The following is a 55948-nucleotide window of genomic DNA, read 5'->3' on the forward strand; positions in this document are numbered from 1 at the left end:
CCCCCGCGAGGTCAAGCGCTCTCGCAGCAAGTTCCCAACAAAGAAAATGCCAGTCAGGGCTTAACTGACTGGCATTGCACCGAAGTGGCCTTTGGATGCTGGCGATACCTTGGCGAGGCGGCATCAGTTGCGGGTCTGATCGACCAGCTTGTTCTTGGCGATCCAGGGCATCATGGCGCGCAGTTGGGCCCCCACCACTTCGATGCTGTGGTCGGCCGTGTTGCGGCGACGAGCCGTCATGCTCGGGTAGTTCAGGCGGCCTTCCTGGATGAACATCTTGGCGTAGTCGCCGTTCTGGATGCGCTTCAGAGCGTTGCGCATGGCGGCGCGCGACTGCTCATTGATGACTTCGGGGCCGGTCACGTACTCGCCGAACTCGGCGTTGTTCGAGATCGAGTAGTTCATGTTGGCGATGCCGCCTTCGTAGATCAGGTCCACGATGAGCTTGAGCTCGTGCAGGCACTCGAAGTAGGCCATTTCAGGGGCATAACCGGCTTCGACCAGGGTTTCGTAACCCATCTTGATCAGCTCGACGGCACCGCCGCACAGCACGGCCTGCTCGCCGAACAGGTCGGTCTCGGTCTCTTCCTTGAAGTTGGTCTCGATGATGCCGGCCTTGCCGCCACCATTGGCCATGGCATAGCTCAGGGCCAGGTCGCGGGCCTTGCCGGACTTGTCCTGGTGCACAGCCACCAGGTGGGGCACGCCGCCGCCCTGGGTGTAGGTGTTGCGCACGGTGTGGCCAGGGGCCTTGGGCGCCACCATCCACACGTCCAGATCGGCACGGGGCACGACCTGGTTGTAGTGCACGTTGAAACCGTGGGCGAAGGCCAGCGAAGCGCCTTGCTTGATATTCGGGGCCACATTGTTGGTGTAGACCTCGGCGATCTGCTCGTCGGGCAACAGAACCATGACCACGTCAGCGGCCTTGACGGCATCGTTGACTTCCATGACCGTCAGGCCGGCCTTGCCGACCTTGTCCCACGAGGCGCCGCCCTTGCGCAGGCCCACCACGACCTTCACGCCGCTGTCGTTCAGGTTCTGTGCATGGGCGTGGCCCTGCGAGCCGTAGCCGATGATGGCAACGGTCTTGCCCTTGATCAGGCTCAGGTCACAGTCTTTGTCGTAGAAAACTTTCATGGGTCGCTCCGGTTGAAATGCGTTGTTGGGGTTGAAAAATAAACAGTCGATTGTCTTACATCGGATTGGGATTCGACCGGATGGCTAGGCGGGGAGCCGCAGACAGTGCTTTTGCACGGCAAGGTTCTCCAACGACGCCAGCCGGTCGAAGGCAAATCCGTTACACGCGCAGGATGCGCTCGCCGCGACCGATGCCGCTGGCACCGGTGCGCACGGTTTCCAGGATGGCCGTGCGATCGATGGCTTGCAGGAAAGCATCGTTCTTCGACTGGTCACCGGTGAGCTCGATGGTGTAGCTCTTCTCGGTCACATCGATGATGCGGCCACGGAAGATGTCGGCCATGCGCTTCATCTCCTCGCGCTCCTTGCCCACCGCGCGCACCTTCACCATCATGAGCTCGCGCTCGGTGTAGGCGCCTTCGGTGAGGTCCACCACCTTCACGACCTCGATGAGGCGGTTCAGGTGCTTGGTGATCTGCTCGATCACATCGTCGGAGCCCGTGGTCTGGATCGTCATGCGCGACAGCGATGCGTCCTCGGTGGGCGCCACGGTGAGCGATTCGATGTTGTAGCCACGGGCCGAGAACAGGCCCACGACACGGGAAAGCGCACCGGGCTCGTTTTCCAGCAAGACAGCAATGATGTGTTTCATGGTGAGAGATTCCTCTTTTCGCTGCCCTCCCCTGCGCACGGTAATGCGCAGGCTTGGCAGGCAATAGATTCGTCAAAAAATTGAATGCTATCTATTCGATAGCTAAAAGCGCATGAAAAACATACGCCGAAGGCCAATTTGGCTTAAAGGTCTTCCGACCCCAGCAACATCTCGGTAATGCCCTTGCCGGCCTGCACCATCGGGAACACGTTCTCGGTGGGGTCGGTGCGGAAGTCCATGAACACCGTGCGGTCCTTGAGCTTGCGGGCTTCGCGCAGCGCGGGCTCCACATCCTTGGGGTGCTCGATCAGCATGCCCACATGGCCATAGGCCTCGGCCAGCTTCACGAAGTTGGGCAGCGCGTCCATGTAGCTGTGGCTGTAGCGGCCGGAGTATTCGATCTCCTGCCACTGGCGCACCATGCCCAGGTAGCGGTTGTTCAACGAGCAGATCTTGATCGGCGTGTTGTACTGCAGGCAGGTGGACAACTCCTGGATGTTCATCTGCACCGAGCCTTCGCCGGTGATGCAGAACACCTCGGACTGTGGCTTGGCGAGCTTGATGCCCATGGCGTATGGGATGCCCACGCCCATGGTGCCCAGGCCGCCAGAGTTGATCCAGCGGCGGGGCTCGTCGAAGCGGTAGTACTGCGCGGCCCACATCTGGTGCTGGCCTACGTCGGACGTGATGTAGGTGTCCGCGTCCTTGGTCATGTTCCACAGCGTCTCGACCACGTACTGGGGCTTGATCACATCACCGCTGCCCATGCTGTACTTGAGGCAGTCGCGCTTGCGCCAGCCTTCGATGGTGTCCCACCAGGCAGCCAAGGCACCGGCATCCGGGCGGGTGCTGCTCTCACGGATCATGGAGATCAGCTCGGTGAGCACGTCCTTCACGTCGCCGACGATCGGGATGTCCACCTTCACGCGCTTGGAGATGCTCGACGGGTCGATATCGACGTGGATGATCTTGCGGTCGTTTTGTGCGAAGTGCTTGGGGTTGCCGATCACGCGGTCGTCAAAGCGCGCGCCCACGGCCAGCAGCACGTCGCAGTTCTGCATGGCGTTGTTGGCTTCGATGGTGCCGTGCATGCCCAGCATGCCCAGGAACTTGCGATCCGACGCCGGGTAGGCGCCCAGGCCCATCAGCGTGTTGGTGACGGGGTAGCCCAGCATGTCCACCAGCGTGCGCAGCTCGTTGGTGGCATTGCCCAGCAGTACGCCTCCCCCGGTGTAGATGTAGGGGCGTTTGGCCGCCAGCAGCAGTTGCAGCGCCTTGCGGATCTGGCCGCCATGGCCTTTGCGTACCGGGTTGTAGGAGCGCATTTCCACGCTCTGGGGATAGCCGGTATAGGCCACCTTCTTGAACGACACGTCCTTCGGAATATCGACCACCACGGGGCCGGGTCGGCCGGTGCGGGCGATATGAAAGGCCTTCTTCAACGTCATGGCCAGATCGCGCGGGTCCTTGACGAGGAAGTTGTGTTTCACGATAGGGCGCGTGATGCCCACCGTATCGCATTCCTGGAAAGCATCCAGGCCGATGGCCGCCGTGGGCACCTGGCCGGAGATGATCACCATGGGGATGCTATCCATGTAGGCCGTGGCAATGCCCGTGACGGCATTGGTCAGCCCGGGGCCCGAGGTGACCAGCGCAACGCCCACCTCACCGGTGGCGCGGGCATAGCCGTCGGCGGCATGCACGGCGGCCTGCTCATGGCGCACCAGCACATGCTGGATAGTGTCCTGCTTGTAGAGCGCGTCGTAGATATAGAGAACTGCGCCGCCCGGATAACCCCAGATGTACTGCACGTTCTCGGCCTGCAGCGACTTGACGAGGATTTCAGAACCCATGAGGTCCTGCGAACCGGAGGCGGGAGAATTGCCGTGGGAGGCAGTGGCTGCCGATGTGAGTTCAGCCTTGGAGATTTCCATGATCAACCTTTGTGAATTTCTCTGACGAAAAACCTTGGGTGCTCCTTACAAGCGCTCTCGTGAAGCCAGCTCGGAACTTGAGGCCAAGGACATGGGCGGGATGATTGCCGCGCCGGACCGTGACCCGTTTGCCTTTTGAATTGCAACCGCAATTATCGCACTGCAACACTCGCAAAACCAGCCGCTTCCAAAAAAATCGGGGCCCAATGCGATAATTGAACCGTTGCGCGGGCTGCCCCGCACTTTCACGCATGACTGCATCGCCCGTTCCGGGCTTGGTTCCTCTTGGCAACTGAACAAGAACTCTCCGACTTCCTCAAAAGTGTAGAAAAGCGCGCATTCAAGCGCTCGCTCTACCACGTCCGCAATGAGGAAGCGGCCCTGGACATCGTCCAGGACAGCATGCTCAAGCTGGCCGAGCATTACGGCGACAAGCCCACGAGCGAATTGCCCATGCTGTTTCAGCGCATCTTGTCGAACTGCACGCTGGACTGGTTTCGCCGCCAAAAGACCCGCAATGCACTGTTTTCGAGCATGAGCAACTTTGACGGACCCGGAGAAGATGGCACGGAATTTGATCTGCTCGAAGCCTACATCGGCCCAGACAATGGGGAGCGGGCCGAAAGCGCGGAAGATCTGACCCGGCGTGCACAGATCTTCAAGGGCATCGAAGAAGAAATCGAGGCGCTGCCAGCACGTCAACGGGAAGCGTTTCTCATGCGTTACTGGGAAGAAATGGATGTAGCAGAGACAGCAGCCGCCATGGGTTGCTCCGAAGGCAGCGTCAAGACACACTGTTTTCGGGCAGTACAGACTCTCGGCAAGGCGCTGAAGGCAAAAGGAATCGAACCATGAACACCGCAAACACCCCCCCCCATGAAATGGCGGCGGATCGTTTTGCCCGCCGCGTCACTGCACGGTTAAGCAGTGGAACGCATGACCTGCCCTACGATATTTCCGAGCGGTTGCGCGCGGCCCGCATGCAGGCGCTGGCCAAGCGCAAAGTTACCGTCCAGGCGCATCGCGTTGCACCCGCAGTTGTGCGCTCGGGCCATGCCGCAGCGCTCGGCGGTGGCAGCGAACGGGGTGGCTGGTGGAGTGCCCTGGTTTCGGCGGTTCCCGTGATGGCACTGCTGGTGGGTCTGGTAGTCATCAATGTGGCCCAGGACGAACAGGGAACGAACGAGGTGGCGGAAGTGGATGCCGCCCTGCTGACCGACGAGTTGCCCCCAGCGGCATACTCCGACCCGGGTTTTGTACAGTTCCTGAAAACCACCCATTCCAGCAACTGATCGACTTCTCTTTTTCTGAATGCACGCAAGTCCCCCTGACGACCACCCCACCATGCCAGCCTTCGTGCTGGCTTTGGTGCTTTTGGGTGCGTTTGCAGCCGGCGGTATGGCGGTGCTCCACCAGGTGCGCATGGCACCGGGCACCTTGGTACCCACGGCCGCGCTGGCCTCCAGCCCCAATGGCAAAGGTGCAGGCACGGTAGCCCATCCGTCCAGACAAACCCCTGCGGGCCCGGGCTGGGAGGTTCTGAACACTCCGCAGAAACTGGCGCTCTACCCTCTGGCGGAACGCTGGGCGCTGCTCAGCGAAGCGCAGAAACGGCGCTGGCTCGCCCTGGCCCAGAATTTCCCTACGCTCCCAGAACACGAGCAGGAAAAACTCCACAACCGCATGACGGAATGGGCCAGCCTGAGCGTGCAGCAGCGCAACCAGGCACGGCTCAACTATGCCGACTCCAATCGCCTGGCCCGTGACAACAAGCTCGCCCAATGGCAGGCTTACCAGGCGCTGAGCGATGAAGAAAAGCGCAGGCTGGCTGCGCGTGCGGCCCCCAAGCCGCAAGGTGCAGCCACTGCGCTCAAACCGGTTTCTCCCCGCAAGCTGGCACAGATTCCGGCGGCCTCGGGGGTCAACCCCAATCGCCCCAATCAGCCCAAGATCCCACCGGTACAAAGCCTCTCGCCACGGGCAGCGAAGCCAGCACTGTCCGCCCCTGCCGCCGCGGGGCACGGGAATGATGCACCGGTTTCGCCCCCCCCAGCCGTGGAGACCGCCCCCGTCAACGTCCCGGTGGCTGTGCCAAGCACGCTACCGCCACTGCCGGCCGCACCAGTTGCCAGCGACCATGCGATTCCGGCCGTACCCGAGCCGCCCCTCCTGACTCCCCAGTAATTTGCATGCCCGTCCTGCCCCCGTCTGAAGCGCTGCCGCCCATGGTCCCCGCCCCCATGAACCTTCAGGCCCCGAGCCTGGTCCGCCGCATGGCATGCTGGATGTATGAAGGCATCCTGATGTTCGGCGTGGTCTTCATCGCCGGCTACCTGTTTGGCACCCTGAGCCAGACCCGCAATGCCCTGGACAACCGCCATGCCCTGCAGGCCTTTCTGTTTGTGGTGTTTGGCATCTACTTCACCTGGTTCTGGGCCAAGGGGCAGACCCTGGCCATGAAAACCTGGAACATCCGCGTGGTGGACCGCGGCGGCCGCCCGCTCACGCAGGCGCGTGCGCTGCTGCGCTATGTTCTTTCCTGGCTGTGGTTTCTGCCGCCATTGGCCGCGGTGGCACCCTTTTCACTGCCGGGCGGCGAAGCCACGGTGATCATGCTGGGCTGGGTCGCCGTGTGGGCGCTGCTGAGCCGCTTTCACCCCCAGCAGCAGTTCTGGCACGACGCACTGGCGGGCACCCGCCTGGTGCACCACGAACCTGTCAAAAAATAAGCTTTTGTCGGATATGCCCTTGCCGGACACATCCGACCCCGACAATTGCCGCATGCCATCACTCGATCCCCCGCACTCCGCGCCCGCCAACCCCCAGAAAGCCCGGACCGGACTGAACCGGGTCTGGCATGCCACGGGCTACTCCATCGCAGGCCTGCGTGCCGGCTGGAACGAAAAGGCGTTTCGCCAGGAAGTCATTGCAGCCGTGGTCCTGGTTCCGCTGGCGTTCTGGCTGGGCCACAACTGGATGGAGGTGGCGCTGCTGGCCGGGTCGATCATCATCGTGATGATTGTCGAGTTGCTCAACACCGGCATCGAGACCGCCATTGATCGCATCGGCCCCGAGTGGCACGACCTGTCCAAGCGTGCCAAGGACATGGGCAGCGCCGCGGTGCTGCTGTCGCTGCTGCTGTGTATCGGCATCTGGTGTGCCGCTCTTTTTCAAAGGTTTTTCCATGGCTGAGCCCGCTTTCTCCATCTGCGTGTACTGCGGCTCGCGCCCCGGTGAGAACCCGGCGTTTTCCCAGACCGCCCAGGCCGTGGGCCGGTGGATCGGCTCGCATGGCGGCCAGCTCGTGTACGGCGGTGGCCTCAGCGGTCTCATGGGCACGGTGGCCGAGGCCACACGCCTGTCCGGCGGCCGGGTGGTGGGCGTGATACCGCAGACGCTGGTGGACAAGGAACTGGCCAATCGCCAGTGTGACGAGTTGCACATCGTGCAGACCATGCACGAGCGCAAGGCCATGATGGCCGAGCGCAGCAACGCCTTTTTGGCGCTGCCCGGCGGCATTGGCACCTTCGAGGAACTGTTTGAAGTGTGGACCTGGCGCCAGCTGGGCTACCACGACAAGCCACTGGGCCTGCTCAACGTGGGCGGCTACTACGACGGCCTGCTGGCCTTTTTGCAGACCAGCGTGGCGAGTGGGTTCATGCGAGGGTGGCAGATGGACCTGCTGCACATCGCAACCGACAGCGACGCCCTGCTGCGCAGCCTGGTGCAGTCGGCGGGCCACAGCCTGGAGCAGGTACCGCTGCGCTCGGTGATCTGACAGCCCGCAAAACGAGCGCGGCCCAAGCCAGCGCCCCCGCGCAAGGGCCGCCCCGCCGCGCTGGGGGCGCCCCCCTCAGGGGGATGGCGCGAAGCGACACAGGGGGAGCCTATACCGCTGCGTCGTCCAGGTCACCCGTGCGGATGCGCACCACGCGCTCCACGGCGGTCACAAAAATCTTGCCGTCGCCAATCTTGCCCGTGCGCGCCACATTGACAATGGCGTCCACGCAGCGCTCCAGGTCTTCGGTCTTGACCACGACTTCCACCTTCACCTTGGGCAGGAAATCCACCACATACTCCGCCCCACGGTACAGCTCGGTGTGGCCCTTCTGGCGCCCGAAACCCTTCACCTCGGTCACGGTGAGGCCCGTCACACCGCATTCGGCCAAGGCTTCACGGACCTCTTCCAGCTTGAAAGGCTTGATGACGGCGGTGATCATTTTCATGGGGGAGTCTCCTGGAGGATATAAAAAGGCGATGGAACTGGCGGATGCCCGTCAGGCCCTGAATTGGCTGGTGATAGGGTAGCGCCAGTCCTTGCCGAAGCTGCGGCGCGTGACGCGCACGCCCAAGGGTGCCTGGCGGCGCTTGTATTCGTTCAGCTTGATCAGCCGGGTGACGCGTTCGACATCTGCGCGCTCAAAACCGGCGGCAATGATGGACTCTATCGGTTCATCATTTTCCATGTAACGCGCCACGATCGCATCGAGCACCTCATAGGCCGGCAAACTGTCCTGGTCTTTCTGGTCGGGGCGCAATTCGGCACTGGGTGGGCGCGTGATGATGCGCTCGGGGATGGGGTTGGCGCCGGTGCCATACGGATCGTGGGCATTGCGCCAGCGCGCCAGATCGAACACCCGGGTCTTGGCCACATCCTTGATGGGAGCAAAGCCGCCGGCCATGTCGCCATACAGCGTGCAGTAGCCGGTGGCCATCTCGCTCTTGTTGCCGGTGGTCAGCACGATGGCGCCAAACTTGTTCGACAACGCCATCAGCAGCGTGCCGCGGATGCGGGCCTGCAGGTTCTCCTCGGTCGTGTCCTCGGGCAGGCCGGCAAATTGGCTCGCCAGCGCCGCCTTGAAGGCCTCGAACGGGGGTGCGATCGCGATTTCGTCATGGCGCACGCCCATGCGCTCGGCCATGTCGCGCGCGTCGATCCAGCTGATGTCCGCCGTGTAGGGCGAGGGCATCATCACGGTGCGCACCTTGTCGGCGCCCAGGGCGTCCACGGCAATCGCCAGCACCAGCGCCGAATCGATGCCGCCCGACAGGCCCAGCAAGGCGCCCGGAAAGCCGTTCTTGCGTACATAGTCGCGCACGCCCAGCACCAGCGCGTCCCACAGGTCGGCCTCCAGGCTGCGCTCGGGCGCCATATTCGCTTCTATTTTGATAGCTATTTGCGTTGCATGGACGTGCGCAAACACCAGTTTTTCCTCAAAACCAGGCGCCCGACCGGCCACCGAACCATCGGCATTCAGAGCAAAGGAACGGCCTTCGAAAACCACCTCGTCCTGCCCGCCCACCAGGTGGGCATAGACCAACGGCAGGCCTGTCTCGGCCACCCGCTCGCGCATGGTCTGCTCGCGCTCGGCGCTCTTGCCCAGGTGAAAGGGCGAGGCATTGATCACCGCCAGCAGCTGTGCCCCCGCCTGCGCCGCAGCGCGCGCGGGCGCGGCAAACCATGCGTCCTCGCAGACCAGCACCCCCACCCGCACGCCCTCCACCTCGAACACGCAGGGCGACTGGCCGGCAACAAAATAGCGGCGCTCATCGAACACCTGGTAGTTAGGCAACTCGCACTTGGCATAGGTCTGCTCGATCTGGCCATGCCGCAGCACGCTGGCCGCATTCAGGCACGGGCTGAACGCCGGGTCATCCGGCGACTGCTTTTGCGGATGGCCCAGCACGATCGCGAGGTCCTTCAACCCTGCGGTCTCGCGGGCCACGGTTTTCACGGCATCATCACAGGCCGCAAGAAATGCGGGGCGCAAAAACAGGTCTTCTGCCGCGTAACCACAGATGGCCAATTCGGGCGTCAGCAGCAGCCGTGCGCCCTGCGCATGGGCCTCACGCGCGGCAACAATGATTTTTTGCGCATTGCCGGGCATGTCGCCCACGACAAAATTGAGCTGAGCGGTGCAAATGGAGAGCGTCATGGAACTGGGATCGGCCCCTGCGGCCAGGTTGGATACCGCCACCCCTCGGAGCCCCGCGCTGGGCGGCGGCCCATGGAGGCAGCATGGCTGAAGGCGCCATTATCGCGCGCGTGCTGGCATCGCCGCTGGAGGTGGACGCCAGCGCCTGGAACGCCCTGCTGGCGCGGCAATCACACGCCACCCCCTTCATGCGCCATGAATACCTGGCCGCCCTGCACACCAGCGAAAGCGCCGTTCCCCGAACGGGCTGGACACCCCGCTTCATGACGCTCTGGGAGGGCGATGCGCTGGTGGCCGCCTGCCCGCTGTACCTCAAGAGCCACTCCCACGGCGAATACGTGTTCGACTGGTCCTGGGCCAGTGCCTACGAGCAGCATGGCGTGCCGTATTACCCCAAGGCCGTGGTGGCCGTGCCCTTCACGCCCGTGCCCGGCTCCCGGCTGCTGGCGCGCGACGAAGCCACGCGCCAGCGGCTGGTGCAGGCGCTGCGCCAGTGGTGCGAAGCCGAGGGCCTGTCGTCCTTGCATGTGCTGTTCGCCAGCGACGACGACGTGCTGACCAGCGCCCGGCAAGGACTGATGCTGCGGCATACGGTGCAGTTTCATTGGCAGAATGCGCCCCCCACGCTCCCTGTTTCGCTTGGTTCGCAGCCCTCCGAGGGGGTGCTCACCGCACTGGGGCGGCCCGGCGGCGGCCCAGGCCTGGCTTTCGAAAGCTTCGACCACTTTCTCGCCAGCCTGTCCCAGGACAAGCGCAAGAAGATCCGCCAGGAACGCCGGCGTGTGGCCGAAGCAGGCGTCACCTTCCGCTGGGCGCTGGGGGCCGACATCAGCCCGTCCGACTGGGACTTCTTTTACCGCTGCTACGAACGCACCTACCTGGAGCATGGCAATCCGCCCTACCTCACGCGGGCCTTCTTTCAGCAGATCGCCGACCGGATGCCCGGGCACTGGCTGCTGTTCATTGCCGAGCGAGAGGGCCGATCAATCGCTAGCAGTTTGATAGCTATTGACGATGACTCCACCTGCGTCAGCGCAATTCATCATGCAAAAAACCCACCACGCGCCGCGTATGGCCGCTACTGGGGCGCGCTGGAGCGCGTGGATTGCCTGCATTTCGAGGCCTGCTACTACCAGCCGCTGCAATGGTGCATAGCCCACGGCGTTCAGCGCTTTGAAGGGGGCGCCCAGGGCGAACACAAGATGGCGCGCGCCCTGCTGCCGGTGCAGGCGACCAGCACGCACTGGCTGGCACACCCGGCCTTTGCCGACGCGGTGGAACGCTTTCTGGCCCGTGAGGGCGCAGGCGTGGAAGACTATCTGGACCACCTGCAGGCGCGCAGCCCGTTTCGCGCCACCTAACCCCGCAAAAAACCCACCGCGGCACCCGCCGATGCCCATGGGCCAGGCACGGTTACCACCTGCCGTGCTTGTATCCGCCATTAAACATGCATAACATATGAATCTTTAAAGCACCTCTATCCCAAAGGCCTCACCATGGTTCCCCACGCCACAGCCACCCATCGCCAGGCCATCCGGGCAGCAACCGCCAATCCGTTGGGGAAACGCCATGTCCACCGTTGAACAGGCCGCGCCGCTGGCCCAGGCGCTGGAGCGCCCTTACCTGCACGGGTTTGTGACCGACATTGCGTCCGATTCCCTGCCGCCCGGCCTGGACGAAGGCACCATCCGCGCCATTTCACGGCGCAAGCACGAGCCCGAGTTTCTGCTGCGATGGCGCCTGGCAGCCTTTGAACGCTGGCTGTCCATGCCCCCGCCCGCCTGGGCCCAGTTGCAGATGGAGCCGGTGGATTTCCAGGCGCTGAGCTACTACTCGGCCCCCAAATCGCTCCAGGACGGACCCCAGAGCCTGGCCGATGTGGACCCCAAACTGCTGGAAACCTACGAAAAGCTCGGCGTGCCGCTGCACGAACGCGCGCGCCTGGCCGGCGTGGCCGTGGACGCGGTGTTCGACTCGGTCTCGGTGGGCACCACGTTCCGCGAGCAACTGGCCAAGGTGGGCGTGATCTTCTGCTCGTTCTCGCACGCGGTGGAGCACCACCCCGCGCTGATCGAGCGCTACCTGGGCACCGTGGTGCCGCCGGGCGACAACTTCTATGCCGCGCTGAATTCGGCCGTGTTCTCCGATGGCTCCTTTGTCTACATCCCCCAGGGTGTGCGCTGCCCGATGGAGCTGTCCTCGTATTTCCGCATCAATGCGCGCAACACCGGGCAGTTCGAGCGCACGCTGATCATTGCCGAAGAAGGCAGCCATGTGAGCTACCTTGAAGGCTGCACGGCGCCGCAGCGCGACGAGCACCAGCTGCACGCCGCCGTGGTGGAACTGGTGGCACACGAAGACGCGCACATCAAGTATTCCACCGTGCAGAACTGGTACCCCGGCGACGAGAACGGACGCGGCGGCATCTACAACTTCGTCACCAAGCGCGGGCTGTGCGCCGGCAAGCGCGCCCACATCGCCTGGACGCAGATCGAGACCGGCTCGGCCATCACCTGGAAATACCCCAGCGTGGTGCTGCGCGGCGACGAATCGAGCGGCGAGTTCCATTCGATCGCGGTGTCCAACCACTTCCAGCAGGCCGACACCGGCACCAAGATGATCCACCTCGGGCGCAACACCAAAAGCCGCATCGTCTCCAAAGGGATCAGCGCCGGGCACGCGCACAACAGCTACCGCGGCCTGGTGCGCGTGGCACCCACCGCCGCCGGCGCCGCGAACCATACGCAGTGCGATTCGCTGCTGATCGGCCCCGATTGCGGTGCCCACACGTTCCCGTACATCGACACCGCGCGCAGCGACGCCGTGGTCGAACACGAGGCAACCACCACGCGCATCTCCGAAGAGCGACTTTTTTACTGCCAGCAGCGCGGCATCGACCCGCAGGAGGCCACGGCGCTGATCGTCGGCGGCTTCTGCCAGGCGGTGCTCGAAGAGCTGCCGATGGAATTCGCGCTCGAAGCCAAGGCCCTGCTGGCGGTGTCCCTCGAAGGCGCGGTGGGTTGAAACACCGGCTTGCAGTCAAAAAAACCGCCTTTAGCCCTTATCCATCAAGCGCTGCAAGCTATCAAAATTGAACCAAGGACACCCCATGACAACCCCCTCCCCCCTGCTGCAAGTGCGCAACCTGCGCGTGAATGTGGGCGAGCGCACCGTGTTGCACTCGGTCTCGCTCGATGTGGCACCCGGCTCCCTGGTGGTGCTGATGGGCGCCAACGGCAGCGGCAAGAGCACGCTGGGCCTGGCGCTGGCCGGCCACCCGAACTACCGCGCCGTGGGCGGCCAGGTGCAGTTTGCGGGGCAGGATCTGCTGGCCATGAATGCCCAGGAGCGCGCCAGGGCCGGCCTGTTCCTGTCCTTCCAGACGCCGCCCGACATCCCGGGCGTGAAGAACAACCTGTTCATCCGCACTGCGCTCAACGCGGTGCGCGAGGCCCGGAGCGAGGCGCCGCTGGACGCCTTCGATTTCCTGGGCAGTGCCCGCGCCGCCGCCCGGCAGCTGGGCCTGCCCGAAGCCATGCTGGGCCGCCCGGTCAATGAAGGTTTTTCGGGGGGCGAGCGCAAGCGCAATGAGTTGTTGCAGCTCGCGCTCTTGCAGCCGCGCCTGGCGCTGCTCGACGAAATCGATTCGGGCATGGACGTCGATGGCGTGCGCGCCGTCGTCCAGCTCGTGCAGAAGCTGCGCGCCCAGGGCACGGCCTTCGTGGTGGTGTCGCACTACCTGCAACTCATCGAATCGCTGCAGCCCGACACCGTGTTGCGGCTCGATCAAGGCTGCATCGCTGACACCGGCAACCTGGAACTGGCGCGCGGCATTGCCCGCACCGGCTTCGCGCGCGCGGCCGAACCCGTGGAGGCCTGAGCCATGGACACCGCAAGAGCCGACGCACTGACCGCCCGGGAGCACCTGGCCCTGCGGGGCTGGATACCCGCACGCAGCGAATCCTTTCGCCACCTGCCACCACCCGGGCCTGAGACCTGGCTGGGAGACGCCGCCCCTCCTGCCACGGCAGACGGCAACGCTTCATCCCTTGCGGGTGCCGGCTGGACACTGCACCCGGTGGGCGGCACACCGCCAGTGGGCGTCAGCGCCCGCTGGCTGGATGCCAGCGATCCGGCCCAGCGCGCCGAGTTGTTCGCCGGCCTGCCGCTGCCCGGCGAAGGCGACGCCGCCCCCTTTGCCTGGGCGCACCGCGCCCTGTGCCGCCAGGGCCTGCGCCTGCGCATCGGTGGCACGCCCGTTACCCACACGGGCCAGACCGTGTGGCTGCACCTGCGCCACCAGCCACGCACCCGGGTGGAAGCCCCGCTGCTCGTGGTGGAAGTGCAGGACGGCGTGCGCTGCGTGCTGATCGAGACCCACGAACGCGAGCCAGCCCCATGCGGGCCCCCGCTCGTGCAGAACCTGCGCATCCACCTCCATGTCGGGCAAGGCGCGACGCTGCAGCATCTGCGCATGGCAACCCCCGCCGCGGATGACCAGATTGCCCACATCGTGCAGGCGCACCTGGACCAGGGCGCGCAGTATGCGCAGGCGCTCATCGCGTCGGACAGCGCATACCATCTGCAACGCAGCGCGCTGGATCTGCAGGGTGCCCACGCCAGCGCGCGCACCGCCGGCGTGCTGCTGGCCAGCAGCTCGGTGCTGGAGCAGCAGGTGCAGACCCTGCACAACGCCGCCCACACCCACAGTGCCGTGGAGGCCCTGGTGCTGGCCAGCGGCAAGGCCCATGCGGTGGCCAACGCCCACACCCGCATCGCCCCGGGCGCCAGCGAAGCCAATGTGCGCCAGCGCCTGAGCGGCATCCCGCTGGCAGGCCAGCCCCGGCTGGTGCTGCGCCCGCACCTGGAAATCCACCACGACAACGTCCAGGCCGCGCACGGCGCCACCTGGGGTGCACTGCCCGAAGACGCCCTGTTCTACGCGCGCCAGCGGGGCCTGGACGAAGCCAGCGCGCGCACGCTGATCATCCAAGGCATGGCCACCGCGCTGCTGGAACGTTGCTTCGACGCCCCCGACCTGCTGGCCACGCTGGAGGAAGATGGCCTGCTGGCGCGCACCCTGGCACGCCACCTGACCGCAACCGAGGAGCCACACCATGGGTGAAATGCATTTCCTGCAGGCGCTGGTCGCTCCCCCCGGTGCACTCGCCAGCGGCGTGCGCACCCTGTTTCCGGTACTAGAGCAGCGCATCCACGGCGCGGCGCTGGCCTACCTCGACAACGCCGCCACGACACAGGTGCCGCTGCCGGTGCTGGCCGCCATGCGCCATTTCGAAGCACATGACCGCGCCAACATCCACCGCGGCGTGCACACCTTGAGCCAGCGCGCCACCGACGCCTTCGAACAGGCCCGCAGCGACCTCAAGCGCTTCGTGGGTGCGGGCTCCGGGCACGAGCTGGTCTTCACCTCGGGCACCACCGAGGCGCTGAACCTGGTGGCGCACGGGCTTTCGGCCGCGCAGCCGGGTGGCGCTTTCCTCCAACCGGGGGACGAGATCATCGTCAGCGGCCTGGAGCACCACGCCAACCTGGTACCGTGGCAGCAGGCCGCCCGGCGCAGCGGCGCCATGCTTCGCGTGCTGCTGCCCGATGCACAGGGCCGACTGCATGCGCAAGACCTGGCCCGCCTGCTCACCCCGCGCACCCGCGTCTTCGCCCTGACGGCCTGCGCCAATGCCACGGGCGAAACACCGCCGTTCGCGGCCCTGCTGGCACAGGCCGCGCAGGCCGGCGCGCTCACCGTGCTCGACGCCGCGCAGGCCGTGGGGCACGCGGTGCCCGACCTGTCGGCCCTGGCCTGCGATTTCATGGCCTTTTCGAGCCACAAGATGTACGGTCCCATGGGCACCGGCGCCCTGGTCGGGCGCATGGCGGCGCTGGAGCGCCTGGCACCGCTGCGCTATGGCGGCGACATGGTCGAGCGGGTGAGCTACACCGACGCGGCCTTTGCCACGCTGCCCAGCCGGCTCGAAGGCGGTACGCCCAACGTCGCTGGCGCCGTCGGCATGGCGGCGGCGGCCGCGTTCATCGAACACATCGGCCGCGCCGCCATCGATGCCCATGTGCAGGCACTGCGGGCGCACGCCGTGGCCGGCCTCGCCGCCATCGAAGGCATCACGGTGCTGGCGCCGCATGCCACCACGTCTGCCATTGCTTCCTTCGTCACGCCGCACGCGCACCCGCACGACATCGGCACCCTGCTGGATGCGCAAGGCATTGCCGTGCGCACCGGCCACCACTGCGCCCAGCCGCTGCTCGACCACCTGGGCACCGGGCCGACCACCCGCGCCTCGTTCGCGCTGTACAACACCCATGACGAGGTGGAACGGCTCATCGCCGGCGTGGCACATGCCCTGGAGGTACTGCGATGAGCGCCGCTGAAAACGACCTGTACCAGGAGGTGGTGATGGACCACAAGCGCGCCCCGCGCAACTTCGGCCACCTGCCCGCGCCGAACCTCCAGGCGCGCGGCACCAATCCGCAGTGCGGCGATGACCTGAGCGTGGAGCTGGATGTTCAGGCCGGCCGGGTGCGCGACATCCGCTTCAGCGGGCAAGGGTGCGCCATCTGCATCGCCTCGGCCTCGATGATGAGCGAGGCGGTCCAGGGGCGGGACGTGGCTGTCGCGCAGCAGTTGCAGCAGCATTTCCGTGCCGTGCTCACCGGCGAAATCGAACCCGAGGAAGCGCAATTGGGCAAGCTCGTCAGCCTGGCCGGTGTGCGCCGCTACCCGAGCCGCATCAAATGCGCCCTGCTGGGCTGGCATGCCCTGATGCACGCATTGGCGCAGGCACCCGACGCATCGCCTGCTGCAGCGGATACCACCCTATCGGGGAACACACCATGATGAAACGACACCGCGAAGACGTGCGGATCAACCGTCCGGTACGCGTGGAGCGCATTCCCGAAGGCTCGCCACTGGATCTTGCGGCGGGCGAACGCGCGCAGCTCACGCAGGCTTTGGGATCGTCATTCACGCTGCTGGTGGACGGGCAACTGGTGCGGCTGAAGGGCGTGGATGCCGATGCCATCGGCAAACCCCCGCCAGCCCCCCTGGCCCTGCCCGACAAGGTTGAACTGGAGGATGTGAGCGACCTGGTATGGCAGACGCTCAAGACCTGTTACGACCCGGAAATTCCCGTGGACATTGTCGAGCTGGGTCTGATTTACCGCTGTGACATCGAGCCACTGGACAGCGACCAGGTCAAGGTCTGGATCGACATGTCACTCACCGCGCCGGGCTGCGGCATGGGCGAATCGATTGCCGAGGAGGTGTGCGACAAGGTGTTGGCACTGCCCCGCGTGGGCGAGATCACCCTCAACCTGGTGTTCGATCCCCCCTGGGATCGCTCCAGGATGTCCGAGGCCGCGATGCTGGCCCTGGGCCTGTAGCAAACCGCCATCACCAGGAGCCCCTTGCGGGCGCCTGCCGCGTTCTGCGGGTGCGATCCCGGCGGCATTGCACCGCCGGTGCTGTGGTGCCTCAGCCTCCGCAGGCGCCACCCGAGCAGCAGGAGTCTTCCCGGGCCGCGGCGGGCTCGGTCTTGCTGATCAGCACACGCCAAAGGTCCGGGCCTTGCTGCAGATAGGCCCACTTGAAGGCACCGGCGGAGCGGGCCTGGAACTGGTGGTGCAGGGGCTGAGGATCATGGTCGTTGACCAGTTGCAGCGCCTCGCCGGGCAACAACGCGTCAAAGCGGCCAAAAATCAGGGCGTGGCGCTCGCGGGGTGCAATCTCGCGGACATCGATGACGGAACTCTGGGTAGGAAGCATGGCAAAACCTTTCTGAAAGGGTGTGAAAAAACCAAAGGAACCGCTCTGGCCGGCCGGCACATGCATGCAGGCAGCCAAGGCCTGCATGGCGGGAAAACATCAACCGTCCTTGCCGTCCAGCCGCGTCTGGGTCAGCCAAGGGGTGTACAGGCCCAGATAGACGGCAAAGGCCGTGGCCCAGGCCAGCGCAGCCAGCACCAGTGCGGCGGCATACCACTGCGGTGCAGCCAGCGGCAGCAGGACCCGCAGCACAGCAGCGCCCATCACCAGCCCATAGGCCAGCACCTCCAGTCGGCCGGCCTGCAGCGGCCTGCCGGTATGGCCGCGCGCCGTGCGGGTGATCATCCCGACGATGAGTCCGCCCGTGGCGCCCACGGCAAAGGCATGCACCGCGGCCGACACAGCCACGGCACCCAGTTGCGCCAATGCCAGCAGAACGAACCCCACAGGAATCCATGCGTACGACGCATGCAGGATCCACAAGATAGGGCGATTGCGCGTGATCCATGGTTTCCACCGCCACATGCGCCATCCATGCAACAGCGCTGCCAACCCGGCCAGCACCGCCGTGACCGCACCCACGCCGACAGGAGCACACACCCAGGACGCCAGTGCCAGCGCCGTTACGGTCAGAACCACGAGCTCCAGCGGACGCTGCGCCTGCAGCTTGAGCCCCGGGTTCACACTCATGGTGAACGCTGGCACCACACGCCCCGCCATCACGCACTCGATCATCACGATCAGCGCCAGACCCGCGTACAGCGCCTGTATGGGCGGCAGGTTGAGGACACCCAGCACCGCCAGGTGAAACGCCCCGTTGGCCACGGACAGCAACACCAGCACCCCCATCAGTGGCAGGTTGCGGCGGTTGCGCGCCCGCAGCAGCACCGCAAGCAGAAAGCCTGCCACCACGGGCAGCAAGACGACATCCAGCACGGCATAGATCGCATAGGGCGCCACCACGGCCGCCACCCGGGCGGCAAGCCAGAGCAAGGCCAGCGCCCCCAGCAGCGCGCCGCGCGGAGTGGCCAGGCCGGTCCACGCCTTCACGGCCGTGAGCAGGAACCCGATGATGACGGTTGCGGCAAACCCGAACAGCATTTCATGGGCATGCCACAGCAAGGGAGCGACCGGAAGGTCGAGCACCACCCACCCCAGCAGGGAAGCGATCCACAGTGGCACGGCCAGGCACGCCACCAGGGCTGCGCCCAGATAAAACGGGCGAAAACCCAGCCGCAGCAGGGGCATCCCCTGGAGAGTGGGGGCCGCAGCCGCGCTCGCGGCAGACATGACGGGTGTGGAGAGTGGTTTCATACGGTGATGCCCACTGCGCGGGAGCAACGGCGAGGGTGGGCATTTATAAGATTCATTTTAAATGAATATTAACGCAGTGCACTCACCAACGCAAGCGCCGATGCATGCCATGGAGCCCGTTCTTCGTTCCTTATGGATCAGAAACCGTTCAGCGTGCGCAGGTACTGCGCGACCCACGCCACCAGGTCCATTTCGGCGCTGCTCAGCAAGGACGCGATGCCCACCATGATGGCCATGCGGTCACCCAGCGCGGCGATGCCGGAGACAAAGGCGGAATCCACCGGGCTTGCGAACTGCGGCGCCGGCTTGGCGGCATCGGCCGTGAGGGGCACCACACCAGCCACGGCATCCACCACCGCGCCCAGCACCCCGCCTGGCCGTTGCAGCAACACTCGCCTCGCTGCCCAGTGGCAAAAAAAGCATGCAAACCAGGCGGTTTGCATGCTTTTATTGTGATGGCTGTCAGCGCTTTACGGCAAAGCGCCAGCCCCTATTTCACGGAGAAATCGGTGAACGAACTTCAGGCAGCGCCCTTCTGGAAGCTCGCGATACCGTCGGTGATTTCCTTCTTGGCGGCGTCGATGCCTTCCCAGCCCAGCACCTTGACCCATTTGCCCTTTTCGAGGTCCTTGTAGTGCTCGAAGAAATGGGCAATGGCGTTGCGGCGCATGGCGTTCACGTCGTCGATGGTCTTCCAGTGGTCGTACATGGGCAGGATCTTGGAGGTGGGCACGGCAATCACCTTGCCATCCACACCGGCCTCGTCTTCCATCATCAGGATGCCCAGGGGGCGGCAGGGCACCACCACGCCGGGGTGCAGGGGGTAAGGCGTGATCACCAGCACATCGACCGGGTCGCCGTCGCCCGACAGGGTCTGCGGCACATAGCCGTAGTTGGTGGGGTAGTGCATGGCCGTGGTCATGAAACGGTCCACAAAAATGGCACCCGATTCCTTGTCCACCTCGTACTTGATGGGGTCGGAGTTCATCGGGATCTCGATGACGACGTTGAAGGCATCGGGAACGTTCTTGCCGGGGGGGACGTTGTTGAGGGACATGTCTTGTATGAAAAGTTGATGGACGGCAATCCGCGCAGCATGCCGCGTCGGGATTAACCCTGATTTTAGGCACATGCCCCTTTCTGCCGGCTTGCAAATGGGGGTTTGGCTGTAAATTGACCCTGTTGGCCAATCGACTCCGGTACGCTGGGGCACGAGGAAGCAACGCAGCGGAAGCACGCCGATGCGTTGTGTTTCCTTCCGTGCAAGTGAATCTTTCAAGGAGTGACGAATGGCTGGAAATACAGCGCTGACTGCCCCTCTGATACTGGCGGTGGTGTGTGGATTGATTGCGGTGGCCTATGGCATCTGGGCCCGGGGATGGATTCTTGCCAAAGACCCCGGCAACGCCCGCATGCAGGAAATCGCCGCCGCCATCCAGGCCGGCGCCGCCGCCTACCTGGCCCGCCAGTACAAGACCATTGCCCTCGTCGGCGTGGTGCTGGCCATTCTCATCGGCATCTTCCTGGACGGCACCACGGCCGTGGGCTTCATGGTGGGCGCAGTGCTTTCGGGCGCCTGCGGCTTCATCGGCATGAACGTGTCGGTGCGCGCCAATGTGCGCACGGCACAGGCGGCCACGCAAGGCATTGGCCCGGCGCTGGATGTGGCGTTTCGCGGCGGCGCCATCACCGGCATGCTGGTGGTGGGCCTGGGGCTGCTGGGCGTTACCGGGTTCTACTGGTTTCTGGCGGGCAACGGCAACCTCACGCCCACGGCCAAGCTCTCCGTGCTGCTCAACCCGCTGATCGGCTTTGCCTTTGGCTCGTCGCTGATCTCGATCTTTGCGCGCCTGGGCGGCGGCATCTTCACCAAGGGCGCCGACGTGGGCGCCGACCTGGTGGGCAAGGTGGAGGCCGGCATCCCCGAGGACGACCCGCGCAACCCCGCCGTGATTGCCGACAACGTGGGCGACAACGTGGGCGACTGCGCCGGCATGGCGGCCGACCTCTTCGAGACCTACGCCGTGACGCTGATCGCCACCATGGTGCTGGGCGCGCTGCTGGTGGCCACCGCCCCGGTCAACGCCGTGGTGTACCCGCTGGCGCTGGGCGCCGTGTCCATCGTGGCCAGCATCATCGGCTGCTTCTTCGTGAAGGCATCGCCCGGCATGAAGAACGTGATGCCCGCGCTGTACAAGGGCCTGGCGATTGCGGGCGTGCTGTCGCTCGTCGCGTTCTACTTCGTCACCCTGTGGATCATGCCGGACAACGCCATCACCGCCACCGGCAGCCAGATGAAGCTGTTTGGCGCCTGCGCCACGGGGCTGGTGCTGACGGCCGCGCTGGTGTGGATCACCGAGTTCTACACCGGCACGCAGTACTCGCCCGTGCGGCACATCGCCCAGGCATCGACCACGGGCCACGGCACCAACATCATTGCGGGCCTGGGCGTGTCCATGCGCTCCACCGCCTGGCCGGTGATCTTTGTGTGCCTGGCCATCCTGTCGGCCTACCAGCTTGCGGGCCTGTATGGCATTGCCGTGGCGGCCATGTCCATGCTGAGCATGGCGGGTATCGTGGTGGCGCTCGATGCCTATGGTCCCATCACCGACAACGCGGGCGGCATCGCCGAAATGGCCGAGCTGCCCAGCAGCGTGCGCGACATCACCGACCCCCTGGACGCCGTGGGCAACACCACCAAGGCCGTGACCAAGGGCTACGCCATTGGCTCGGCGGGCCTGGCCGCGCTGGTGCTGTTTGCCGACTACACCCACAAGCTCGAAAGCTATGGCCGGGCCATCAGCTTTGACCTGAGCGATCCGCTCGTGATCATCGGGCTGTTCATCGGCGGGCTCATCCCCTACCTGTTCGGCGCCATGGCGATGGAGGCCGTGGGCCGCGCCGCCGGTGCCGTGGTGGTGGAAGTGCGCCGCCAGTTCAACACCATCCCCGGCATCATGGACGGCACCGGCAAGCCCGAGTACGGCAAGGCCGTGGACATGCTGACCACCGCCGCCATCAAGGAAATGGTGATCCCCAGCCTGCTGCCCGTGGTGGTGCCCATCGTGGTGGGCCTGCTGCTAGGGCCGAAGGCGCTCGGCGGGCTGCTGATGGGCACCATCGTCACCGGCCTCTTCGTGGCGATTTCCATGTGCACCGGCGGCGGCGCCTGGGACAACGCCAAGAAGTACATCGAGGACGGCCACCACGGCGGCAAGGGCAGCGAGGCGCACAAGGCCGCCGTGACCGGCGACACGGTGGGCGACCCCTACAAGGACACCGCCGGCCCCGCCATCAACCCGCTGATCAAGATCATCAACATCGTGGCGCTGCTGATCGTGCCGCTGGTGGTGAAATTCCACGGCGGCTGATTCCAGCCACCGCTCCCCACAGGCTCGCTGCGGCGGGCCTTTTTTGTGCCCGCCAGCGCCGTTTTTCAGACGATCTGCGGCACCGCCAGCGGGTAGCACCCCCCAAAACGCTATTACATCAATAGCTACAAGTGTTTTATATACAAGCGTTAAAGCCATTTTTGACATCACCCCCCGAGGGACACCTGGCTTTTACCGCACAATTTGACCATGCCACTGCACTTCATCGCCAATGCCCCCGTTCCCTCCACCTCTGGCCGCACGATCCCGGTGATCGACCCGTCCGACGGCCAGCCGTTCGACGAGATCCAGCGCGGCACGGCCGAGGACATCGACGCCGCCGTGCGCGCGGCGCAGCAGTGCTACCACGCCGTGTGGCACAAGATGGCACCCGCCGACCGGGGCCGCCTGCTGCACAAGCTCTCGGTCAAAATTCTGGAGCACGCCGACGAGCTGACCGCGCTGGAGCGGCGCGACTGCGGCAAACCCACCCGCCAGGCCCTGGCCGATGCGCTGGCGCTGGCGCGCTACTTCGAGTTCTATGCCGGCGCCTGCGACAAATTGCACGGCGAGACCATTCCCTACACCGATGGCTACAGCGTGCTCACCTGGCGCGAGCCCCATGGCGTGACGGGCCACATCATTCCGTGGAACTACCCCATGCAGATCTTTGGCCGCAGCGTGGGCGGCGCGCTGGCGGCGGGCAATGTGTGCGTGGTCAAGCCGGCCGAAGATGCCTGCCTGAGCCTGATCCGCGTGGCGCAGCTGGCGGCCGAGGTGGGGTTTCCGGCCGGTGCGCTCAACATCGTCACTGGCTACGGCCACGAGGTGGGCGACGCACTGGCGCGCCATCCGGGCATCCAGCACATCAGCTTCACCGGCAGCCCCAAGATCGGCACGCTGATCCAGCAGGTGGCCGCCGAGCGCCACTGCCCCGTGACGCTGGAGCTGGGCGGCAAAAGCCCGCAGATCATCTTTGCCGATGCCGACCTGGACGCCGCCGTGCCCGTGGTCATCAACGCCATCGTGCAGAACGCGGGACAGACCTGCTCGGCCGGCTCGCGCGTGCTGATCGACTCGCTCATCTACGAGCCCCTGCTGGAGCGCCTGGCCCGCGCCTTTGAAGCGCTGCGCGTGGGCCCCGCCGCGATGGACCTGGACGTGGGCCCGCTGATCCGCCAGTCGCAGCAGCAGCGCGTATGGGATTTTCTGTCCGACGCCCAGGTGGCCGGCATCCCCATGGTGGCCCAGGGCCAGATCGTGGACGAGGCGCCCGAAACCGGCTTCTACCAGGCCCCCACGCTGCTGCGCGATGTGCCGGTGGAGCACCGCCTGGCGCAGGAAGAAGTGTTTGGCCCCGTGCTCAGCGCGATGGCCTTCCAGGACGAGGACCATGCGGTGGAACTGGCCAACGCCACGCAGTTTGGCCTGGTGGCCGGCATCTGGACGCGCGACGGCGCCCGCCAGTTCCGCATGGCACGGCGCGTGCACAGCGGCCAGGTGTTCATCAACAATTACGGTGCCGCCGGCGGCGTGGAGCTGCCGTTTGGCGGCGTCAAATCGAGCGGCTACGGCCGCGAAAAGGGCCTGGAGGCGCTGCACGGCTTCACCACGCTCAAGACCGTGGCGATCCGGCACGGCTGATCCAGGCCCGCCTGTCACGCCCGCGCAAGACGGTGCGGCGGTGTGCCGGTAGCATGTGCCCTCGCCCTTCCTCCCTTCCTTTTTGCCCGACGGTTTCTTTTCTCCATGCCCCTGAGCCCCCCTGCCCCTCGCACCGCCCGGCACCAGCGCCGCGTCCATTACCAAGGCTTTGAACGCGACGACGGGCTGTGGGACATCGAAGGCGAGCTGCACGACAGCAAGACCTACGATGCGCCCTCGTTCCGCGAGGCCGGTCTGCGCCGTGCCGGCGAGCCCATCCACCACATGTGGCTGCGCGTCACCGTCAACCGCCAGCTGGTGGTGCAGGCCATCGACGTGGCCATGGACACCCACCCGCTCAAAGACTGCCCCCAGGCCCAGCCCGCGCTGCAATCCATGGTGGGCTGCAGCATGGCGCGCGGCTGGCGCCAGGCCATCCAGAAGAACCTGGGCGGCGTGGCCAGCTGCACCCACCTGCGCGAGCTGCTGTTCAACCTGGCCACGGCGGCATTCCAGTCGGTGCCCGCGGTGTTTGCATCCGCCAGTGCCGACGAACCGCCCCGCCACCTGGGCCAGTGCACCGGCTGGGACTTCAACGGCAATGGTGTGAAGGAATATTTTCCGCAGTTCTACCGCCGCGGCCCGGACGGTCTGGCGGTACCGGTGGACCCGCCCCCCGCGGCCGACGACGCCCGCACCGCGCTGCAGCCCTAGCCCGCGTGGTGGTGGGGGGGGGGATACAGACAAAAGCAGGCGCGAGCGCTTACCCATAAAGCGTAAGCCGCTATCCAATTTATAAAGCAAGGAGACAACACCATGCGCGTGCAGCACAAATCCATCATCGTCACCGGCGCCGGCAATGGCATTGGCGAAGGCATTGCCAAGCGCCTGGCCGCTGAAGGCGGCAAGGTCATCGTCAACGACATCAACCAAGCCGGTGGCCAGCGCGTGGTGGCCGAGATCATCGCGGCGGGCGGCACGGCGGCCTTCTTCCAGGCCGACGTGACGCAATCGGCCGAGGTCAAGGCCCTGGTCGACGAAGCCATGCGCCTGCATGGCCGGCTGGACGTGGTGGTGAACAACGCCGGCTGGACGCACCGCAACCGCCCCATGCTGGAAGTGAGCGAGGACGAGTTCGACAAGGTCTATGCCATCAACGTCAAGAGCATCTACCTCTCGGCCATCCACGCCGTGCCCGCAATGCGGCTGGGCGGCGGCGGCAGTTTCATCAACATTGCCTCCACGGCGGGCCTGCGCCCCCGTCCGGGCCTGACCTGGTACAACGGCTCCAAGGGCGCCGTCATCACCACCAGCAAGTCGATGGCCGCCGAGCTGGGCCCCGACAACATCCGCGTGAACTGCATCAACCCCGTGTTCAATCCCGACACGGGCCTGGCCGCCGAGTTTGCGGGCGGCCCGGTGGACGAAGCACGCCGCGCCAAGTTTCTGACCACCATTCCGCTGGGCCGCTTTTCCACGGCGCTCGATGTGGCCAACGCCGCGCTGTACCTGGCCAGCGACGAGGCCGCCTTCATCAGCGGCGTGTGCATCGAGGTGGATGGGGCGCGCTGCGTGTAGCGGCACACCACAGCCCCCACCCCGGACGGCGCTGCCGGCAAGCCCCTGGCTACAGCACCTCGCGGAAGGCGGCTTCGTACAGGCCGGTGAGCCGGTCCATCACGCTCAGCAGGCGTTCGCTGGTGGTGGCCACCGCGCTCAGCCCCTGCTCGTCGGCGGGCCGGCGCAGGGCCGCCTCAAAAAACACCCACTGCGGGGCCGCCAGTTCCAGCTCGCCACGAATGGCGGGCGTGGAGACCGGTGCGGCCATCAGGGTCTGCATGGCCTGCCGGAAATCGGCGGCGTCTGCCGCCAGTTGCGCGTGCACCAGCTTGGTGTCCGCCTTGGCGGCCACCAGAAAATAGTTCTTGGCTAGGCGCTGCGACAGCATGCGCTGGCGCCCGGCCAGGTTCACCAGCCGCACACTGGCCACCCGTGCCATCTTTTCGATGGACTCGGTCACCGCCTGGGCCACCAGCAACGTACGGTCGGACTGCTCGGACACCGCCGCCACGGCCGCCCGCGACGTGGGCGCCGCTGTCAACTGGTCGAGCAGTGCAAACTGCTTTTGCACCTCGTCCAGCTGCCGCGCCACTTCGGCGGGCCACTGGCCCGACTGCAGCCCGCGCGCCAGCTCGCCAGATCCCTGCTGCACCCTTTTGCGCGCATGGCCCAGCACGTCCCTGGCAGCCTCGGGCAGCACCTGCAAATACTGCTGGCAATACGCCTTGGCCATGCGCTGCGACAGTGCCCTAAACCATCCCGCATGGTTGATGGCCCCCGACAGTGCCATTTGCGCCTGGGCCCCACCGGCCCAGGTGGGCAGCAGGATGCCTGCCGCCACCCACTGCACGGCCACCCGGCGCTGGCAGGGAAGCGCTTGCGCAATCGACCTCGCATTCGTCATGTCATTTCCTTGAAACTTTGTGTGCAGCGATTGTTGTGACGCACCACCTGCGACCCCTGCGCCATGTCAAGCAACTGCCATTCGCCGGACATTGGCGGGATGAACCCGCGTTGACCCGCTCCATTGACCTCCGTCAACCTCGCCAGCAGGGGCATGCCATCAATTGCGGGGCCGATACGGCAGAATCACCCCATGTCTGAACGTGTGATTCCTCTGGTGGACCAACGCATCGCCGCCCTGGCGGCCAGGGTGCCCGCGCAGGCCGCCGCCCCCACCGGCCTGCTGACCGACACCCGGGGCCGTCCGCTGCGCGACCTGCGCATCAGCGTGACCGACCGCTGCAACTTCCGCTGCAACTACTGCATGCCCAAGGAAGTGTTCGACAAGGACCATGCCTACCTGCCGCACAACGCGCTGCTGAGCTTTGAGGAGATCACGCGGCTGGCGCGGCTGTTTCTGGCCCACGGTGTGCGCAAGATCCGCCTGACCGGGGGCGAGCCCCTGCTGCGCAAGAACCTCGAAGAACTGGTGGCCCAGCTGGCCCGGCTGCGCACGGTGGACGGCACCGCGCCCGACCTCACGCTCACCACCAACGGCTCGCTGCTGGCCCGCAAGGCGCGGGCCCTCAAGGATGCGGGACTGAACCGCGTGACCGTGAGCCTCGACGGCCTGGACGACGCGGTGTTCCGCCGCATGAACGATGTGGATTTTCCGGTGGCCGATGTGCTGGCCGGCATCGAGGCGGCGCACGCGGCGGGGCTGTCGCAGATCAAGGTGAACATGGTGGTCAAGCGCGGCACCAATGACCACGAAATCCTGCCCATGGCGCGCCACTTTCGCGGCACGGGCACCACGCTGCGCTTCATCGAATACATGGACGTGGGCGCCACCAACGGCTGGCGCATGGACGAGGTGCTGCCGTCCGCCGAACTGATCGGGCGCCTGCGCGCAGAGTTGCCGCTGGTGCAGCTCAGCCCCACCAGCCCCGGCGAAACCGCCGAGCGCTGGGGCTACGCCAACGCTGCAGGCCAGCACGACCCGACCCTGGGCGAAGTGGGCGTGATCAGCAGCGTGACCCAGGCCTTCTGCGGCGACTGCAACCGCGCGCGCCTCTCCACCGAAGGCCGGCTGTACCTGTGCCTTTTTGCCACCCAGGGCTACGACCTGCGCAGCCTGCTGCGCGGCGGCGCCAGCGACGAGGCCATTGCATCGGCCATCGCGCCCATCTGGCAGCAGCGCACCGACCGGTATTCGGAGCTGCGCAGCAGCCTGCCGGCCGACACCACGCAGGGCGCGCGCCGGGTGGAGATGAGCTACATCGGCGGATGAGATGAAACCATCCCCGGAGCGACTTCGCCGCTTCCCCCCACTCTCTTGCGCTGCGCGCGGGCAGGGAGACACAGCCCTCGCTGCGGGGCGGCCCTTGCTGGGTTGCCCTGGCCTGGGCCGCGCTCACTGAATCGGCAACGACCATCAAAGACATGATTGAAACGAAAGACATCACCGGCCTCGTGCTGGCCGGCGGTCGCGGCTCCCGCATGGGCGGCGTCGACAAGGGCCTGCAGAATTTTCGCGGCCTGCCGCTGGCACTGCACACGCTGATGCGCCTGCAGATGCAGGTGGGGGCCACCATGGTCAATGCCAACCGCAACCTGGCCGCCTACGAGGCCTTTGGCGCACCCGTATGGCCCGACGTGATTGCCGACTATGCCGGCCCGCTGGCGGGCTTTCTGACCGGGCTGGAGCGCTGCGAAACCCCGTGGCTGCTCACCGTGCCCTGCGACACCCCGCTGTTTCCCCTGGACCTGGCCGCGCGGCTGGCGGCCGCTGCGGACGCCCAAGGTGCCGACATCGCCATGGCCGCCGCCCCCGAGGACGATGGCGCGGGCGGCACCGCCGTGCGCACCCAGCCCGTGTTCTGCCTGCTGCGTGTGGATCTGCTCGAAAGCCTGGTCGCCTTCACCCAGGCCGGTGGCCGCAAGATCGACGCCTGGACCGTGCAGCACCCGCATGTGGTGGTGTCCTTCGACCAGCCGGGCGACAACCCGCTGGCCTTCTTCAACGCCAACACGCTGGACGAGCTGCACCGCCTTGAAAGCGCCGGTATTCCCTGACCGGGTGCGCCTGTTGCACCCCCTCCCGCTCCGCGCGAACGCCCCCATGAAAACCATTGCACAGATTGCCGCCGAACTGCAGGGCTACGACCCCCAGGCACTCAGCGCCGACCAGGTGTCGGCCTTTCTGGAACGGCTGGTGCAGCCGGTCACGGCCACCGAAGAGATCGGCATTTTTGACGCCCTGGGTCGTGTGCTGGCGCGCGACGTGGTCTCGCCCCTGAGCGTGCCGCCCCACGACAACTCGGCCATGGACGGCTACGCCTTTGCCGGCGCGCAACTGGTGGCGGGCCAGCCGCTCACGCTGCGCGTGGTGGGCACGGCGCTGGCGGGCAAGGCCTGGACCGGCACCGTGGGCGCGGGCGAATGCCTGAAGATCATGACCGGTGCCATCATGCCCCCGGGCCTGGACACCGTGGTGCCGCAGGAGTTCACCACCGCCGCCGATGGCGGCCACATCACCATTGCCGCCAACGTGCTGCACCTGGGCGACAACCGCCGATTCAAGGGCGAAGACCTCATGGAAGGCGGCGTGGCGCTATCCAAAGGAGCGCTGCTGGCGCCTGCCGCGCTGGGGCTGGTGGCCAGTCTGGGGCTGAAAACCGTGGCGGTGTACCGCCGCCTGCGCGTGGCCTATTTTTCCACCGGCGACGAAATTCTGAGCCTGGGCGAGCCGCCCCGCGAAGGCGCGGTGTACGACAGCAACCGCTACACCGTGTTCGGCCTGCTCACGCGGCTGGGCGTGGAGGTGATCGACCTGGGCGTGGTGCGCGACACCCCTGCCCTGCTGGAGGCCGCCTTCCGCGATGCCGCGCAGCGGGCCGACGCCATCATCACCAGTGGCGGCGTGAGCGTGGGCGAGGCCGACCACACGCGCACCATGATGCAGCAGCTCGGTGACGTGGCCTTCTGGCGCATCGCCATGCGCCCCGGCCGGCCCATGGCCGTGGGGCGCATTGCCAGCGCAGCTGCAGCAAGCGCTGGCGGCTATCCAAAAGATCCTGGCCAAGCCGCAACCGGTGCCGTTCTTTTCGGCCTGCCCGGCAACCCCGTGGCGGTCATGGTGACCTTTCTGGCCTTTGTGCGCCCCGCACTGCTGCGCATGATGGGCAGCACCCGCCCGGCCCCGCCGCTGCTGCGCGCCGTGAGCACCGAGGCCATCCGCAAGAAGCCCGGCCGCACCGAATACCAGCGTGGCACCGTCACCACCGCTGCCGACGGCACGCTGCAGGTCTGCACCACGGGCAACCAGGGCTCGGGCGTGCTCAGCTCCATGGTGCAGGCCAACGGCCTGATCGTGCTGCACCACGGCCAGGGCAACGTGGCGCCCGGCGATGCCGTCGATGTGATGGTGTTTGACGGGGTCATTTAGCCCCCTGTGTCGCTTCGCACTTTCCCCAAGGGGGACAACGCCCTCGCTGCGGGGCGGCCCTTGCGCTGGCGTCCCTGGCCGGCGAGGCGCCCGTTGCATGCCGAGCGGGCGATGCGCAGCACAATGGATACCTCTTTGCATTCCAGTTGAAATCTTCGCACCCATGCCCTACATTGCCCAACACCTCGCACAGGCCCCCACCCGCGCCGACGTGGACAGCCTGCCCGGCACCACCGTGCTCGAATTCGGCACCCCCTGGTGCGGCCACTGCCAGCGCGCCCAGCCCCTCATTGAGCAGGCCCTGCGCGACCGGGCGGATGTGGCCCACATCAAGGTGGAAGACGGCCCCGGCCAGCGCCTGGGCCGCAGCTTTGGCGTGAAGCTCTGGCCCACCCTGGTGCTGCTGCGCGATGGGCAGGAAGTGGCACGCGTGGTGCGGCCGCAAGACGCCAGCGCCATGGCAACCTTGCTGCCCGGCACACCTTCGCCGGGCTGAGCCCAGGGTCTGCGCGCTCCAGCGATCAGGCCTGCTCGATCACCGGGGTGCGCTGGGCCAGCCAGGCCAGCGCGCTGGTCAGCGCTGCCATCGCCCCGCAGAAAACCACGATGGCCACCCGCAGGCCCAGGTGGTCCGACAGCCAGCCCACGCCCAGAATGGGCACGATGGTGCCCAGATAGCCCACCACCAGGTAGGTGGACAGCAGCCCGGACCGGTTCTCGGGGCCCGCCACCTTGTTCACGATGGCAATGCCTGCCAGGTTCACCAGGCCATGGCCCGCGGCGGTGCTGAGCACGCTCAGCACGAACAGCAGCGGCAGGTTGGTGTAGGTGGTGGCAATCAGCAGCAGATTGCAGGCTGCCAGCAGCCCCAGCCCGGCGATGGCGCAGGTCTTGGTGTGCACCGGCCGCGCCAGCCACTGAAATCCGGCCGAGAGAAACAGGATCATGGCAATCGACAGGCCACTCACGGCCGGCCCGTGCCAGGGCACCATGTGCGCCATGAAGCTCGGTGCCAGCGACGCATACAGGCCAAAGATGCCGAAGGTGCTGAACGCCCCCAGGCTGGCAATCAGGAACGGGCGCCGCAGGGCGGGCTGCGGCAGGGTGACGCGCGGCAGCCAGTCGTGCAAGGCCAAAGGCTGCGGTACCGCGGCCGCACCCGGGGAAGCCCGTTGCACCTGGTACAGGGCATAGATGGCCAGCACCCCCAGCACCACGCTGGGCGCATAGGCCGTCACCAGCGGCAGCGGCACCCACTGCGCCATCAGGCCGCCCACCAGCGGCCCCAGGCCAAAGCCCAGCGCCATGGCAAAACTGGTCATGGCCGAGGCGCGCATCACGTTGCGGCTGCGGTTGAGCTGCGTGAGGCCGATCGAGGCCGAGGTGGTGATCATTCCCGAGGCGATGCCGATCAGCACACGACTGACCACGAACGACGCCACGCTCCAGGCCAGCGCCGACAGCAGCACACCGGCTGTGACCAGCACCAGGCCATGGCGCAGCACAGGCAGAAAACCGAACCGGTCGCTGAGCCGCCCCAGGAACAGCAGGCTGGCCAGCGCCCCGAACATGTAGGCCACATAGATGCCCGTGATGTGGCTGGGCTGCAGGCCCCAGTGGGCCTGGTACAGCGGGTACAGCGGGCTGGCCAGGGCGGTGCCCATGACACCCACGCACATGGCAAAACAGACCCAGGCAAATGGAGGCCAATGGCGTTGCATAAACGGTAGGCAGACCGGCCGCGAGAGGGCCGTGTTGGCGAAAAAAACGGACGGGGGAAAACGGCAAAAGCCGCATGCGACCCAGGGGCGCACACGGCTTTCTCAGGCTCCAGGGTTGCATCCGATGGGGTGCAAGGCAGCCACAACGGGGCATTCCCGGGCGGTCATTTTACGAAGAACACCCCCAGCGCGCCTGCGCCGCAGGCCCCGCCCCTGCCGGCAGGCGTGCCATTGCGCACCCCGGGCGCCGCCTGCACCCCCTCCCCTGCCCAACGCACACTCCTTGATCCAACCCCGCCTGCGCGTGCGAACGGTGGCGAATCCCGGGCCTAGAATGACCTTTTCAATGAAGTGGTTACCACCATGCTCCAGCGCACAGCTCTGACGATCGGATTGATGGCCGCACTCCTGGTCCCGCCCGCGGTGGCCCAGCAAGCCAAGGCACGCGCCACCGCCAACGTGGATCTGGACGCCCGCTTCAAAGAAGCGCAAACCAGTGCACCGCTGGCCGATCACCTCTACCAGGTGGGCCGCAAGGTGGCCGCCGTGTGCGCCCATTGCCATGGCGAAGGCGGCACCAGCACCAAGCCGTCCATTCCCAACCTGGCCGGCCAGAACCCGGCCTATCTGCTGGAGCAGATGCGGCAGTTTGCCGATGGCCGCCGGCGCAACGAATTCATGGAAGGCATGATCCGCGCCATGAACAGCGACGAAAAAATCGGCATGGTGCTGTTCTATGCAGCGCAGCCAGTGGCCCACCAGACCACCGCCAACCCCGCACTGACCGCCAAGGGACAGGCCTATTTCGAGAAAACCTGCTTTCGCTGCCATGGCGCCGCAGGCCGGGGGAACGAGCAGATTGCCCGCATCGCCGGGCAGCAGCCCGACTACCTGCGCATGACCCTGCACCGCTACCGCGAAGGCACGGGGGAGCGCGCCAGTTCCATCATGACCCCCAACACCAAGCGGATGTCGGATGCCGACATCGAAGCGGTGGTGGCCTATGTGTCGTCCATGCCCTGAACGCGGTGCCGGGCATGGCAGCACGCACGCCGAAGATGCCTGGAATCCAATACAAATCAGGTTTTTTGGCTGATGCAACAAGCGAAAGAAGCTATTGATCAAATAGCAGACTCAGGCACAACAAGCCATGATGCGGCAGACCTTGCCACTGCGCCCGCGGGGCACCGGCAGGCCCAGCTCTTGCAGCACCCGCAGCCGCGGCAGGCCCTGGACCCTGGCAAAGGCCTTGAGCGCCTGGCAGCCGCGTGCCATGGCCGCCTGCCCGGCCTCGCCCGCCACGGGCAGGCGCAGCACCAGCGTGTGCGCGTCCTGCTGGCGCAGGTAGAAATCAAACACGCCCGCGTCGTCCTCCAGCACCGTGGACAAGGCCAGCGGCAACAGCGTTACCGACCTCCCGCCCGGCCCTGCCATGTGCAACAGGTCGTCGTGGCGCCCCCGCACCACCATCACCGGCAAGGGCGAACCACAGCCGCAGCGCCCGGCCTGCAGCGTCACCTGGTCGCCCAGGTCGTAGCGGATGAGGGGCTGAACGGTATTGGCCAGATTGGTCAGCAGCACGCCGCAGGCGGCATGGCCCGCCGGCACGGGGCGGTGGTGCTCGTCGACGGGCTCCAGGATCACCCAGTCGGCGTTCAGGTGCATCTGGCCGTGGGCGCACTCCCAGCCCATGGAGAGGAACTCCGAGGCGCCATAGCTGTTGCGCACCACGGCGCCCAGCGCCCGTTCGATGTGCGCGCGCACGGCGGGGCTCAGCGTTTCACCGCCGGTCCAGACCTCGTGCGGCGCGATGCGCAAGGCACCACGGCCTGCCTCGTCGGCCAGCAGCGTGGCCGCGGTGGGGTAGGTGGCCAGCACCGTGGGCGCAAAGTCATTCAGGGCGGCCACCAGCTCGGGCGTGGACTCCTGGATGGAAAAACTGCGGATGCGCCCCGCCAGCCACGGGTTGAGGGCACGCAGCCGCTGCACCGAGACATAGCTGGCGAAATGCCCGCTGGTCGCCCCCACGAAGGCAATGCGCTCGGACAGGCACAGCGGGTCCAGCCAGCGCAGCAGGGGGCGCGGCGTGCTGCGGCGCAGCGCCTCCAGCGCGTCGTACACGGCCATGGCCTGCGCGTCCTGCACAAAGACGCCCGGCTGGCCGCTGGTGCCCGAGCTTTCCCACACCATGTAGCGGCCCTGCCAGGGCGCGGCGATGCGCGACGGGTCGGCGGTGAAGGCGCGCAGCGCATGGAGCGTGAGGCACGGATCGGTCACCCAGTCGTCAAAGCGCTCCATCAGCTGGCGGCGTGTGACCACCGGCAAATCCTGCAGCGGCGTGCGGGCCGAAGTGCCTGCGGGCAGCAGCTCGCGGTAAAGGCGCGAGCCCTTGAGCGCGGCCTCCAGCAGCCGCGCCAGCCGCGCCTGCTGGCGCCGCGCCAGGCCCTGCACCGAATCGCGGTTGGCCGCCATCACCTCCAGCGACACCGCCGACAGGCCCAGCGGGTCGAACACGGTGCTCATGGCGGCGCCGCCCCGGCCGGCCAACCCACGGTTTGGGCCAGCAGCACCTGCTGGTTGGTGCCCAGGCCCATGGCCTGCGCCAGCGCGGTGCGGTCCAGCCAGGCACGGATGACGGTAGCCAGCCCGGTGGATGCGGCCTGCAGATAGACGTTCTGCGCCATCGCACCCGCTGCGGCTGCGGCGTAGGTGCTGCGTTGTTCGGCCGGCACCAGCTTCATGCGCGCATGGTCGGCCACATAGACGAGGTCGAGCGGCGCGCTGTCCACAAAGTCCTGGTAGCCCGTGAAGCGCCGCACATCGGCGACCACCGTGCGCTGCAGTGCGTGGGCCAGGGGATCGTAGAGGTACAGGCCTTCGGGCAGGGCCACGTACAGGTCCACCTCCTGCGCGTTCATGGCACTCGGCGCCGTGCGCCCGCCGCTGTCGTGCCGGTTGACGCCCGCCGCAGCCCACAGCAGGTCCGACAGCACCGGCATTGGCAGCGCCACGGGATCGAATTCGCGCTGCGACTGCCGCCGGGCCAGCGCCTGCATGAGCGGCATGCCGCCGTCGCACCGCGGCGGTGGCAAGGCCAGCACCGGGCGGCCATCGCCCGTGGGGGGCTCGGGGCGCAGCTGCCCCATCAGCCCCAGCGCCATCTTGGTCAGCGGGTTCACGCTCACTCCTGTGCAGAGTTCCACCGGCCGCCATCAGACCACAGCGCCGCGCCGCTGCCTACTGGCAAGGCACAGGCCGGTGCCCGCCGGCAGAGCGCTCACCCACCAGGATTCAGTGTAAAAACACCTGATGCGCCTTATTCATAATCGTTTTAAGCTACCAATAAAGTAGCAATCAACACGAAACAGGCAGCGCATACCCGCCAGATCTGGTCGAGAACTTCAGCGCCGCCCCAAGGCCTGTTCCACGCCGCGGTTGGCCAGGGCATCGGCCCGCTCGTTGCCCGGATCGCCCGAATGCCCCCGCACCCAGCGCCAGTCGATGCGGTGGCCGGACCCGGTGACCAGCGCATCCAGGCGCTGCCACAGCTCGACGTTTTTCACCGGCTGCCTGGCGGCGGTGCGCCAGCCGCGCGCCTTCCAGCCGTGGATCCATTCGGTGATGCCCTTGCGCACATATTCGCTGTCGAGGTACAGCGTCACCGCGCAAGGCCGCTTGAGCGCAGACAGCGCCTCGATGACGGCCAGCAGTTCCATGCGGTTGTTGGTGGTGCCGAGCTCGCCGCCAAACAGCTCTTTTTCAGTGGCACCGGAGCGCAGCAAAACGCCCCAGCCGCCGGGGCCCGGATTGCCCTTGCAGGCACCATCGGTGTAGATCTCGATCTGATTCAAACTTTTTTCCTGTGGGTGCGGTCTGTGGCGCCCGGTGCCCTGGTGGGCACCAGGCTGGTGCGGTGCGACGGTTTCTGGCTGGCACCGCGGTGGGCCACCGGCACCGACGCGGCAGCGCGCTGCGGTGCGGTGCGCCAGGCGGGTTCGAGCAGGCGCATGCCATGCACGCGCTTGACGGCTACCAGAAAGTACGCGGCCCCGAGTATCGGCCACCATTGATCGCCCAGGCGGTCCATCCAGGCAAATCTTTCCAGCCAGTGGCTGCTGCGCACGGCCGGCCGGTAGCAGCCAAAACGCGCCGATTCGACCTCGAAATTGAGCAACCGCAACCAGTCGCGCAGCCGCCGGTAGCCAATGAACTCGCCCGCATCCGGCAGGTACAGGCGGCCCCGCCCCAGGCGCTGGTACAGGCGCGCGCGGTATTGGCGCAAGGCCCACAGGCTGACCGGATTGAGCCCGCTGATCACCACCCGTCCCTCGGGTACCAGCACCCGCTCCACCTCGCGCAGCGCGGCATGCGGGTCCACGCTCTGCTCCAGCGTGTGCGGCAGCACGATGAGGTCCAGGCTGTTGTCCGCAAACGGCAGCGCCACCGGGTCGGCCAGCAGGGCCAGCAGGCGCAGGGGGTCTGGCACGGGCGCGGCGCCAGCGGGCGACGGGCTCGCGGCGCGGGTGCCCGGCAGCAGGGCCATGCCCTCTTCGCCGAGGGCCAGCCACTGGTGCGGCATGCGGTTGGCGCGCAGGCCGTCGAGCATCGGAATGCCGATCTGCAGGCCGTGGTAGCCAAAGATGTCCACCACCGCCTCATCGAAGCGCTCCTGCTCCCACGCCAGCAGGTAACGGCCGGGGGGGGAGTCGAACCAGTGGTGCAAACTTATAATTTGATCGCTCATGAACCTGCTACCGCTGCCCGCCTTTACCGACAACTACATCTGGATGCTGCACAACGGCCGCCAGGCCATCGTGGTGGACCCCGGTGACGCTGCGCCCGTGCTGCAGGCGCTGCAGGCCCAGGGGCTGCAACTGCAGGCCATTCTAGTCACGCACCACCACGCCGACCATGTGGGCGGCGTGGATGCCTTGCGCGCCGCCACCGGTGCCCAGGTGTTCGGCCCGGCGCGCGAGCGCATCCCCGAGCCGCTGGTGCACCTGGCGCAGGGCGACAGCGTGGATCTGCTGGGCCTGCGGTTTTCGGTGCTCGATGTTCCAGGCCATACGGCTGGCCACATCGCCTATTACTGCCCCGACATGGAGGGCACGCCCCTGCTGTTTTGCGGGGACACCCTTTTCTCGGGCGGCTGCGGGCGCCTTTTTGAAGGCACACCCGCGCAGATGCTGGCATCGCTCGACCAGCTGGCCGCCCTGCCGGGCAACACGCTGGTGTGCTGTACCCATGAGTACACGTTGTCCAACCTGAAATTTGCGCGTGCCGTGGAACCCGGCAACGCCGCCTTGCTCCACTACAGCAGCCATTGCACGGCCTTGCGGGCGCAAAACCAGCCCACGCTGCCATCACGCATGGCACTGGAACGCGACATCAACCCCTTTCTGCGCGTACGCGAAGCCGCCGTCGCCGCAGCCGCCCAGGGCTTTGACGCCCGGGTCCCACAACACGACGCCGTGGCGGTATTTGCCGCCCTGCGCCAATGGAAAAACGACTTCTGATGAAAATTCTGCGCTTCGCCTGCCTTGCAGGACTGCTGTGGCTCACCGGCTGCGCCACCACCGGCACCCCCTCCAACAACCAGTTCGCCACCGATTCGCCCGCGGGCACCGCCAGCCACACCCCCGTCATCCCCAATGGGCCGCTGAGCCCGATCACGGCCGGCCGCGCCGCCAGCAGCGAAGTGGCCTCGCTGTTCACACCCGCCGACCTGTGGGAACGCATTCGCCGCGGTTTTGCCATGCCCGACCTGCAGCACGAACTGGTGCAGGACCGCGAGCAGTGGTATGCAAGCCGCCCCGACTACATGCAGCGCATGACCGAGCGCTCTAGCAAATACCTGTTCCACATTGTCGAAGAGCTCGAACGCCGGGGCATGCCCACCGAGCTGGCGCTGCTGCCCTATATCGAAAGTGCCTTCAACCCGCAGGCCGTCTCCAGCGCCAAGGCCGCTGGCATGTGGCAGTTCATGCCGGCCACGGGCAACTATTTCGATCTCAAGCAGAACGCCTTTCGCGATGACCGCCGCGACGTGCTGGCATCCACCCGCGCCGCGCTCGACTACCTGCAAAAACTGTACGGCATGTTTGGCGACTGGCACCTGGCCCTGGCCGCTTACAACTGGGGTGAAGGCAGCGTGGGCCGCGCCATTGCCCGCAACCAGAAAGCCGGACTGGGCACGCGCTACACCGATCTGAACATGCCTGCCGAAACGCGGCTGTATGTGCCCAAGCTGCAGGCCGTCAAAAACATCGTGGCCAACCCCGAGGCCTTTCGCACCGAACTTCCACTGATCGAAAACCACCCCTATTTCCAGACGGTGGACATCCTCCACGACATCGACGTGGCGATGGTGGCCCAGCTGGCCGGGGTGCGCGAAGCGGATTTTCGCGCGCTGAACCCCTCGTTTCACCGTCCGACCATTTTTGCCGCAGGCACCCCCCAGATCCTGCTGCCCTGGGACAACGCGCGGGTCTTCCAGCGCAACCTGGACGCCAAAAACCAGGGGCAATACGCCAGCTGGACGGTGTGGTCCGTGCCCACCACCATGAGCGTGGCCGATGCCGCCCAGCGTACCGGCATGAACGAAAACGACCTGCGCAGCCTCAACAACATTCCGCCGCGCATGCTGATCAAGGCCGGATCGGCGCTGATGGTGCCGCGCACCGCCACCACCCGCCAGGATGTTTCGGCCCACCTCGCAGACAATGGCCAGCTGGCCCTCACGCCTGAAATCGTGACCCGCCGCACCACCGTGCGCGCCAGCAAGCGTGACACCGTGCGCAGCATGGCACAGCGCTACCGCGTCAGCGCCGACAACGTGGCCGACTGGAACGATGTGAAGATCGGCGCAGCCTTCAAGGCCGGCCAGCAGGTGGTGATGTTCCTGCCGGTGCGCATGAGCAAAGGGGCATCGGCAAGCCGCTCAGCCAGTCGCACATCAGGAAGCAAGGCACCAGCCCCCACACGCAAGGGCGGCAAGCCCTCCAAGAAACGCCGCTGAGCACGCGAGCACAGCACCGTGCTGCTGTCCCGTGGGCGCTTACAAACGCAGGGTGTGCATGCCCAGCAAGCCCAGCGCGCCGATCACGATCAGGTAAAGCGCCACGATGGTGCTCAGCAGGCGCGGCATGACCAGGATGAGGATGCCCGCGATCAGGGAAACGAGCGGGCCAATGCTGAGGCTCAGCGACATGAGGAGGGTCCTTTGAACAGCGGGAGAAAGAGTGGCGAACACCGGGCACAGCCCCGTTGGGCCGGCATTCTCCCCCACTGCGCAGGCCATCAGCGCCTTCGCCCCGCCAGGGCACACCTCTCACACACCGAATTTCTGCCGCGCCTTTCGGGTCAGGTCATCGGTGAAGGTGCGTGCCAGGCTGGCCCGTGTGCCCGACATGCCGGGATAGGACTGTGCAAGCGCCCGCAAGGCGGTTGCCGGCCCGTCCTCGGGCATGAGCCCATTGGGGGAAAACGTCTCGCGCACCCGGTTGAACGCCGCCAGATAGACCGCCCTGTCACCCAGCAGGTAACTGGCAGGCACGGCCTTGACCAGATCGGCCGGCGCTGCCGTCTGCAGCCACTTGAGCGCATGCACGATGCCATTGACCAGCGCCTGTGCCACCACGGGCTCCTGGTGCAGGAATGACTGGGGCGCAACCAGGCAACTGGCGGGCATGGCGCCGCCAAACACCTCCTGCGTGGCCTGGAGCGTGCGCAGGTCACCGACAAGGCGCACCTCGCCCCTTTGCTCGAGCAGCGCCATGATGGGGTCGACATGGCACAGCGCATGGATACGGCCCGTGCGCAGCGCCGCCAGGGCCGTAGCCCCCGTTCCCACGCCCACGAAGGAGACGGTGTGCACATCCACGCCCGCGCGGGCCAGCAGCACGCTCGCCATCACCTGGGTGGAGGAGCCCAGGGTCGAAACGCCGATCCGTCGCCCGCGCAGATCGGCTGGCCCGCGATAGCCCCGCACCGCCCGCAGCGACACGCCCAGCGCCTGCTGCGGCGCCCGCCCCTGCACCACGAAAGCGCGGTAATCGTGGCCCCGACTCTGCTGGCGCAGGGTGTGTTCATAGGCACCCGAGCAGACCTGGGCCACGCCGTCCTGCACCGCCCGCAAGGCCAGGGCACCACCGGGGTAGTCGAGCACCGTGACATCCAGTCCTTCGGCCTGAAAAAAACCCAGCCGGTCCGCGATGGTCAGGGGCAGGTGGTACAGCATGGCCTGCCCACCCACCGCGATGGTGACGCGCCGCGCCGCGGCGCCGGGCGCATACGCCCAGGCGCCAGACGTGCATGCCGCGACTGCCGACAGGGCAGACAGGGCGCCAAAGGCACGGCGGCTGAGAGGAGGAAGGGGCATGGAAAAAAAGCGGAAAAGCAGGAAATTGCTGCAACGCAACAATCTTGCCGCAGCCGTTGCATGGGCGCATCAGGGTCTTCCCCTGAGCGCTTCTACGTATTGCTGCGCAGGCAGCAGCCTGCACCGTTTCAGCGGTAGCCGATGAAGAAAATGGCGATGTTCACCAGGAACGCCGCACCCCACACCGCGCTGCGGGCCCTAGGCATGTCCGAGACATACATCAGGATGTAGAAAACGCGCAGCATGATGAACAGGAAAGCGAGGATGTCGAGCAGGGTCTGCGCCGCACCCAGCTGGTGCGCAATGACGACCGCTCCGATGAAGAATGGCAGCGCCTCGAAACTGTTGGCCTGCGCCGCGTTCGCGCGGGCCTGCCAGTCAGACTGGCGGGCCATCCAGGCGCGCGGGTCATGGTTGTCGTAGCCCCCTTCGCGGCGCGGCTTGCCCAGGCCACCGCTCTTGGCCAGCCACGCACACACCAGGGGCAGCAGCACGGCCATGAAAACACACCAGTAGGCCACCGTGAAACGCGCCACATGCAAGGAATTCATTTTGTCCCTAAACGGATCTAGCGCAGCACCGAAAACCGCTGTCCGCTATTAAATCGGGAGTATTCTAGCGACGAAAAGAGGCTAGCGACGGTCCACCAGCGCATGCGCGATGGTGCCCAGGTCCACATACTCCAGCTCGCTGCCCACGGGTACGCCCCGCGCCAGCCGCGTGACATGCAGGCCCCGGCTTTTGAGCGCCTCGCTGATCACATGGGCCGTGGCCTCGCCCTCGGCATTGAAATTGGTGGCCAGGATCACCTCCTGCACCACGCCGTTGGAGGCCCGCTCCATGAGCTTGTGCAGGCCAATCTCCTGGGGACCGATGCCGTCAAGCGGGCTGAGCCGCCCCATCAGCACAAAGTAAAGCCCCTTGAACGCCCCCGTGCGCTCCAGCGCCGACTGATCGGCGGGCGTCTCGACCACGCACAGCCGCGTGGCGTCGCGCTCCGGGTCCAGGCAGGTGCCGCACACCTCGGCCTCGGTGAAGGTGTGGCACAGCGTGCAGTGGTGCACCGACCCCACGGCCTCCTCCAGCGCCCGCGACAGCGCCAGCGCCCCCTGCCGGTCATGCTGCAGCAAATGAAACGCCATGCGCTGCGCAGACTTCACCCCCACCCCCGGCAGCCGGCGCAGCGCCTGGATCAAAACTTCGAGGGAGTTGGTGGAGGACATGGGAGACAAGGATGCGGGTGATGGTGTGGGGGGGCTGAGCCAGGCTTCGACAAGCTCAGCCCGAACGGCACAGTGAGAGAACTATTGCCCCCTTCACCCCGCTCTCAAGGGCGTAGCGAGCGCCTGCCAGGCTAGGCGGACGGAGCACAGCAACCGGAACGTACTTCCTGTACGTGAGGATTGCGAGCACCGCCCAACGACGCATGGCTGGCGCGCAGTAGCCAGAGCCTCAGAAAGGGAATTTCATGCCGCCGGGGAGGCCGGGCATGCCTTGCGTGAGCTTGCCCATCTTCTCCGCCGATGTCTCCTCGGCCTTGCGCACGGCCGCATTGAACGCTGCCGCCACCAGATCTTCCAGCATGTCCTTGTCTTCGGCCAGCAGGCTGGGGTCGATGGTGATGCGCTTGACGTCGTGCTTGCAGGTCATCAGCACCTTGACCAGGCCCGCGCCCGACTCGCCTTCCACTTCGATGAAAGCCAGCTCATCCTGGGCCTTCTTGAGGTTGTCCTGCATGGCCTGGGCTTGCTTCATGAGGCCGGCGAGTTGTCCCTTGTTGAACATGGTGTGGTTTCCTTTTTTCAGTTTCTGTGGAATGGAGGTGATCGGTCACGCAGGCTTGATGCTGCCCGGCACGATTTTCGCGCCGTAGTCGCGCACCAGCGACTGCACATAGGGGTCGTTCATCACGATGTCTTCGGCCACGCGCTGGCGCTCGGCGGCGGCGGCGGCATTGCGGCGGGCGGGGCTGTCAATCACCACGCCCACTTCCACGCTGATCTGGCTGGCATGGCCCGCGGCCTCCAGCGCGGCGCGCAGGCGCTCGCGCGCCAGGGGCTGGTTGAGCGATTCGCGCTCGACGCGCAGCAGCCAGTGGCCCGCATCACGCGCCACCAGCTGGGACTGCAGGGCCAACTCGCGCACCAGGGCGGTAATGGTTTCGGCCACCACCAGCTGCTGCACGGTGCGGTGCCATACGTCACCTTCGTCCGTAGGGGTGTAACGCGCAGAGACGGGGGTAGGAGCAGACAGGGGCAGCGGCTGCAGCCGCTCACCGGGCTCGGGCGACTCCCGCACGGGAATAGCTACATATTCAGGAGCAATTTGCGCACGACCGCTATGCACCTGGGCCTGATTTCCATCAAAACCTTCGGTGCTGCGCACCGGCAGAACGGTGGCAGTGGGGGCCTCAGCCCGCACGGTATCCGGCTCGTCCGAACCCGGCCAGGGAGGCGGCTCGGAGGCATCGGAAACCACATCTTCTGACGGCGCGGCAGCGGACGGTGGCACCGACAGGGCGGGAACTATGGCAGCCGGGACAGGGGCAACCAACGCTGCGGGCGGCGCCCCAGGAGCCGCTACCGCACGGGCGATGGGTGCCGACACAAGGGCAGCAGGGGGTGCAGGGGACGCCTGAAACCCGGCAGAACCAGCGGCTACCCGGCCCGAAGACGCGGCTTCAGACCGGGTCAGAGTTTTTTTTTCAGCCGATTCGCTCTGGGGCTTGAAGGCCAGCAGGCGCAGCAGCACCATGGTCAGCGCGGCATATTCATCGGGCGCCAGGCCCAGCTCGCCCCGCCCGTGCAGGCACAGGCTGTAGAGCAGCTGGGTTTCATCGGTGGGCATCAAGGCGGCCAGGCGGGCCGTCTCAGCCGCCTCGGGGTCGTCGGCATCCACGGCGCCGGCCATCTGCGGCACGGCCTGGAACACCGCCATGCGCTGCAGCACGGTGCTCATTTCTTCGAGCGTGGACGCGGCCGACAGGCCATTCAGGCGCAGCGTGTCCGAGGTTTCCACCACGGTCTTGCCGTCGCCCTGCGCCAGCGCATCGATGAGGCGGAACACGTAGGAGCGGTCCACCGCCCCCAGCATCTGGCGCACGGCGGCTTCCTGCAACTGGCCGCTGCCAAAGGCAATGGCCTGGTCGGTGAGCGACAGCGCATCGCGCATCGAGCCACGCGCCGCGCGCGACAGCAGGCGCAGGGCCTGCGGCTCGGCCGATACGTTTTCGGCTGCCAGCACCTGCGTGAGGTGCGACAGCACCGTCTCGGGCGCCATGGGCCGCAGATTGAACTGCAGGCAGCGGCTCAGCACCGTGACGGGCACTTTCTGCGGGTCGGTCGTGGCGAGCACGAACTTGAGGTATTCGGGCGGCTCTTCCAGCGTCTTGAGCATGGCGTTGAACGCCGTGTTCGTGAGCATGTGCACTTCGTCGATCATGAAGACCTTGAAGCGCCCCTGCACCGGCTTGTACACCGCCTGCTCCAGCAGGCTCTGCACCTCGTCCACGCCACGGTTGGAGGCGGCGTCGAGTTCGGTGTAGTCCACGAACCGGCCGCTGTCGATGTCGGTACAGGCCTGGCACACGCCGCAGGGCGTGGCCGTGATGCCGCCCTGCCCGTCCGGCCCCTGGCAGTTGAGGGACTTGGCCAGGATGCGCGACACCGTCGTCTTGCCCACGCCGCGCGTGCCCGTGAACAGGTAGGCATGGTGCAGCCGCTGCTGGGTGAGCGCGTTGGTGAGGGCCTGCACCACATGCTCCTGCCCCACCATCTCGGTGAAATTGCGGGGACGGTACTTGCGGGCGAGCACGAGGTAGGACATGGGGGGTGATTCTAGGGCCCACGCATTCCTTGATTTTTGGCGCTGCCACCATCTACCGCCCGATACGGACTGGCGCGCCCCGGGCCAGGGATGCCGCGCAAGGGCCGCCCCGCCGCGAGAGCCTCGTTCACCTTCCCGAATTGCTGGGCAATTGGGGAAGGTCGAAAGCGTGAAGCGCTACAGGGGGTAGAATCTTTGCCTGACGGGCCTCCCCGCATGGTGAAGCGGCCAACCGGGTCAGGTGGGGAACCAAGCAGCCCTAACTGTGGAGCCAGTGCCGGGGGTAAGGCTCGTCAACTTCTTTCTGATATTGCGACAGGCAGGGTTGCGCAAACCCTGCAGCCACCAGACAACACGACGAGGCGCCCGTGTTCGCAGAGAATTTCAACCCCCTCGCTGCCCTGGCCGCTGCCAGGTGCCCCCGTTGCCACGCCACGGGGCTGGTCGAAATCGATGGCGAAGCCCACGACAAGGCGCCGGAAACCGACAAGCACCAGGCCAAGTTCCACGTTAGCCCCAGCCTCTACGCCCAGTGCCCGGCCTGCGGCCTGGTCGGCGAGTGGCCCGGCATGAGCGACCATTGACCACGATGCGGCGCATGCCCAGCCCCTTTATCGCTCTTGCATCCCCTTTGTTTCCAGGCCTTGGCACCCGTTTGGGTTGGCACAGCACATGGCTGGCGCTCTGGCTGGCTGTTTGCGCCCCTGTGGCAGGCGCCGCGCCCTGGCTGGTGGACGGGCGCCCCGCGCCTGTGGCGCAGCAAGCGGTGGACATTCTGGCGGCGGCGGCCACCGAAGGCCTGCAACCCGACGATTACCACGCCACCGCGCTGGCGCAGGCCGTGGCCTCTGCAGGCCGCGGCCCCGCGCTGGGCCCCGAGGCCGCACAGCAGCTCGAAAATGCGCTCACCACCGCCCTGCAGCGCTACCTGGGTGACCTGCGATCGGGCCGCATCGATCCGCGCCAGATCCAGCAGAACTACACCCCGCCCGCAGCCCCCCGCATCGACGCCACCACCGCCCTGCAACAAGCCCTGGCCGCCCCCTCGCTGGCCGATGCCGTGCGTGCCGCCGCGCCCCAGGTGCCACTGTATGCCCGCCTGCGCACCGAACTGGCCCGCTACCGGGCGCTGGGCGCCCCCGCCGCCTGGGCCACGCCCCTGCCAGCGCTGCCAGGCCGCAAGCTCGAGGCCGGCCAGGCGTGGGCAGGCCTGGCACAGCTGACCCAGCGCCTGGTGGTGCTGGGCGACCTGCCGGCGGATGCGCAGCCGCCAGCGCTCTACGGCGAGGCCCTGCAAAACGGCGTGAAGGCCTTCCAGCAGCGACATGCCCTCGCCTCCGACGGCGTGATCGGCAAGGCCACGCTGGATGCCTTGGCCATTTCGCCCGCCGCCCGCGCCCGCCAGATCGAGCTGGCCATGGAGCGCCTGCGCTGGACGCCCCTGCTGCGCGGCCCGCGCATGATCGTGGTCAACATTCCCGAATTCATGCTGCGCGCCTACGAGGTGCAGGACAACCGGGTGTCGCTGCAGCTGGCCATGAAGGTGATCGTGGGCAAGGCGCTGGACACCCGCACGCCACTGTTCGACGAAGACATGCGCTTCATCGAATTCAGCCCCTACTGGAACATTCCGCCCTCCATTGCGCGCAGCGAAACCATTCCCCGGCTGCGGCGCGACCCTGGTTATTTGCAGCAGCAGGGCATGGAATTCGTAGGCGCCAACGGACAGGTGCACAGCACGCTGGCGCCCGAATACCTGGATGCCGTGCTGCGTGGGCAGATGCGCATACGCCAGCGCCCTGGGCCCAAAAATGCACTGGGCGATATCAAGTTCGTGTTTCCCAACAATAGCAACATCTACCTGCACCACACGCCCGCACCGCTGTTGTTTCAGCGCGACCGGCGCGACTTCAGCCATGGCTGCATCCGCGTCGAAGACCCCGTGGCGCTGGCCCAGTTTGTTTTGCGCAACGACCCGGCATGGCCCGAAGCACGCATCCGCGAAGCCATGGCCCGGGGCCAGTCGGCCACGCTGCGCCTGGCCGAACCCCTGCCCGTGGTGATTGCCTACAGCACCACCATCGTCAAACAGGGCCGGCTGCATTTCTTTGCCGACCTGTATGGGCAGGACAGGCTGCTGGACCAGGCCCTGCGCCAGCACTCCGCGCAGCGCCGCCTGCGCGCCGGTGCTCCCTGACAAAACCGGTTTCACCCCTTCCTGGAACATGCCATGACCCAGCCCACCCACCCTCTTGCATCGGGCCGCCGCCGCTTTCTGGGCACGGGCAGCCGCTGGCTGGTGACCGGGGCCCTGCTGCCGCTGGCGCAGCCCGCCCTGGCCAGCCTGCCCGACGCCCGCAGCCTGTCGCTGGACCACACCCACACCAGCGAGCGCCTGGCCCTGGTGTATGCGCTGGGCGAGCAGTTCGTGCCCCAGGCGCTGAGCAGCCTCAACCATTTCCTGCGCGACCACTACAGCGGCGAGGCCGGTCTGATGGACCCGCAGCTCTTCCACCTGCTGCACCAGATCCGGCAGGAGCTGCGCGCGCAGCAGCCCTTCCAGGTCATTTCAGGCTATCGCAGCGCGGCCACCAACCACACGCTGCGCACCACGCGCGGTGGCGGCGTGGCCAAGCGCAGCCTGCACATGGACGGCAAGGCCATCGACGTGCGCCTGCCCGGCGTGCAGTTGGCCAGCCTGCGCGACGCCGCACTGGCGCTGGGCCTGGGCGGCGTGGGCTTTTACCCACGCGAGCAGTTCGTGCATGTGGACACCGGCCCCGTGCGCCGGTGGTGATGAAGCTCTATTTTCAACAGCTGCGGGCGCTTTATCCTCCAGCACCAGCGCCCAAAAACCTCAAAACCCCCTGCCCCGCCCGCACGCCACTGGCCAGGCTGGCCGTGAGCAGGTAGCCCCCAGTGGGCGCCTCCCAGTCGAGCATCTCGCCCGCACAGAACACACCGGGCGCGGCGGTGGCCATGAGGTGCGCATCCAGCGCCTCGAACGCCACGCCACCGGCCGTGCTGATGGCCTCGTCCAGCGGGCGCGCGGCCACCACCGTGATGGGCAGGGCCTTGATGGCGTGGGCCAGGGCCACGGGGTCATTCATGCCGTCCTTGCCCAGGTGTTCGTACAGGATGCCGGTCTTGATGCCGTCGAGCCCCAGGCGGCTCTTGAGGTGGCTGGACAGCGAGCGTGAGCCGCGCGGGTGGCGCACTTCCACCAAAACACGCTCGGGGCCGTGGTCCGGCAGCAGATCGAGGTGGAACGTGGCATGGCCATGGGCCTCGATCTCGTCGCGCAGCAGCTGCGACGCGGCATAGACCAGGCTGCCCTCCACGCCCGTGGCCGTGGCCACGAACTCGCCGCGGCGGCTGAAATGGCGGCCCTGGCTGTCGGTAAAGCTGAGCGCCACCGATTTGAAAGGCTGGCCGGCAAAACGTTCGGCAAAGTGCGGCGTCCAGCCCACGGCGCCCTCGGGCGTGTGGCCCAGCAGCTCCTGCAGGAATGCGCGGCGGGTTTCACCGGCGGGTGCATCCACGCGCGGCACATCGAAGCCACAATTGGCGGGGCGCAGCGGCGCCACGGCTACGCCGCGTTGCGCCAGCAGCGGCACCCAGGCGCCATCGGACCCCAGACGCGCCCAGCTGCCGCCGCCCAGCGCCAGCACCACGGCGCGGGCAACTACCTGCACCTCGCCGGCAGGCGCCGCGAAACGCAGGGCGCCGCCCTCACTCCAGCCCAGCCAGCGGTGGCGCATGTGGAACCGCACCCCCATCCCGCGCAGGCGCTGCAGCCAGGCACGCAGCAGCGGCGCGGCTTTCATGTCGGCCGGGAACACGCGGCCCGACGTGCCCACAAAGGTTTCCACCCCCAGCCCCTGCGCCCAGGCACGCACCTCGGGCCCGCCAAAGGCCTGGACGAGCGGCTCGATCTGCGGCTGGCGCCCGGCGTAGCGGCTGACAAAGGGCGCGTGCGGCTCGGAATGCGTGAGGTTGAGCCCACCCTTGCCCGCCAGCAGGAATTTGCGCCCCACCGAGGGCATGGCGTCCAACACATGCACCGCCACGCCCGCCTGCGCCAGCACCTCGGCCGCCATCAGCCCGGCGGGGCCACCGCCCACGATGACGGCATCGCAGTGCAGAAGGCTGGCTGCATCGGTGGCCAGGGGGGTGGGTGCATTCATGGGGGAAACCTTTCAATCCATCGACAACGTTCGGCGCTCAGAACAGGGAGCCTTGGGCAGGCCCCGGCGCGGGGGCGAGAGTATGCCGTACGGCCTGCGCCGCCCGATCCGCGCCCGCCGCCAAGGCCGCTTCGGCGGGAGGGGCACCATCGGACACCGGCACCATGCGCCCGTCGCCCGTGAGGAACGCCGCCCGCACCGGCTCGCCGGGCACCTGCCCCGATACCGCCGCGCGGTAGCGCTGCAACTGCGCCATCAGCGCGGGTTGGCGCTCGGGCTCGGCGGCGCTTTTGTAGTCCAGCACCCACCAGCCCGCGCGCTCGGGCGGCTGGTGGCAGTGCACCAGGCGGTCGATGCGCAGGTTCTGGCCCTGGTGGCGCAGGGGCGCCTCGTTGATGGCGGTGTCCACCACCGTGGCATCCCAGGCCCAGGCACCCTCGCCCGCCAGGATGCGCCGGGCGGTCTGGGCGGCGGTGCGCGCGGCGGCCACGGTGATGTCGAAGTCCTGCGCCAGGCGCGCCACGCGTGCGGCGGGCCAGCCGTCGGCACGCAGATCGGCCAGCGGCGCACCGGCCACACCGGCCTGTTCCAGCAACTGGTGCATGGCCTCGCCCAGGCGCGATGCGGGGGTGGACAGCGATGCGTCCGGGTCGGCCGGGTCGGCGCCTGCTTGCGCAGCCCGGGGGATGGCGCGCGATTCGGCAGGAAGCACGGGCAACTCGGCCAGGGTGAAATGGTCGTGCGCACTGTCAGGCATCCCGGCAACCCCATCGCCCTCACTTGCCACAGGTACGCCCGGCATCTGCGCATCGGCCAGCAGCGGCTCCAGCCGGTTCCACCAGCTGCCCGGCGCAGACACACCGGGCGCCACCGACGACAGCGCCAGGCAGTGTTTGGCGCGCGTCATGGCCACGTAGAGCATGTTCAGTTCTTCGCGCTGGCGGGCCTGCTGCTCGGCGGCCAGGGCGGCTTCGGCGCTGGGCGGCGGGCTCGATTCACTGGCCAGAAAGACAAAGCCTGCGGGCACGGCCTGCTCGCCGGGCCAGTCCACCAGCACGCCCATGGTCTCGGCCTTCTGCGGGCGGGTGTCGGTGTCGAGCAGCAGCACGCAGCGCGCCTCCAGCCCCTTGGCACCGTGCACGGTGAGCAGGCGCACGGCCTGCGCATCCACCCGGCCGGGCGCCCGCACGCCGCCTTTTTTCATGGCGCGCACAAAGGCATAGGGCGTGAGGTAGCGGCCGCCATCGTGCTGCAGCGCGGCCGAAAGCAGCGCGCGCAGATTGGCCAGCACCGCCATGCGCTGCGCGGCGGGGGCTGCGGCGGCAAAGCGGGCCAGCACGTCGCCATGCTGGTAGATGGCGTGCAGCGCATCGTGTGGCGGCAGGGCATCCACCCAAGACTTGTATTGGGCCAAATTGGTCGATAGCGCCTGCAGTTCAAGCGGTAGGAGCTCACTTTCTTGCAGCAGATCAAACCAGCTGCTGCTGGCATGCTCGGGCTGGCGGCGCAGTACGGCCAGGGCCACGAGGGCATCGTCGCCCAGGCCGAACAGCGGCGACTTGAGCGCGCGGGCCAGCGACAGGTCATGCCCGGTGGACACCAGCGCATCGAGCAGCGCCACCATGTCCTGCACCTCGGGCGCGTCGAACAGGTCGGCCTTTTCGGGCTGCACACAGGGCAAATGCAGGGCGCGCAGGGCCTCCTGCATGGCGGCGAGCCGGTCGCGCTTGCGGGCCAGCACCAGCACTTCGTTGGGCGGTGTGCCTTGCGCGATCTGCGCCGCCACCCAGGCGGCGGCCTGCGCGGATTCGCGCATGCGCTGGGTTGCCTCGGGCTCGTGGCGCGGCTCGGTCAGGCTGTCGCGCCAGGCAAGCGGGTCGGCCGCCCCACCACCACCCGCATCGGGCGGCAGGATGGCGGGCAGGCGCAGCAGCACGCCGGGGTCTCTGGATTCGGTGGTGTGGTCGCGAAAACCGCTCGTCTCGTGCTGTGCCTGCGCGGTGCCCATGGCATGGTTCACGGCGGCGATCACGCCCGTGGCATTGCGGCGCGTGTGGTCACAACTGAGCAGATCCCCTCCCAGGCCATCGCGCACAAAGGCCTGCGCGGCGATGAACACCTGCGGCTCGGCACGGCGAAAGCGGTAGATGCTCTGCTTGGGGTCTCCCACGATGAACACACTGGGCGCCGTGGTACCGCCGCCCGAGCCCGCATAGCCCGCCAGCCAGGCGTGCAGCGCCTGCCACTGCAGCGGGTTGGTGTCCTGGAACTCATCGACCAGCAGGTGGCGGATGCGGGCGTCCAGGCGTTCCTGCACCCAGCCCGAGAGCACGGGGTCGGCCAGCATGACCAGGGCCGTGCGCTCCACGTCGTTCATGTCCACCCAGCCATGCTGGTGCTTGACGGCGGCAAACTCCGCACTCAGGCAGCGCGCCAGCCGGGCCATGCGCTGCTGGTGCTGCCAGGCGTCGTGCTGGCGGCGGGCGGTGAGGGCACGCTGGCACAGTGCCTGTACGTGACGTACCTGCTCGATCCCGGCCAGCTTGTCGTTGAACTTGCGCGGCTCGCCCTTTTGGGTGAGCAGGGCGTCGATCAGGCCATCGGCGTCTTCGGCGCCAACCGCTGCTTCCAGCGCAACACCCTTGGCAGAGAAAGTGGGTGCGCTGGCCCGCCCCAGCGCGAGCGCCGCGGCCAGCAGGGCATCACGCTCACGGCGCAATAGCGCGATAGTCGGGTCGTTTTCGTCCGATAGATCGGGGAACAGCGCCCCTGCTGGCGGCACCGAGGCATCGACCACCCCCGCGGCGTCGGCCAGATCAAACTCCACCCGCTTGGCCAGCGCCGCCGCCAGCGCCTTGTGCGTTTGCGAGCGGCCATGGCGGGCCACCACGGCCTCGTAGTCGGCCCGCAGCGTGGCGCTGGTGGCGACAGTCTGCAGGAACGGCCCCCACACCTCGCGCACGGCCTCGGCATCGTCTTCGAGCAGCTCAAAATTGGCAGGCAAACCCTGCGCCTGCAGCAGCGCCAGCGGCGCCGTTCCGAGCAGCGCGGCAAACCAGCTGTGGAAGGTGCGGATCTGCACGGGGCGGCCACTGGCCAGCATCTGGCGGTATAGATTTTGCAGCGCCTCGCGCTTGTCCAGTGCGCGCTCGGGGCTGATTCCTCTTGAAATCAGCTCTGCACCCAATGCATCCAGCGGGGCCTGGGCAAACGTTTCCAGCCACTCCTGCAGCCGCTGGCGCATTTCCCCTGCCGCCTTCTTGGTGAAGGTGATGGCCAAAATTTCATGCGGCGCGGCGCCGTCGAGCAAGGCACGCAGCATGCGCGAGACCAGCATCCAGGTCTTGCCCGCGCCCGCGCAGGCCTCCACGGCCACGCTGCGCGCGGGGTCGCAGGCGATGGCGTAGAAGGCCGCGCGCGAAACAGGGTGGCCGTTGTGTTCGTAGGCCGCAGTGGTGTGGGTGTGTTCGGTCACCGGTGGGCCTCAGTCATTCCAGAAGTCTTTTCGGCACAGTCCCCGCGCAGCGCAGTAGTCACACACGGCGCCCTCGCCCAGCGCGGGCATGGGCGCGCCAGCCGCAATGCGGGCGAAGTCGTGCTGGATGCCTTCCACCAGCAGGTCGCGCAGGTGCACCACCTCGTCCTGTTCGTGCATCTGTGTCTCGCCGCGCTCGCCCACGTTCACATAGGCGGCACGCAGCGTGTCATGGCTCAGCAAGGCGGCGTAGAACGCGAGCTGGGTGTCTTCCGCGCCCGCCTTGATGCGCTGGCGCGTGGCGGTGTCGTTCTCGGTCTTGTAGTCGATGACCAGCGGCATGGGTTCGCCCGTGGTCGAGACGGCATCGATGCGGTCGATGGCGCCCACGAGCTGCAGGGCGCCCAGTGGCTGGCTGGCTTGCACCTCGGCCTGCCGAAAGTGCCCCCCGGCCTGTTCATGCTGGACCAGCCAGCGCAGATAGCCGTCGCGCACCTGCGGCCAGCCCGCTGCAAAGGGAAGAAAGTCCCCCTCGCCCAGGCCTTGCTGCAGCGTGACGGCCTGCGCGGCACCATCCATGCGGGCGATGCGGGTGGCTGCGTCGTCCGCAGGCTCGGCCAGCAGGCCTTCGTGAAAGTGCTGCAGCACCGCGTGCAGCCAATTGCCAAAGTCGCGCTTGTCCACCTCGGCGGCCAGTTCGTCGGCCTCCTGCAGGCCCAGCTGGCGCAACGCAAAAAAACGGTAGGGGCAATGCCGCAGATCGGAATACGCGGTGGACGAGATCCGTACCACCGGCAGCGCGCGGCCATCGGGCAAGGGCCGCGCCGTGGGGTGGGCCGCCACGGCGCGCTGGCTGCGGTCGTCGGCACCGTGGGCCGCCGCGCCTTCGAGGTGCAGGGCCTGCACCAGCGCGCTGGCCAGCAGGGGCTCGCCGCCTTCGTCACCTGTGCGCCAGAGCACATCCACCGCGGGTGTCTGCAGTGCGTGCAGCCAGGCGGCGCGCTGGGCCAGCTCCAGCGATTCGCGCGTGGGCAGGCCCCAGGCCTGGCGCTGCGCGGGGGTCCAGTCGCCGACGGGCTCGGGCGAGGGTTGCAGGCGTTTTTCATCGCAGCCGGGCAGCACCAGGGCGGCAAACGGGCGGGCCAGCAACTGGGGCATGGGCAATACGACCACGGGCGCATCGCCCATCTGGCTGGGTACATAGCGCGCAGCTTCCAGCACCTCGTTGGTCCAGCGGGTGAACTCGGCCAGGGCCATGCGCCGGCCGGCGCTGTCCCAGCCCTCCAGCTCGGCCTCCTGGCCCGCCTGCAAGCGCAGCGCCGTCAACACGCGGGTGCCTGCGGCGTCCGCTTCGAGCTGGGGCCACTGGCCACTGGCCACCAGCAGGCCACGCAGGGACTGCAGCCACTGCGCCAGCGGACGCGGCGCGCGCAGGCCTTCGCACCAGTCCTGCACCTGGGCCACACAGGCCGCCAGGGCGGGCTTGTCGGCCCAGTTGCGCCCGACCGCGCCCGACCAGGCGGCCACAGCGGCCTTGCGCAATACGCGCTCCAGCGGGTTGAGCACAGCGGGCTCAATGACCGGTGCGTGCTTGAGCCAGTCCAGCACCTCGTCGGTCGAGGCGTTCCAGGCGCAAGCCTTGAGCGCGGCCATCAGCTGCGCGGCCGCGCGGGTGGTCGAGAGCGTCCAGCCGTTTTCATCGCGCACCGCCACGCCACAGCTGGCCAGATGCGCCCCGATGCGGCGCGTGAGGGCGCGGTCGTTGGCCGCCAGCGCCACCGGGGTGCGGCCCGCCACCACATGGGCCAGCACACAGGCCGCCGCCCGCTGGGCCTCGTCCTCGGCATCCTGGGCCGCATGCAGGGCAATGCGGCCGCGCGCGCTGGCATCCAGTGCCGCAGGCGGCAATGCCAGGGCCACGGCCTGGTCGCCCCAGTGAACCTGCAGGGTCTGTGCCAAGGGCTCCACCTGAAAGCCATGCAGTACCACCAGGGCATCGACCGACTGGCGCACGCCGGGCTCGAACAACACATCGGTGGCATGGCGCGAGGCCAGCACCCATTCGAGCGCAATGCGGGCCACGACGGCCTCGAAACGCAGGGCCGAACCTTCGTCAGGCTCCGTCATCCGGCTGCGCGCCTGAATCCCCCAGGCCTCGCGCTGCGCCGGGGCCATGGCGGCCACGGCCACTGCCAGCTGGGCGGCAGCCTCTTGCAAGGGCACCGCCAGCACGTCGCGTTGCGCGGCCAGGCCGGCGCGATCAAGCAAGGCGCGCGCGGTGAGCGTGTCGCGCGCCACGTCACCGGCCAGGTCGTCGCCTTGCGGCACAAAAGCGGCCAGCTGGCGGGCCCAGTTGCGCGTGGTTTCGAAACGGGGTGCAAATCCGTCGGCATGGTGCAAGGCCCAGTAGCGCTGCGCCCAGGGCATGAGCTGGGCATAGGGCAGCAGCACCACGGTGCGTGCAGGATGGGCCCGCACCCCCTGCATGTGCGCCTCCACCTGGGCCAGCACGTGCTGCCACAAGGCAGCGCACTGATCGCTTTTCGCTATGACTGTCATAGCGTCGCAAGGCCCGGCCATACCGGTGAACATGGGATTGGTTTCTGTCACAATGCCCAGACTTTAAACGTACACCGGTCGCAAACCGCTCAAATTCAAGGAATCCGCCATGGCCAGCGCACTCATCAAACATGTCTCTGACGCCAGCTTTGAAGCCGACGTGCTCCAACCCGGCACCTCCGTGCTGGTGGACTACTGGGCCGAATGGTGCGGCCCCTGCAAGATGATCGCCCCCATCCTGGACGAAGTGGCCGGCACCTACCAGGGCAAGCTGCAGATCGCCAAGATGAACGTGGACGAAAACCGCGAGATCCCCGCCAAGTTCGGTATCCGCGGCATCCCCACGCTGATGCTGTTCAAGGACGGCCAGCTGGCCGCCACCAAGGTCGGCGCCATGAGCAAGGCGCAACTGACCGCCTTCATCGATCAGCAACTGACCTGATTCACCGACGCCCCGTTGGTTGTGCCGCCACCGGGGCTTTTTATCGGATGCATGGTGCACACACAGGCACCCGAGTCGGCGGCAGTCATCGACTCAATTGCGCCCGCATGAAGTCCTCGCTTTTTTTCCTGTCATAATTCTTCCAGATCACCGGGCTGCATGCATTGGCAGCCGGACCAAGATCCCAGGCGCGCCGGAGCTGCAAACAGCAGCCCATCCGGCCCCGGCCCCCCTCCCCGAAGATTCATACCAGCTCCGCCAAGGAGTCAATCCATGCACTTAAACGAACTCAAGGCACTGCACGTGTCTGAAGTCCTGAAGCAGGCCGAAGAACTCGAAATCGAAAACACGGGCCGCATGCGCAAGCAGGAGTTGATGTTTGCCATCATCAAGAAGCGCGCCAAGACCGGGGAACAGATCATTGCCGACGGCGTGCTGGAAATCCTGCCCGACGGCTTCGGTTTCCTGCGCAGCCCCGACACGAGCTTCACGGCCAGCACGGACGACATCTACATCAGCCCCAGCCAGGTGCGCCGCTTCAACCTGCACACCGGCGACATGATCGAAGGGGAGGTCCGTACCCCCAAAGACGGTGAACGTTACTTCGCGCTGAACAAGCTCGACTCCGTCAATGGAGGCCCGCCCGAGCAGAACAAGCACAAGGTGATGTTCGAAAACCTGACTCCTTTGTTCCCCAAGGAACAGATGCGCCTGGAACGCGACGTCAAGAGCGAAGAGAACATCACCGGCCGCATCATCGACATCATCGCGCCCATCGGCCGCGGCCAGCGCGCCCTGATCGTCGCTCCGCCCAAGAGCGGCAAGACGGTGATGATGCAGCACATCGCCCATGCCATCACGGCCAACAACCCCGACGTGCACCTGATGGTGCTGCTGGTGGACGAGCGCCCTGAAGAAGTGACCGAAATGCAGCGCACAGTGAAGGGCGAAATCATCGCCTCCACCTTCGACGAGCCCGCCGCCCGCCACGTGCACGTGGCCGAGATGGTGATCGAGCGCGCCAAGCGCCTGGTCGAGCTGAAAAAAGACGTGGTGATCCTGCTGGACTCCATCACCCGCCTGGCCCGCGCCTACAACAACGTCGTGCCGTCGAGCGGCAAGGTGCTTTCAGGCGGTGTGGACGCCGCCGCGCTGCAGCGCCCCAAGCGCTTCTTCGGTGCGGCACGCAAGGTCGAGGAAGGTGGCTCGCTCACCATCATCGCCACGGCGCTGGTCGATACCGGCAGCCGCATGGACGAGGTGATCTTTGAAGAGTTCAAGGGCACGGGCAACTGCGAAATCCACCTGAACCGCCGCCTGTATGAAAAGCGCGTGTTCCCCGCCATCGAACTCAACAAGAGCGGCACGCGCCGCGAAGAGCTGCTGCTGGCCCCCGAGATCCTGCAAAAGACCCGCATCCTGCGCCAGTTCATGTACAACATGGACGAGATCGAGTCCATGGAGCTCATGATCAAAAACATGAAGGCCACCAAGAGCAATGTCGAGTTCTTCGACATGATGCGAAGGGGTGGCTAATTTAGCGCGCCACGGCAAACATTGCCGACTGCCGCTTCGGGCTATAATTGCGGGCTTTTTCTGCGGAAAGTACGCTGGATGTTTCAC

The 55948-nt window shown here is 66.8% G+C and carries 53 protein-coding genes and 1 other RNA gene; 30 read left to right on the forward strand and 24 right to left on the reverse strand.

The window, feature by feature from the left end:
- Nucleotides 1-123 precede the first annotated feature (123 nt).
- From ilvC to AC1Q5S_RS08675, 3 genes are all read right to left on the reverse strand, one after another.
- A complete protein-coding gene (gene ilvC / locus AC1Q5S_RS08665) occupies nucleotides 124-1140 on the reverse strand; it encodes a ketol-acid reductoisomerase (RefSeq protein ID WP_303836367.1) in 1017 nt (338 codons plus the stop codon).
- A 160-nt stretch (nucleotides 1141-1300) separates the two neighbouring features.
- Nucleotides 1301-1792 carry an acetolactate synthase small subunit gene (ilvN, locus tag AC1Q5S_RS08670; RefSeq protein ID WP_015013659.1) on the reverse strand — a complete coding sequence of 164 codons (492 nt, stop codon included), beginning with the start codon at nucleotides 1790-1792 and terminating at the stop codon, nucleotides 1301-1303.
- Nucleotides 1793-1935: 143 nt separating this feature from the next.
- Nucleotides 1936-3726 (reverse strand): acetolactate synthase 3 catalytic subunit, encoded by a 1791-nt coding sequence (locus AC1Q5S_RS08675; protein WP_303836377.1) that lies wholly within the window; start codon nucleotides 3724-3726, stop codon nucleotides 1936-1938.
- A gap of 285 nt (nucleotides 3727-4011) precedes the next feature.
- On the opposite strand from AC1Q5S_RS08675, the gene AC1Q5S_RS08680 reads away from it, so the two are divergent.
- From AC1Q5S_RS08680 to AC1Q5S_RS08705, 6 genes are read left to right on the forward strand one after another with little or no spacing between them, the layout of a single operon-like run.
- Nucleotides 4012-4581, forward strand: a complete 570-nt coding sequence (locus AC1Q5S_RS08680) for an RNA polymerase sigma factor (protein WP_303836378.1) — start codon at nucleotides 4012-4014, stop codon at nucleotides 4579-4581.
- Entirely contained in the window at nucleotides 4578-5018 is a 441-nt protein-coding gene (locus AC1Q5S_RS08685; RefSeq protein ID WP_303836380.1) for a DUF3619 family protein, read from the forward strand. Before AC1Q5S_RS08680 ends, AC1Q5S_RS08685 begins: the two co-directional genes overlap by 4 nt.
- Nucleotides 5019-5037: 19 nt before the next feature.
- Entirely contained in the window at nucleotides 5038-5910 is an 873-nt protein-coding gene (locus tag AC1Q5S_RS08690; protein ID WP_422204203.1) for a DUF3106 domain-containing protein, read from the forward strand.
- Nucleotides 5911-5966: 56 nt separating this feature from the next.
- Nucleotides 5967-6455, forward strand: coding sequence for an RDD family protein (locus tag AC1Q5S_RS08695; protein ID WP_303836383.1), 489 nt, complete (start codon nucleotides 5967-5969; stop codon nucleotides 6453-6455).
- Nucleotides 6456-6507: 52 nt separating this feature from the next.
- Nucleotides 6508-6918 carry a diacylglycerol kinase gene (locus tag AC1Q5S_RS08700; RefSeq protein WP_492238657.1) on the forward strand — a complete coding sequence of 137 codons (411 nt, stop codon included), beginning with the start codon at nucleotides 6508-6510 and terminating at the stop codon, nucleotides 6916-6918.
- On the forward strand, nucleotides 6911-7504 hold the full coding sequence (locus AC1Q5S_RS08705) for an LOG family protein (RefSeq protein ID WP_492238658.1): 594 nt from the start codon (nucleotides 6911-6913) through the stop codon (nucleotides 7502-7504). Before AC1Q5S_RS08700 ends, AC1Q5S_RS08705 begins: the two co-directional genes overlap by 8 nt.
- A gap of 109 nt (nucleotides 7505-7613) precedes the next feature.
- On the opposite strand, the gene AC1Q5S_RS08710 is transcribed toward AC1Q5S_RS08705, so the two are convergent.
- Entirely contained in the window at nucleotides 7614-7952 is a 339-nt protein-coding gene (locus AC1Q5S_RS08710) for a P-II family nitrogen regulator (protein WP_303836386.1), read from the reverse strand.
- 51 nt (nucleotides 7953-8003) lie between these two features.
- A complete protein-coding gene (locus tag AC1Q5S_RS08715; RefSeq protein WP_492238660.1) occupies nucleotides 8004-9662 on the reverse strand; it encodes an NAD+ synthase in 1659 nt (552 codons plus the stop codon).
- Between the two features lie 83 nt (nucleotides 9663-9745).
- Between AC1Q5S_RS08715 and AC1Q5S_RS08720 the strand changes: the two genes are divergently transcribed.
- From AC1Q5S_RS08720 to sufT, 7 genes are all read left to right on the forward strand, one after another.
- Nucleotides 9746-11023 (forward strand): GNAT family N-acetyltransferase, encoded by a 1278-nt coding sequence (locus AC1Q5S_RS08720; RefSeq protein ID WP_492238661.1) that lies wholly within the window; start codon nucleotides 9746-9748, stop codon nucleotides 11021-11023.
- A gap of 208 nt (nucleotides 11024-11231) precedes the next feature.
- Nucleotides 11232-12686 (forward strand): Fe-S cluster assembly protein SufB, encoded by a 1455-nt coding sequence (sufB, locus tag AC1Q5S_RS08725; RefSeq protein ID WP_492238662.1) that lies wholly within the window; start codon nucleotides 11232-11234, stop codon nucleotides 12684-12686.
- Nucleotides 12687-12771: 85 nt separating this feature from the next.
- Nucleotides 12772-13542 (forward strand): Fe-S cluster assembly ATPase SufC, encoded by a 771-nt coding sequence (gene sufC, locus AC1Q5S_RS08730; protein ID WP_422204190.1) that lies wholly within the window; start codon nucleotides 12772-12774, stop codon nucleotides 13540-13542.
- Nucleotides 13543-13545: 3 nt separating this feature from the next.
- Entirely contained in the window at nucleotides 13546-14787 is a 1242-nt protein-coding gene (locus AC1Q5S_RS08735; RefSeq protein WP_422204188.1) for a SufD family Fe-S cluster assembly protein, read from the forward strand.
- Nucleotide 14788: 1 nt separating this feature from the next.
- Nucleotides 14789-16054 carry an aminotransferase class V-fold PLP-dependent enzyme gene (locus tag AC1Q5S_RS08740; protein ID WP_492238695.1) on the forward strand — a complete coding sequence of 422 codons (1266 nt, stop codon included), beginning with the start codon at nucleotides 14789-14791 and terminating at the stop codon, nucleotides 16052-16054.
- Nucleotides 16051-16530, forward strand: a complete 480-nt coding sequence (gene sufU / locus AC1Q5S_RS08745) for a Fe-S cluster assembly sulfur transfer protein SufU (RefSeq protein ID WP_303836633.1) — start codon at nucleotides 16051-16053, stop codon at nucleotides 16528-16530. Before AC1Q5S_RS08740 ends, sufU begins: the two co-directional genes overlap by 4 nt.
- Complete coding sequence (gene sufT / locus AC1Q5S_RS08750) at nucleotides 16530-17075, forward strand: putative Fe-S cluster assembly protein SufT (protein WP_303836662.1); 546 nt, start codon at nucleotides 16530-16532, stop codon at nucleotides 17073-17075. The genes sufU and sufT overlap by 1 nt, the downstream gene beginning before the upstream one ends.
- A 91-nt stretch (nucleotides 17076-17166) precedes the next feature.
- Here sufT and AC1Q5S_RS08755 read toward each other — a convergent pair whose 3' ends face one another.
- From AC1Q5S_RS08755 to ppa, 4 genes are all read right to left on the reverse strand, one after another.
- Nucleotides 17167-17457: a DUF2249 domain-containing protein gene (locus AC1Q5S_RS08755; RefSeq protein ID WP_303836635.1), complete on the reverse strand. Its 291-nt coding sequence runs from the start codon at nucleotides 17455-17457 to the stop codon at nucleotides 17167-17169.
- 99 nt (nucleotides 17458-17556) lie between these two features.
- Nucleotides 17557-18747, reverse strand: coding sequence for an NnrS family protein (locus AC1Q5S_RS08760; RefSeq protein WP_492238663.1), 1191 nt, complete (start codon nucleotides 18745-18747; stop codon nucleotides 17557-17559).
- Nucleotides 18748-18908: 161 nt separating this feature from the next.
- Nucleotides 18909-19160 carry a chemotaxis protein CheW gene (locus tag AC1Q5S_RS08765; protein ID WP_492238664.1) on the reverse strand — a complete coding sequence of 84 codons (252 nt, stop codon included), beginning with the start codon at nucleotides 19158-19160 and terminating at the stop codon, nucleotides 18909-18911.
- A 131-nt stretch (nucleotides 19161-19291) separates the two neighbouring features.
- Nucleotides 19292-19828, reverse strand: a complete 537-nt coding sequence (gene ppa / locus AC1Q5S_RS08770; RefSeq protein ID WP_092696525.1) for an inorganic diphosphatase — start codon at nucleotides 19826-19828, stop codon at nucleotides 19292-19294.
- A gap of 232 nt (nucleotides 19829-20060) precedes the next feature.
- Here ppa and AC1Q5S_RS08775 point away from each other — a divergent pair, with 232 nt between their 5' ends.
- The 4 genes from AC1Q5S_RS08775 to AC1Q5S_RS08790 all read left to right on the forward strand — a co-directional run bounded on the left by AC1Q5S_RS08775 (nucleotide 20061) and on the right by AC1Q5S_RS08790 (nucleotide 25364).
- Nucleotides 20061-22142 (forward strand): sodium-translocating pyrophosphatase, encoded by a 2082-nt coding sequence (locus tag AC1Q5S_RS08775; RefSeq protein WP_303836640.1) that lies wholly within the window; start codon nucleotides 20061-20063, stop codon nucleotides 22140-22142.
- Between the two features lie 210 nt (nucleotides 22143-22352).
- The gene (locus tag AC1Q5S_RS08780; RefSeq protein WP_492238665.1) at nucleotides 22353-23786 is read left to right on the forward strand and encodes an aldehyde dehydrogenase family protein; all 1434 of its coding nucleotides are present in this window, start codon (nucleotides 22353-22355) and stop codon (nucleotides 23784-23786) included.
- A gap of 105 nt (nucleotides 23787-23891) precedes the next feature.
- Nucleotides 23892-24500 (forward strand): DUF2889 domain-containing protein, encoded by a 609-nt coding sequence (locus tag AC1Q5S_RS08785; RefSeq protein WP_303836644.1) that lies wholly within the window; start codon nucleotides 23892-23894, stop codon nucleotides 24498-24500.
- A gap of 102 nt (nucleotides 24501-24602) precedes the next feature.
- Nucleotides 24603-25364: an SDR family oxidoreductase gene (locus AC1Q5S_RS08790; protein WP_303836645.1), complete on the forward strand. Its 762-nt coding sequence runs from the start codon at nucleotides 24603-24605 to the stop codon at nucleotides 25362-25364.
- A 49-nt stretch (nucleotides 25365-25413) separates the two neighbouring features.
- Here the strand turns inward: AC1Q5S_RS08790 and AC1Q5S_RS08795 are convergent, their stop codons facing one another.
- On the reverse strand, nucleotides 25414-26250 hold the full coding sequence (locus tag AC1Q5S_RS08795; protein ID WP_303836648.1) for a type IV pili methyl-accepting chemotaxis transducer N-terminal domain-containing protein: 837 nt from the start codon (nucleotides 26248-26250) through the stop codon (nucleotides 25414-25416).
- A 192-nt stretch (nucleotides 26251-26442) separates the two neighbouring features.
- Between AC1Q5S_RS08795 and moaA the strand changes: the two genes are divergently transcribed.
- From moaA to AC1Q5S_RS08815, 4 genes are all read left to right on the forward strand, one after another.
- Nucleotides 26443-27579, forward strand: a complete 1137-nt coding sequence (gene moaA, locus AC1Q5S_RS08800; protein WP_303836649.1) for a GTP 3',8-cyclase MoaA — start codon at nucleotides 26443-26445, stop codon at nucleotides 27577-27579.
- A 152-nt stretch (nucleotides 27580-27731) separates the two neighbouring features.
- Nucleotides 27732-28364 carry a molybdenum cofactor guanylyltransferase MobA gene (gene mobA, locus AC1Q5S_RS08805; RefSeq protein WP_303836651.1) on the forward strand — a complete coding sequence of 211 codons (633 nt, stop codon included), beginning with the start codon at nucleotides 27732-27734 and terminating at the stop codon, nucleotides 28362-28364.
- A 46-nt stretch (nucleotides 28365-28410) separates the two neighbouring features.
- Nucleotides 28411-29736 (forward strand): molybdopterin molybdotransferase MoeA, encoded by a 1326-nt coding sequence (gene moeA, locus AC1Q5S_RS08810; RefSeq protein ID WP_422204175.1) that lies wholly within the window; start codon nucleotides 28411-28413, stop codon nucleotides 29734-29736.
- 163 nt (nucleotides 29737-29899) lie between these two features.
- A complete protein-coding gene (locus AC1Q5S_RS08815) occupies nucleotides 29900-30232 on the forward strand; it encodes a thioredoxin family protein (protein ID WP_303836655.1) in 333 nt (110 codons plus the stop codon).
- A 25-nt stretch (nucleotides 30233-30257) separates the two neighbouring features.
- On the opposite strand, the gene AC1Q5S_RS08820 is transcribed toward AC1Q5S_RS08815, so the two are convergent.
- On the reverse strand, nucleotides 30258-31457 hold the full coding sequence (locus tag AC1Q5S_RS08820) for an MFS transporter (protein WP_492238666.1): 1200 nt from the start codon (nucleotides 31455-31457) through the stop codon (nucleotides 30258-30260).
- Nucleotides 31458-31853: 396 nt separating this feature from the next.
- On the opposite strand from AC1Q5S_RS08820, the gene AC1Q5S_RS08825 reads away from it, so the two are divergent.
- On the forward strand, nucleotides 31854-32480 hold the full coding sequence (locus tag AC1Q5S_RS08825; protein WP_303836657.1) for a c-type cytochrome: 627 nt from the start codon (nucleotides 31854-31856) through the stop codon (nucleotides 32478-32480).
- A 111-nt stretch (nucleotides 32481-32591) separates the two neighbouring features.
- Here AC1Q5S_RS08825 and AC1Q5S_RS08830 read toward each other — a convergent pair whose 3' ends face one another.
- The 4 genes from AC1Q5S_RS08830 to AC1Q5S_RS08845 form a co-directional block, all read right to left on the reverse strand.
- Nucleotides 32592-33980 (reverse strand): phenylacetate--CoA ligase family protein, encoded by a 1389-nt coding sequence (locus tag AC1Q5S_RS08830; RefSeq protein WP_492238667.1) that lies wholly within the window; start codon nucleotides 33978-33980, stop codon nucleotides 32592-32594.
- On the reverse strand, nucleotides 33977-34636 hold the full coding sequence (locus AC1Q5S_RS08835; RefSeq protein ID WP_492238668.1) for a SagB/ThcOx family dehydrogenase: 660 nt from the start codon (nucleotides 34634-34636) through the stop codon (nucleotides 33977-33979). The genes AC1Q5S_RS08830 and AC1Q5S_RS08835 overlap by 4 nt, the downstream gene beginning before the upstream one ends.
- A gap of 222 nt (nucleotides 34637-34858) precedes the next feature.
- On the reverse strand, nucleotides 34859-35308 hold the full coding sequence (gene rnhA, locus AC1Q5S_RS08840; RefSeq protein ID WP_422204170.1) for a ribonuclease HI: 450 nt from the start codon (nucleotides 35306-35308) through the stop codon (nucleotides 34859-34861).
- Complete coding sequence (locus AC1Q5S_RS08845) at nucleotides 35305-36201, reverse strand: class I SAM-dependent methyltransferase (protein WP_492238669.1); 897 nt, start codon at nucleotides 36199-36201, stop codon at nucleotides 35305-35307. Before AC1Q5S_RS08845 ends, rnhA begins: the two co-directional genes overlap by 4 nt.
- On the opposite strand from AC1Q5S_RS08845, the gene gloB reads away from it, so the two are divergent.
- The gene (gene gloB, locus AC1Q5S_RS08850; RefSeq protein ID WP_492238670.1) at nucleotides 36200-36973 is read left to right on the forward strand and encodes a hydroxyacylglutathione hydrolase; all 774 of its coding nucleotides are present in this window, start codon (nucleotides 36200-36202) and stop codon (nucleotides 36971-36973) included. The genes AC1Q5S_RS08845 and gloB overlap by 2 nt on opposite strands.
- Nucleotides 36973-38475 (forward strand): transglycosylase SLT domain-containing protein, encoded by a 1503-nt coding sequence (locus AC1Q5S_RS08855; protein ID WP_492238671.1) that lies wholly within the window; start codon nucleotides 36973-36975, stop codon nucleotides 38473-38475. The genes gloB and AC1Q5S_RS08855 overlap by 1 nt, the downstream gene beginning before the upstream one ends.
- Nucleotides 38476-38514: 39 nt before the next feature.
- Here the strand turns inward: AC1Q5S_RS08855 and AC1Q5S_RS08860 are convergent, their stop codons facing one another.
- The 6 genes from AC1Q5S_RS08860 to dnaX all read right to left on the reverse strand — a co-directional run bounded on the left by AC1Q5S_RS08860 (nucleotide 38515) and on the right by dnaX (nucleotide 43662).
- Complete coding sequence (locus tag AC1Q5S_RS08860; RefSeq protein ID WP_303837722.1) at nucleotides 38515-38667, reverse strand: DUF3096 domain-containing protein; 153 nt, start codon at nucleotides 38665-38667, stop codon at nucleotides 38515-38517.
- A gap of 120 nt (nucleotides 38668-38787) precedes the next feature.
- Nucleotides 38788-39837: an ABC transporter substrate-binding protein gene (locus AC1Q5S_RS08865; protein ID WP_492238672.1), complete on the reverse strand. Its 1050-nt coding sequence runs from the start codon at nucleotides 39835-39837 to the stop codon at nucleotides 38788-38790.
- 128 nt (nucleotides 39838-39965) lie between these two features.
- Nucleotides 39966-40388, reverse strand: a complete 423-nt coding sequence (locus tag AC1Q5S_RS08870; RefSeq protein ID WP_303837718.1) for an MAPEG family protein — start codon at nucleotides 40386-40388, stop codon at nucleotides 39966-39968.
- Between the two features lie 81 nt (nucleotides 40389-40469).
- The gene (recR, locus tag AC1Q5S_RS08875; protein WP_303837716.1) at nucleotides 40470-41060 is read right to left on the reverse strand and encodes a recombination mediator RecR; all 591 of its coding nucleotides are present in this window, start codon (nucleotides 41058-41060) and stop codon (nucleotides 40470-40472) included.
- Between the two features lie 229 nt (nucleotides 41061-41289).
- Nucleotides 41290-41622, reverse strand: a complete 333-nt coding sequence (locus AC1Q5S_RS08880; RefSeq protein WP_010457931.1) for a YbaB/EbfC family nucleoid-associated protein — start codon at nucleotides 41620-41622, stop codon at nucleotides 41290-41292.
- A 45-nt stretch (nucleotides 41623-41667) separates the two neighbouring features.
- The gene (gene dnaX / locus AC1Q5S_RS08885) at nucleotides 41668-43662 is read right to left on the reverse strand and encodes a DNA polymerase III subunit gamma/tau (protein WP_303837711.1); all 1995 of its coding nucleotides are present in this window, start codon (nucleotides 43660-43662) and stop codon (nucleotides 41668-41670) included.
- Between the two features lie 201 nt (nucleotides 43663-43863).
- Between dnaX and ffs the strand changes: the two genes are divergently transcribed.
- The 4 genes from ffs to mepK all read left to right on the forward strand — a co-directional run bounded on the left by ffs (nucleotide 43864) and on the right by mepK (nucleotide 46459).
- Nucleotides 43864-43960: signal recognition particle sRNA small type (ffs, locus tag AC1Q5S_RS08890), an RNA gene on the forward strand.
- A gap of 70 nt (nucleotides 43961-44030) precedes the next feature.
- Complete coding sequence (locus AC1Q5S_RS08895) at nucleotides 44031-44246, forward strand: hypothetical protein (protein ID WP_303833586.1); 216 nt, start codon at nucleotides 44031-44033, stop codon at nucleotides 44244-44246.
- A gap of 14 nt (nucleotides 44247-44260) precedes the next feature.
- A complete protein-coding gene (locus tag AC1Q5S_RS08900; protein ID WP_492238673.1) occupies nucleotides 44261-45859 on the forward strand; it encodes a L,D-transpeptidase family protein in 1599 nt (532 codons plus the stop codon).
- Between the two features lie 33 nt (nucleotides 45860-45892).
- Nucleotides 45893-46459, forward strand: a complete 567-nt coding sequence (mepK, locus tag AC1Q5S_RS08905) for a peptidoglycan L,D-endopeptidase MepK (protein ID WP_303833584.1) — start codon at nucleotides 45893-45895, stop codon at nucleotides 46457-46459.
- Between the two features lie 31 nt (nucleotides 46460-46490).
- Here the strand turns inward: mepK and AC1Q5S_RS08910 are convergent, their stop codons facing one another.
- Genes AC1Q5S_RS08910 through AC1Q5S_RS08920 form a run of 3 tightly spaced genes read right to left on the reverse strand, consistent with a single transcriptional unit; the run spans nucleotide 46491 to nucleotide 53883 of the window.
- Nucleotides 46491-47849 carry a TIGR03862 family flavoprotein gene (locus AC1Q5S_RS08910; protein WP_492238674.1) on the reverse strand — a complete coding sequence of 453 codons (1359 nt, stop codon included), beginning with the start codon at nucleotides 47847-47849 and terminating at the stop codon, nucleotides 46491-46493.
- Between the two features lie 37 nt (nucleotides 47850-47886).
- Nucleotides 47887-51324, reverse strand: a complete 3438-nt coding sequence (locus tag AC1Q5S_RS08915) for a UvrD-helicase domain-containing protein (RefSeq protein ID WP_492238675.1) — start codon at nucleotides 51322-51324, stop codon at nucleotides 47887-47889.
- A gap of 9 nt (nucleotides 51325-51333) precedes the next feature.
- On the reverse strand, nucleotides 51334-53883 hold the full coding sequence (locus AC1Q5S_RS08920; RefSeq protein WP_492238676.1) for a PD-(D/E)XK nuclease family protein: 2550 nt from the start codon (nucleotides 53881-53883) through the stop codon (nucleotides 51334-51336).
- 109 nt (nucleotides 53884-53992) lie between these two features.
- Between AC1Q5S_RS08920 and trxA the strand changes: the two genes are divergently transcribed.
- Together trxA and rho are read left to right on the forward strand one after the other, a co-directional pair.
- Nucleotides 53993-54325: a thioredoxin TrxA gene (trxA, locus tag AC1Q5S_RS08925; protein ID WP_303833580.1), complete on the forward strand. Its 333-nt coding sequence runs from the start codon at nucleotides 53993-53995 to the stop codon at nucleotides 54323-54325.
- A 273-nt stretch (nucleotides 54326-54598) separates the two neighbouring features.
- A complete protein-coding gene (rho, locus tag AC1Q5S_RS08930; RefSeq protein WP_026436794.1) occupies nucleotides 54599-55861 on the forward strand; it encodes a transcription termination factor Rho in 1263 nt (420 codons plus the stop codon).
- The last annotated feature ends 87 nt before the right edge of the window (nucleotides 55862-55948 follow it).

It is taken from the genome of Acidovorax sp. GW835-FHT14B10 (assembly GCF_058793725.1).

Bases quoted from the DNA above. Each gene is read 5' to 3' on its own strand.
- AC1Q5S_RS08715 (WP_492238660.1), bottom strand. From the start codon at position 9,662: ATGACGCTCTCCATTTGCACCGCTCAGCTCAATTTTGTCGTGGGCGAC.
- AC1Q5S_RS08830 (WP_492238667.1), bottom strand. From the start codon at position 33,980: ATGAGCACCGTGTTCGACCCGCTGGGCCTGTCGGCGGTGTCGCTGGAG.
- sufC (WP_422204190.1), top strand. From the start codon at position 12,772: ATGACAACCCCCTCCCCCCTGCTGCAAGTGCGCAACCTGCGCGTGAAT.
- AC1Q5S_RS08900 (WP_492238673.1), top strand. From the start codon at position 44,261: ATGCCCAGCCCCTTTATCGCTCTTGCATCCCCTTTGTTTCCAGGCCTT.
- ilvC (WP_303836367.1), bottom strand. From the start codon at position 1,140: ATGAAAGTTTTCTACGACAAAGACTGTGACCTGAGCCTGATCAAGGGC.
- AC1Q5S_RS08690 (WP_422204203.1), top strand. From the start codon at position 5,038: ATGCACGCAAGTCCCCCTGACGACCACCCCACCATGCCAGCCTTCGTG.
- AC1Q5S_RS08845 (WP_492238669.1), bottom strand. From the start codon at position 36,201: ATGAGCGATCAAATTATAAGTTTGCACCACTGGTTCGACTCCCCCCCC.
- AC1Q5S_RS08695 (WP_303836383.1), top strand. From the start codon at position 5,967: ATGAACCTTCAGGCCCCGAGCCTGGTCCGCCGCATGGCATGCTGGATG.
- recR (WP_303837716.1), bottom strand. From the start codon at position 41,060: ATGTCCTCCACCAACTCCCTCGAAGTTTTGATCCAGGCGCTGCGCCGG.
- moaA (WP_303836649.1), top strand. From the start codon at position 26,443: ATGTCTGAACGTGTGATTCCTCTGGTGGACCAACGCATCGCCGCCCTG.
- moeA (WP_422204175.1), top strand. From the start codon at position 28,411: ATGAAAACCATTGCACAGATTGCCGCCGAACTGCAGGGCTACGACCCC.
- AC1Q5S_RS08735 (WP_422204188.1), top strand. From the start codon at position 13,546: ATGGACACCGCAAGAGCCGACGCACTGACCGCCCGGGAGCACCTGGCC.
- sufT (WP_303836662.1), top strand. From the start codon at position 16,530: ATGAAACGACACCGCGAAGACGTGCGGATCAACCGTCCGGTACGCGTG.
- AC1Q5S_RS08870 (WP_303837718.1), bottom strand. From the start codon at position 40,388: ATGAATTCCTTGCATGTGGCGCGTTTCACGGTGGCCTACTGGTGTGTT.
- mepK (WP_303833584.1), top strand. From the start codon at position 45,893: ATGACCCAGCCCACCCACCCTCTTGCATCGGGCCGCCGCCGCTTTCTG.
- AC1Q5S_RS08920 (WP_492238676.1), bottom strand. From the start codon at position 53,883: ATGACAGTCATAGCGAAAAGCGATCAGTGCGCTGCCTTGTGGCAGCAC.
- sufU (WP_303836633.1), top strand. From the start codon at position 16,051: ATGAGCGCCGCTGAAAACGACCTGTACCAGGAGGTGGTGATGGACCAC.
- AC1Q5S_RS08825 (WP_303836657.1), top strand. From the start codon at position 31,854: ATGGCCGCACTCCTGGTCCCGCCCGCGGTGGCCCAGCAAGCCAAGGCA.
- AC1Q5S_RS08855 (WP_492238671.1), top strand. From the start codon at position 36,973: ATGAAAATTCTGCGCTTCGCCTGCCTTGCAGGACTGCTGTGGCTCACC.
- rho (WP_026436794.1), top strand. From the start codon at position 54,599: ATGCACTTAAACGAACTCAAGGCACTGCACGTGTCTGAAGTCCTGAAG.
- AC1Q5S_RS08700 (WP_492238657.1), top strand. From the start codon at position 6,508: ATGCCATCACTCGATCCCCCGCACTCCGCGCCCGCCAACCCCCAGAAA.
- AC1Q5S_RS08785 (WP_303836644.1), top strand. From the start codon at position 23,892: ATGCCCCTGAGCCCCCCTGCCCCTCGCACCGCCCGGCACCAGCGCCGC.
- AC1Q5S_RS08865 (WP_492238672.1), bottom strand. From the start codon at position 39,837: ATGCCCCTTCCTCCTCTCAGCCGCCGTGCCTTTGGCGCCCTGTCTGCC.
- gloB (WP_492238670.1), top strand. From the start codon at position 36,200: ATGAACCTGCTACCGCTGCCCGCCTTTACCGACAACTACATCTGGATG.
- AC1Q5S_RS08760 (WP_492238663.1), bottom strand. From the start codon at position 18,747: ATGTCTGCCGCGAGCGCGGCTGCGGCCCCCACTCTCCAGGGGATGCCC.
- AC1Q5S_RS08820 (WP_492238666.1), bottom strand. From the start codon at position 31,457: ATGCAACGCCATTGGCCTCCATTTGCCTGGGTCTGTTTTGCCATGTGC.
- AC1Q5S_RS08775 (WP_303836640.1), top strand. From the start codon at position 20,061: ATGGCTGGAAATACAGCGCTGACTGCCCCTCTGATACTGGCGGTGGTG.
- mobA (WP_303836651.1), top strand. From the start codon at position 27,732: ATGATTGAAACGAAAGACATCACCGGCCTCGTGCTGGCCGGCGGTCGC.
- AC1Q5S_RS08755 (WP_303836635.1), bottom strand. From the start codon at position 17,457: ATGCTTCCTACCCAGAGTTCCGTCATCGATGTCCGCGAGATTGCACCC.
- AC1Q5S_RS08880 (WP_010457931.1), bottom strand. From the start codon at position 41,622: ATGTTCAACAAGGGACAACTCGCCGGCCTCATGAAGCAAGCCCAGGCC.
- AC1Q5S_RS08790 (WP_303836645.1), top strand. From the start codon at position 24,603: ATGCGCGTGCAGCACAAATCCATCATCGTCACCGGCGCCGGCAATGGC.
- AC1Q5S_RS08795 (WP_303836648.1), bottom strand. From the start codon at position 26,250: ATGACGAATGCGAGGTCGATTGCGCAAGCGCTTCCCTGCCAGCGCCGG.
- AC1Q5S_RS08685 (WP_303836380.1), top strand. From the start codon at position 4,578: ATGAACACCGCAAACACCCCCCCCCATGAAATGGCGGCGGATCGTTTT.
- AC1Q5S_RS08740 (WP_492238695.1), top strand. From the start codon at position 14,789: ATGCATTTCCTGCAGGCGCTGGTCGCTCCCCCCGGTGCACTCGCCAGC.
- AC1Q5S_RS08815 (WP_303836655.1), top strand. From the start codon at position 29,900: ATGCCCTACATTGCCCAACACCTCGCACAGGCCCCCACCCGCGCCGAC.
- sufB (WP_492238662.1), top strand. From the start codon at position 11,232: ATGTCCACCGTTGAACAGGCCGCGCCGCTGGCCCAGGCGCTGGAGCGC.
- AC1Q5S_RS08910 (WP_492238674.1), bottom strand. From the start codon at position 47,849: ATGAATGCACCCACCCCCCTGGCCACCGATGCAGCCAGCCTTCTGCAC.
- ilvN (WP_015013659.1), bottom strand. From the start codon at position 1,792: ATGAAACACATCATTGCTGTCTTGCTGGAAAACGAGCCCGGTGCGCTT.
- AC1Q5S_RS08710 (WP_303836386.1), bottom strand. From the start codon at position 7,952: ATGAAAATGATCACCGCCGTCATCAAGCCTTTCAAGCTGGAAGAGGTC.
- ppa (WP_092696525.1), bottom strand. From the start codon at position 19,828: ATGTCCCTCAACAACGTCCCCCCCGGCAAGAACGTTCCCGATGCCTTC.
- AC1Q5S_RS08705 (WP_492238658.1), top strand. From the start codon at position 6,911: ATGGCTGAGCCCGCTTTCTCCATCTGCGTGTACTGCGGCTCGCGCCCC.
- AC1Q5S_RS08860 (WP_303837722.1), bottom strand. From the start codon at position 38,667: ATGTCGCTGAGCCTCAGCATTGGCCCGCTCGTTTCCCTGATCGCGGGC.
- AC1Q5S_RS08780 (WP_492238665.1), top strand. From the start codon at position 22,353: ATGCCACTGCACTTCATCGCCAATGCCCCCGTTCCCTCCACCTCTGGC.
- AC1Q5S_RS08720 (WP_492238661.1), top strand. From the start codon at position 9,746: ATGGCTGAAGGCGCCATTATCGCGCGCGTGCTGGCATCGCCGCTGGAG.
- trxA (WP_303833580.1), top strand. From the start codon at position 53,993: ATGGCCAGCGCACTCATCAAACATGTCTCTGACGCCAGCTTTGAAGCC.
- AC1Q5S_RS08675 (WP_303836377.1), bottom strand. From the start codon at position 3,726: ATGGAAATCTCCAAGGCTGAACTCACATCGGCAGCCACTGCCTCCCAC.
- dnaX (WP_303837711.1), bottom strand. From the start codon at position 43,662: ATGTCCTACCTCGTGCTCGCCCGCAAGTACCGTCCCCGCAATTTCACC.